This is a genomic window from Aminobacter sp. AP02 (genome assembly GCF_003148805.1).
GTDB lineage: Bacteria > Pseudomonadota > Alphaproteobacteria > Rhizobiales > Rhizobiaceae > Aminobacter.
In genome coordinates, this window is the sequence record NZ_QGGX01000007.1 from 1 (window position 1) to 56,746 (window position 56,746).

The 56,746-nt window shown below is 63.2% G+C and carries 50 protein-coding genes (1 of these 50 cut by a window edge); 22 read left to right on the top strand and 28 right to left on the bottom strand.

Annotation, left to right across the window (positions count from 1 at the left end; genetic code table 11):
- The first annotated feature begins 85 nt into the window (after positions 1-85).
- A complete protein-coding gene (locus tag C8K44_RS10365) occupies positions 86-1,219 on the top strand; it encodes a hypothetical protein (protein ID WP_109575719.1) in 1,134 nt (377 codons plus the stop codon).
- A gap of 69 nt (positions 1,220-1,288) precedes the next feature.
- Here C8K44_RS10365 and mutS read toward each other — a convergent pair whose 3' ends face one another.
- Complete coding sequence (mutS, locus tag C8K44_RS10370) at positions 1,289-3,976, bottom strand: DNA mismatch repair protein MutS (RefSeq protein WP_245417456.1); 2,688 nt, start codon at positions 3,974-3,976, stop codon at positions 1,289-1,291.
- A 138-nt stretch (positions 3,977-4,114) separates the two neighbouring features.
- Here mutS and C8K44_RS10375 point away from each other — a divergent pair, with 138 nt between their 5' ends.
- Positions 4,115-6,403 carry an NADP-dependent malic enzyme gene (locus tag C8K44_RS10375; RefSeq protein ID WP_109575720.1) on the top strand — a complete coding sequence of 763 codons (2,289 nt, stop codon included), beginning with the start codon at positions 4,115-4,117 and terminating at the stop codon, positions 6,401-6,403.
- Positions 6,404-6,659: 256 nt separating this feature from the next.
- Here the strand turns inward: C8K44_RS10375 and C8K44_RS10380 are convergent, their stop codons facing one another.
- The 3 genes from C8K44_RS10380 to C8K44_RS10390 form a co-directional block, all read right to left on the bottom strand.
- Complete coding sequence (locus C8K44_RS10380; RefSeq protein WP_109575721.1) at positions 6,660-8,987, bottom strand: DGQHR domain-containing protein; 2,328 nt, start codon at positions 8,985-8,987, stop codon at positions 6,660-6,662.
- Positions 8,984-9,826, bottom strand: coding sequence for a Dam family site-specific DNA-(adenine-N6)-methyltransferase (locus tag C8K44_RS10385; protein WP_109575722.1), 843 nt, complete (start codon positions 9,824-9,826; stop codon positions 8,984-8,986). Before C8K44_RS10385 ends, C8K44_RS10380 begins: the two co-directional genes overlap by 4 nt.
- An 866-nt stretch (positions 9,827-10,692) precedes the next feature.
- Positions 10,693-11,685 carry an adenosine kinase gene (locus C8K44_RS10390; RefSeq protein WP_109575723.1) on the bottom strand — a complete coding sequence of 331 codons (993 nt, stop codon included), beginning with the start codon at positions 11,683-11,685 and terminating at the stop codon, positions 10,693-10,695.
- A 155-nt stretch (positions 11,686-11,840) separates the two neighbouring features.
- Between C8K44_RS10390 and C8K44_RS10395 the strand changes: the two genes are divergently transcribed.
- Positions 11,841-12,563: a sulfate transporter family protein gene (locus C8K44_RS10395; protein WP_109575724.1), complete on the top strand. Its 723-nt coding sequence runs from the start codon at positions 11,841-11,843 to the stop codon at positions 12,561-12,563.
- On the opposite strand, the gene C8K44_RS10400 is transcribed toward C8K44_RS10395, so the two are convergent.
- The 3 genes from C8K44_RS10400 to dut form a co-directional block, all read right to left on the bottom strand.
- Positions 12,560-13,369 (bottom strand): isocitrate lyase/phosphoenolpyruvate mutase family protein, encoded by an 810-nt coding sequence (locus tag C8K44_RS10400; RefSeq protein WP_109575975.1) that lies wholly within the window; start codon positions 13,367-13,369, stop codon positions 12,560-12,562. The two genes, C8K44_RS10395 and C8K44_RS10400, sit on opposite strands and share 4 nt — an antisense overlap.
- A gap of 71 nt (positions 13,370-13,440) precedes the next feature.
- Positions 13,441-14,097: an HAD family phosphatase gene (locus C8K44_RS10405; RefSeq protein WP_109575725.1), complete on the bottom strand. Its 657-nt coding sequence runs from the start codon at positions 14,095-14,097 to the stop codon at positions 13,441-13,443.
- A complete protein-coding gene (gene dut / locus C8K44_RS10410; protein ID WP_109575726.1) occupies positions 14,094-14,573 on the bottom strand; it encodes a dUTP diphosphatase in 480 nt (159 codons plus the stop codon). Before dut ends, C8K44_RS10405 begins: the two co-directional genes overlap by 4 nt.
- A gap of 223 nt (positions 14,574-14,796) precedes the next feature.
- Between dut and C8K44_RS10415 the strand changes: the two genes are divergently transcribed.
- From C8K44_RS10415 to C8K44_RS10435, 5 genes are all read left to right on the top strand, one after another.
- On the top strand, positions 14,797-15,591 hold the full coding sequence (locus C8K44_RS10415; protein WP_109575727.1) for a class II glutamine amidotransferase: 795 nt from the start codon (positions 14,797-14,799) through the stop codon (positions 15,589-15,591).
- A gap of 84 nt (positions 15,592-15,675) precedes the next feature.
- Entirely contained in the window at positions 15,676-16,455 is a 780-nt protein-coding gene (locus C8K44_RS10420) for a helix-turn-helix transcriptional regulator (protein WP_109575728.1), read from the top strand.
- An 86-nt stretch (positions 16,456-16,541) separates the two neighbouring features.
- The gene (locus C8K44_RS10425; protein ID WP_109575729.1) at positions 16,542-16,937 is read left to right on the top strand and encodes a VOC family protein; all 396 of its coding nucleotides are present in this window, start codon (positions 16,542-16,544) and stop codon (positions 16,935-16,937) included.
- Positions 16,938-16,987: 50 nt separating this feature from the next.
- Complete coding sequence (locus C8K44_RS10430; protein WP_109575730.1) at positions 16,988-17,398, top strand: VOC family protein; 411 nt, start codon at positions 16,988-16,990, stop codon at positions 17,396-17,398.
- A complete protein-coding gene (locus tag C8K44_RS10435; RefSeq protein ID WP_109575731.1) occupies positions 17,388-17,744 on the top strand; it encodes a DUF1801 domain-containing protein in 357 nt (118 codons plus the stop codon). Before C8K44_RS10430 ends, C8K44_RS10435 begins: the two co-directional genes overlap by 11 nt.
- A 19-nt stretch (positions 17,745-17,763) precedes the next feature.
- Here the strand turns inward: C8K44_RS10435 and C8K44_RS27505 are convergent, their stop codons facing one another.
- Positions 17,764-18,153, bottom strand: a complete 390-nt coding sequence (locus C8K44_RS27505) for an SRPBCC domain-containing protein (protein ID WP_158282728.1) — start codon at positions 18,151-18,153, stop codon at positions 17,764-17,766.
- A 240-nt stretch (positions 18,154-18,393) separates the two neighbouring features.
- On the opposite strand from C8K44_RS27505, the gene C8K44_RS10445 reads away from it, so the two are divergent.
- The 3 genes from C8K44_RS10445 to phnN all read left to right on the top strand — a co-directional run bounded on the left by C8K44_RS10445 (position 18,394) and on the right by phnN (position 22,068).
- Positions 18,394-19,443, top strand: a complete 1,050-nt coding sequence (locus C8K44_RS10445; protein WP_109575733.1) for a DNA alkylation repair protein — start codon at positions 18,394-18,396, stop codon at positions 19,441-19,443.
- A 199-nt stretch (positions 19,444-19,642) separates the two neighbouring features.
- Positions 19,643-21,235, top strand: a complete 1,593-nt coding sequence (locus C8K44_RS10450) for a peptide chain release factor 3 (RefSeq protein ID WP_109575734.1) — start codon at positions 19,643-19,645, stop codon at positions 21,233-21,235.
- Positions 21,236-21,438: 203 nt separating this feature from the next.
- Entirely contained in the window at positions 21,439-22,068 is a 630-nt protein-coding gene (gene phnN / locus C8K44_RS10455) for a phosphonate metabolism protein/1,5-bisphosphokinase (PRPP-forming) PhnN (RefSeq protein WP_109575735.1), read from the top strand.
- A gap of 16 nt (positions 22,069-22,084) precedes the next feature.
- Here phnN and C8K44_RS10460 read toward each other — a convergent pair whose 3' ends face one another.
- The 6 genes from C8K44_RS10460 to C8K44_RS10485 all read right to left on the bottom strand — a co-directional run bounded on the left by C8K44_RS10460 (position 22,085) and on the right by C8K44_RS10485 (position 28,077).
- Complete coding sequence (locus C8K44_RS10460; RefSeq protein WP_109575976.1) at positions 22,085-23,182, bottom strand: DUF1513 domain-containing protein; 1,098 nt, start codon at positions 23,180-23,182, stop codon at positions 22,085-22,087.
- Between the two features lie 57 nt (positions 23,183-23,239).
- The gene (locus tag C8K44_RS10465) at positions 23,240-24,319 is read right to left on the bottom strand and encodes an imelysin family protein (RefSeq protein WP_109575736.1); all 1,080 of its coding nucleotides are present in this window, start codon (positions 24,317-24,319) and stop codon (positions 23,240-23,242) included.
- Positions 24,319-25,920: a di-heme oxidoredictase family protein gene (locus C8K44_RS10470; RefSeq protein ID WP_199227071.1), complete on the bottom strand. Its 1,602-nt coding sequence runs from the start codon at positions 25,918-25,920 to the stop codon at positions 24,319-24,321. The genes C8K44_RS10465 and C8K44_RS10470 overlap by 1 nt, the downstream gene beginning before the upstream one ends.
- Before the next feature lie 11 nt (positions 25,921-25,931).
- Complete coding sequence (gene bfr / locus C8K44_RS10475) at positions 25,932-26,417, bottom strand: bacterioferritin (RefSeq protein ID WP_109575737.1); 486 nt, start codon at positions 26,415-26,417, stop codon at positions 25,932-25,934.
- Positions 26,383-26,694 carry a (2Fe-2S)-binding protein gene (locus C8K44_RS10480; RefSeq protein WP_109575738.1) on the bottom strand — a complete coding sequence of 104 codons (312 nt, stop codon included), beginning with the start codon at positions 26,692-26,694 and terminating at the stop codon, positions 26,383-26,385. Before C8K44_RS10480 ends, bfr begins: the two co-directional genes overlap by 35 nt.
- A 78-nt stretch (positions 26,695-26,772) precedes the next feature.
- The gene (locus tag C8K44_RS10485; protein ID WP_109575739.1) at positions 26,773-28,077 is read right to left on the bottom strand and encodes an imelysin family protein; all 1,305 of its coding nucleotides are present in this window, start codon (positions 28,075-28,077) and stop codon (positions 26,773-26,775) included.
- Positions 28,078-28,689: 612 nt separating this feature from the next.
- Here C8K44_RS10485 and C8K44_RS10490 point away from each other — a divergent pair.
- Positions 28,690-29,922 carry an FAD-dependent oxidoreductase gene (locus tag C8K44_RS10490; protein ID WP_109575740.1) on the top strand — a complete coding sequence of 411 codons (1,233 nt, stop codon included), beginning with the start codon at positions 28,690-28,692 and terminating at the stop codon, positions 29,920-29,922.
- Positions 29,923-30,128: 206 nt separating this feature from the next.
- On the opposite strand, the gene C8K44_RS10495 is transcribed toward C8K44_RS10490, so the two are convergent.
- Positions 30,129-31,412 carry a 4-aminobutyrate--2-oxoglutarate transaminase gene (locus C8K44_RS10495; RefSeq protein WP_109575741.1) on the bottom strand — a complete coding sequence of 428 codons (1,284 nt, stop codon included), beginning with the start codon at positions 31,410-31,412 and terminating at the stop codon, positions 30,129-30,131.
- A gap of 185 nt (positions 31,413-31,597) precedes the next feature.
- On the opposite strand from C8K44_RS10495, the gene C8K44_RS10500 reads away from it, so the two are divergent.
- Both C8K44_RS10500 and C8K44_RS10505 read left to right on the top strand, forming a co-directional pair.
- Positions 31,598-31,972, top strand: coding sequence for a YciI family protein (locus tag C8K44_RS10500; protein WP_109575742.1), 375 nt, complete (start codon positions 31,598-31,600; stop codon positions 31,970-31,972).
- Positions 31,969-33,261: an RNA polymerase sigma factor gene (locus tag C8K44_RS10505; RefSeq protein ID WP_109575743.1), complete on the top strand. Its 1,293-nt coding sequence runs from the start codon at positions 31,969-31,971 to the stop codon at positions 33,259-33,261. Before C8K44_RS10500 ends, C8K44_RS10505 begins: the two co-directional genes overlap by 4 nt.
- Before the next feature lie 10 nt (positions 33,262-33,271).
- Here C8K44_RS10505 and C8K44_RS10510 read toward each other — a convergent pair whose 3' ends face one another.
- From C8K44_RS10510 to C8K44_RS10540, 7 genes are all read right to left on the bottom strand, one after another.
- Positions 33,272-34,144, bottom strand: a complete 873-nt coding sequence (locus tag C8K44_RS10510) for a DUF2189 domain-containing protein (protein WP_109575744.1) — start codon at positions 34,142-34,144, stop codon at positions 33,272-33,274.
- Between the two features lie 266 nt (positions 34,145-34,410).
- The gene (locus C8K44_RS10515) at positions 34,411-35,655 is read right to left on the bottom strand and encodes a Gfo/Idh/MocA family oxidoreductase (RefSeq protein ID WP_109575745.1); all 1,245 of its coding nucleotides are present in this window, start codon (positions 35,653-35,655) and stop codon (positions 34,411-34,413) included.
- A gap of 44 nt (positions 35,656-35,699) precedes the next feature.
- Complete coding sequence (locus C8K44_RS10520) at positions 35,700-36,713, bottom strand: LacI family DNA-binding transcriptional regulator (RefSeq protein ID WP_109575746.1); 1,014 nt, start codon at positions 36,711-36,713, stop codon at positions 35,700-35,702.
- On the bottom strand, positions 36,710-37,702 hold the full coding sequence (locus C8K44_RS10525) for an ABC transporter permease (protein ID WP_109575747.1): 993 nt from the start codon (positions 37,700-37,702) through the stop codon (positions 36,710-36,712). The genes C8K44_RS10520 and C8K44_RS10525 overlap by 4 nt, the downstream gene beginning before the upstream one ends.
- Complete coding sequence (locus tag C8K44_RS10530; RefSeq protein WP_109575748.1) at positions 37,699-38,682, bottom strand: ABC transporter permease; 984 nt, start codon at positions 38,680-38,682, stop codon at positions 37,699-37,701. Before C8K44_RS10530 ends, C8K44_RS10525 begins: the two co-directional genes overlap by 4 nt.
- Positions 38,682-40,187 carry a sugar ABC transporter ATP-binding protein gene (locus tag C8K44_RS10535; protein WP_109575749.1) on the bottom strand — a complete coding sequence of 502 codons (1,506 nt, stop codon included), beginning with the start codon at positions 40,185-40,187 and terminating at the stop codon, positions 38,682-38,684. Before C8K44_RS10535 ends, C8K44_RS10530 begins: the two co-directional genes overlap by 1 nt.
- 75 nt (positions 40,188-40,262) lie before the next feature.
- Complete coding sequence (locus C8K44_RS10540) at positions 40,263-41,288, bottom strand: ABC transporter substrate-binding protein (protein ID WP_109575750.1); 1,026 nt, start codon at positions 41,286-41,288, stop codon at positions 40,263-40,265.
- Between the two features lie 220 nt (positions 41,289-41,508).
- Between C8K44_RS10540 and C8K44_RS10545 the strand changes: the two genes are divergently transcribed.
- Positions 41,509-42,348: a DMT family transporter gene (locus C8K44_RS10545; protein WP_245417445.1), complete on the top strand. Its 840-nt coding sequence runs from the start codon at positions 41,509-41,511 to the stop codon at positions 42,346-42,348.
- A 160-nt stretch (positions 42,349-42,508) separates the two neighbouring features.
- A complete protein-coding gene (rpe, locus tag C8K44_RS10550; protein WP_109575751.1) occupies positions 42,509-43,183 on the top strand; it encodes a ribulose-phosphate 3-epimerase in 675 nt (224 codons plus the stop codon).
- Positions 43,184-43,337: 154 nt separating this feature from the next.
- Here the strand turns inward: rpe and nagA are convergent, their stop codons facing one another.
- The 4 genes from nagA to C8K44_RS10570 are packed head-to-tail and all read right to left on the bottom strand — an operon-like array spanning position 43,338 to position 47,182.
- Positions 43,338-44,495 carry an N-acetylglucosamine-6-phosphate deacetylase gene (gene nagA / locus C8K44_RS10555; protein WP_109575752.1) on the bottom strand — a complete coding sequence of 386 codons (1,158 nt, stop codon included), beginning with the start codon at positions 44,493-44,495 and terminating at the stop codon, positions 43,338-43,340.
- Complete coding sequence (locus tag C8K44_RS10560) at positions 44,492-45,505, bottom strand: SIS domain-containing protein (RefSeq protein WP_109575753.1); 1,014 nt, start codon at positions 45,503-45,505, stop codon at positions 44,492-44,494. The genes nagA and C8K44_RS10560 overlap by 4 nt, the downstream gene beginning before the upstream one ends.
- 14 nt (positions 45,506-45,519) lie before the next feature.
- Positions 45,520-46,308, bottom strand: coding sequence for a GntR family transcriptional regulator (locus C8K44_RS10565; RefSeq protein WP_109575754.1), 789 nt, complete (start codon positions 46,306-46,308; stop codon positions 45,520-45,522).
- Positions 46,301-47,182 carry an N-acetylglucosamine kinase gene (locus C8K44_RS10570; protein WP_109575755.1) on the bottom strand — a complete coding sequence of 294 codons (882 nt, stop codon included), beginning with the start codon at positions 47,180-47,182 and terminating at the stop codon, positions 46,301-46,303. The genes C8K44_RS10565 and C8K44_RS10570 overlap by 8 nt, the downstream gene beginning before the upstream one ends.
- 197 nt (positions 47,183-47,379) lie before the next feature.
- Here C8K44_RS10570 and C8K44_RS10575 point away from each other — a divergent pair, with 197 nt between their 5' ends.
- From C8K44_RS10575 to C8K44_RS10600, 6 genes are all read left to right on the top strand, one after another.
- The gene (locus tag C8K44_RS10575; RefSeq protein WP_109575756.1) at positions 47,380-48,294 is read left to right on the top strand and encodes an N-acetylmuramic acid 6-phosphate etherase; all 915 of its coding nucleotides are present in this window, start codon (positions 47,380-47,382) and stop codon (positions 48,292-48,294) included.
- Between the two features lie 33 nt (positions 48,295-48,327).
- A complete protein-coding gene (locus C8K44_RS10580) occupies positions 48,328-49,584 on the top strand; it encodes an ABC transporter substrate-binding protein (protein WP_109575757.1) in 1,257 nt (418 codons plus the stop codon).
- A 216-nt stretch (positions 49,585-49,800) separates the two neighbouring features.
- Positions 49,801-50,742 carry a sugar ABC transporter permease gene (locus C8K44_RS10585; RefSeq protein ID WP_109575758.1) on the top strand — a complete coding sequence of 314 codons (942 nt, stop codon included), beginning with the start codon at positions 49,801-49,803 and terminating at the stop codon, positions 50,740-50,742.
- A gap of 7 nt (positions 50,743-50,749) precedes the next feature.
- Positions 50,750-51,589: a carbohydrate ABC transporter permease gene (locus C8K44_RS10590; protein WP_109575759.1), complete on the top strand. Its 840-nt coding sequence runs from the start codon at positions 50,750-50,752 to the stop codon at positions 51,587-51,589.
- On the top strand, positions 51,586-52,650 hold the full coding sequence (locus C8K44_RS10595; RefSeq protein ID WP_109575760.1) for a Gfo/Idh/MocA family oxidoreductase: 1,065 nt from the start codon (positions 51,586-51,588) through the stop codon (positions 52,648-52,650). The genes C8K44_RS10590 and C8K44_RS10595 overlap by 4 nt, the downstream gene beginning before the upstream one ends.
- Before the next feature lie 16 nt (positions 52,651-52,666).
- Complete coding sequence (locus C8K44_RS10600) at positions 52,667-53,665, top strand: ATP-binding cassette domain-containing protein (protein WP_109575761.1); 999 nt, start codon at positions 52,667-52,669, stop codon at positions 53,663-53,665.
- A 68-nt stretch (positions 53,666-53,733) separates the two neighbouring features.
- Here the strand turns inward: C8K44_RS10600 and C8K44_RS10605 are convergent, their stop codons facing one another.
- Positions 53,734-55,470 carry a hydantoinase B/oxoprolinase family protein gene (locus tag C8K44_RS10605; protein WP_109575762.1) on the bottom strand — a complete coding sequence of 579 codons (1,737 nt, stop codon included), beginning with the start codon at positions 55,468-55,470 and terminating at the stop codon, positions 53,734-53,736.
- Positions 55,471-55,521: 51 nt separating this feature from the next.
- A protein-coding gene (locus tag C8K44_RS10610; protein ID WP_109575763.1) for a hydantoinase/oxoprolinase family protein crosses the window boundary here: on the bottom strand, positions 55,522-56,746 show its 3' portion. 851 nt of this gene lie beyond the right edge of the window; only the last 1,225 of its 2,076 coding nucleotides appear in the window; its start codon lies beyond the right edge, outside the window; its stop codon occupies positions 55,522-55,524.

A 56,746-nucleotide genomic window follows, 5' to 3' on the forward strand; every position in this document is an offset into this window, starting at 1 on the left:
CCGAGGCCGAGGAGCAGCATTACGCTATGCTGGACGAGCCAGCCATGGCCGCGTAACTTAAACCAAACAGCCTCCGGCAAACCCGGTGCGGTTCAATACTCTTGAAGTCGAGCGTACCGGACTGCAGCAGCTTGAGTTCGAGTTCAGAGAAATCGCAGCGAGGAGGCGGTCTTATCGTACAGCTATTGAGGGGGCAGATGATCGGCGCGCCGAAATTGAAGAGCTGCTTGCACGGTTTGCGCTGCTCTCCCTGAGCTACGAGTCCGACCTTAGACGATTGGAGGGCCTTAGGGAGGCCGGGTCGTTACTTGCAGCATTGGTACCAGGACGCTGCCCGCTTTGCGGAGCGCTACCCGACCACCAGAATCCCGATGGCGATGATTGCGACGGCAATGTCGAAGTCGTTGTTACTGCTACGGACGCTGAGACCTCGAAAATCCGCCTCCTCGCAAAAGAGCTTCAGGAGACGGTCGACCAGCTCAACGAGGAATCAGCAGAGCTGGAAGCTTCGAAGCCCGGCTTGCAAGAGCAGTTTACTGCGACAGAGGTCGAGTTGTCGCGGATCACGCCGACACTGCAGGGGCAGCGGGCGACCTATCTTGAGTTCACAGAAAAGCGCACGTCAGTAACCGCTGCCATTTCTCTTTTCCAGACAATCTCTGACCTTGAACAACGCAAGGCAGAGTTCGAGAAAGAACCCTCCGAACCGAAAGCGTCCTCGGCGCAGCCCGCGTCTGGACTTTCGGAATCCGTGCTTGATCAGTTCTCGGAACATATGCGCTTGTTGCTGCAGGCCTGGAAATTCCCCGAAACGGAGCGAGTTCATTTTGACCGGACTGCCAAGGACTTTGTGATTTCTGGGAAGCCTCGCGGGAGCCGAGGAAAAGGCATGCGTGCGATCACTCACTCAGCATTCAATATCTCTCTTCTGGAGTTCACACGGGACAAGGACTTGCCTCACCCAGGCTTTGTGGTGCTTGATACGCCACTGCTGGCTTATCGCGAGCCCGAGCACGACGAAGACGATCTGTCTGAGACTGATCTCCGAGATCACTTCTACGAGTACCTATCCAGACATGACGACCGCCAGGTCATCATCCTCGAGAACGACACGCCTTCCGAGGCGGTACTCGCCCGATCGCAGACGATATTCTTCACGAAGAACGACCAACTTGGTCGTTACGGGCTCTTTCCCCGGCCACCCGCGAAGGCGGGCTGAGTATTGGACGTGGGGGGCGCAGGCTGATCAGGGTGTATTGCGTGTCGTGACCCGCAAACGGCCTCGCCCCTACTTCCCCGCCAGCCCCTTCAGCCTGTACAGCGCGTCCAGCGCCTCGCGCGGCGTCATTTCGTCGGGGCTGAGCCCGTCCAGCGCCTTGCTCAGCGCGTCGTTGGCGACGGGTTTTGGCGTCTCGCGCTTCATCGCCACCGAAAACAGCGGCAGGTCGTCGACGAGCTTGTTGGCCTTGCCGGAGGTTTCGCCTTCCTCGAGCTGGTGCAGCACCTCCTTGGCGCGCGAAACCACAGCGTCGGGCAGGCCGGCGAGGCGGGCCACCTGCACGCCGTAGGAGCGGTCGGCGGCACCCTTGCCGACCTCGTGCAGGAACACCACGTCGCCCTCCCACTCCTTCACCCGCATCGTCACGTTGTGCAGGCGGCCGAGCTTGCCGGAAAGCGCGGTCAGCTCGTGATAATGGGTGGCGAAGATGGCGCGGCAGCGGTTCTTCTCGTGCAGGTATTCGACCGCCGCCCAGGCGATCGACAGGCCGTCGAAGGTGGCGGTGCCGCGGCCGATCTCGTCGAGGATGACAAGCGTGCGCTCGCCCGCCTGGTTGAGGATGGCCGCCGTCTCCACCATCTCGACCATGAAGGTCGAGCGCCCGCGCGCCAGATCGTCCGAGGCGCCGACGCGGGAAAACAGCCGGTCGACGACGCCGATGTGCGCACGCTCTGCAGGGACAAAAGAACCCATCTGGGCGAGGATGGCGATCAGCGCGTTCTGGCGCAGGAAGGTCGACTTGCCGCCCATGTTCGGGCCGGTCAGCAGCCAGATGGCGCCGTTCTTGTCGTTGCCGTCGGGCGAAAGCGTGCAGTCGTTGGCAACGAACGGTGCCGCCGCCTCGCGCCGCAGCGACTGCTCGACAACAGGGTGGCGCCCGCCCTTGATGTCGAAGGCGAGGCTTCCGTCGACCTCGGGCCGGCACCACGCCTCGTTTAGGGCAAGCAGCGCGAGGGCGGACGACACGTCGAGCACCGACAGTGCGTCAGCGCCGGCGCGGATCGCCTGGGCGTGGCTGACGGCCTCGCCGACCAGCTGGTCGAAGGCGGCCAGTTCGATGGTCAGTGCCTGGTCGGCGGCGTTGGCGATCTTGGTCTCGAGCCCGGCGAGCTCTGTCGTGGTGAAGCGCATCGCGCTCGCCATGGTCTGGCGGTGGATGAAGCGCGCCTTGGCCTCGTCGGTGCCGTTCAGTGCCGCCTGGTTGTTGGCCGTCACCTCGATGTAGTAGCCGAGCACGTTGTTGTGGCGGATCTTGAGCGAGCGGATGCCCGTCTCCTCGATCAGGTCGCGCTCCATGCCGGCGATCACCCGCCGCGACTGGTCGCGCAGCGCCCGCATCTCGTCGAGCTCGGCATGGTAGTTCGCACGGACGAAACCGCCGTCGCGCTTGAGCAGCGGCAGCTCTTCGCCGAGCGCCGCATCGAGATGGTCGGCGAAATCGGCCGGCAGCGCCGTGATCGCCGCGATCGCCGCCGCCAGTTCCTTCGGCAGCGTTGCCCCGGCAAACAGCCCGGCAATCGTCCGCGCCGCCGAAAAGCCCGAGCGCAGCGCGCCGAGATCGCGCGGGCCGCCACGGTTGAGCGCAAGCCTGGACAGCGCGCGCGGCATGTCGGCGACGCCCTTGAGGCTGAGCCGCACCGCTTCGCTGAGCCTTGTCTCGCCCATGAAGAACGACACCGCGTCGAGCCTTGCGCCGATGGCGTCGGGATCGGTCAGCGGCGACATCAGCCGGTCGGCGAGCAAGCGCGCGCCGCCGCCCGTCACCGTGCGGTCGATGGCCCGAAACAGCGAGCCGTCGCGGCCGCCCGACAGCGTGCGCAGCAGTTCGAGATTGGCCCGCGTCGCCGGGTCGATGAACAAGGTCGTGCCGGCCCGCTCGCGCTCGGGGCGCGACAGCGGCGGGCGCTCGGCCTTCTGGGTCTTTTCGACATAGGCGATCGCCCCCGAGATCGCCGACAGCTCGGCGCGCGAAAACGCGCCAAAGCTGTCGGGTGTCGCCACGTCATAAAAGCGCGCGATGCGCTGCGGCGCCGACGTCGAGTCGAACAGCGACGGCGGTTGCGGGTTGACGATGCGGCCCACCAGGTCGAACGTCGGCCCCAGCTCCTCGTCATGGAACGCAGGTTCGGCGACGATCAGCTCGCGCGGGTCGATGCGGAAGATGTCGGCGGCGAGCCTGTCGGGCGTCGTCTCGGCGACGCGGAAGATGCCGGTCGAGATCTCGATCCAGGCGAGCGCGAGGCTCGCTTCGCCCGCCCCCTTCACCCGCCCCAGCGCCATCAGGAAGCTGGATTCCTGCGGCGCCAGAAGCTTGTCCTCGGTGATCGTGCCTGGGGTCACCAGGCGCACCACGTCGCGCTTGACCACCGACTTCGAGCCGCGTTTCTTGGCTTCCGCAGGGTCCTCGATCTGCTCGCACACCGCGACGCGGAAACCTTGCCCGATCAGCTTCTGCAGATAGTCGTCGGCCGCATGGATCGGCACCCCGCACATCGGGATGTCCTGCCCCTGGTGCTTGCCGCGCTTGGTGAGCACGATGCCGAGCGCGCGCGACGCCTTCTCGGCGTCGTCGAAGAACAGCTCGTAGAAGTCGCCCATGCGGTAGAACAGCAGCGAATCCGGGTTCGCCGCCTTGATCTCGATATACTGCTCCATCATCGGCGTCGGCGGCGCATGCACCGGCATTTCCGCTGACATCGTCGGTCGATCGTTCACGCCTGAGCTTTCAAAAAAGGAAATCCACCGCTCTGCTTGGCGGTTTACAGCGCCGATGTGTAGCCTTAATCCAAAACGCTCCACAAAAAGAATATTTCAAGGGTAGGATCGCTTCGCACCATGGCCTCGAACAAGAAAACCGACAATTCCGGCCCCTCCGTTTCTGCTGAGGAGGCGCTCGAATTCCACGCCATGGGCCGCCCGGGCAAGCTGGAGATCGTGCCGACCAAGCCGATGGCGACCCAGCGCGACCTGTCGCTTGCCTATTCGCCCGGCGTCGCGGTTCCCGTCAAAGCCATCGCCGAGGATCCCTCCCGCGCCTACGACTACACCGCCAGGGGCAACATGGTCGCCGTCATTTCCAACGGCACCGCGATCCTGGGCTTGGGCAATCTCGGCGCGCTCGCCTCCAAGCCCGTCATGGAAGGCAAGGCGGTGCTGTTCAAGCGCTTCGCCGATGTCGATTCCATCGACCTCGAGGTCGACACCGAAGACGCCGAGGAATTCATCAACTGCGTGCGCTTCCTCGGGCCCTCCTTCGGCGGCATCAACCTCGAAGACATCAAGGCGCCCGAGTGCTTCATCATCGAGCAGCGCCTGCGCGAGCTGATGGACATCCCCGTCTTCCACGACGACCAGCACGGCACCGCCATCATCGCGGCCGCCGGCCTCATCAACGCGCTTGCCATCACCGGCCGCGACATGAAGACGGCCAAGCTCGTCTGCAATGGTGCCGGCTCCGCCGGCATCGCCTGCATCGAGCTCATCAAGTCGATGGGCTTCACCCCTGACAACGTCATCTTGTGCGACACCAAGGGCGTGGTCTACCAGGGCCGCACCGAAGGCATGAACCAGTGGAAGTCGGCGCATGCGGTCAAGACCGAGGCGCGCACGCTTGCCGACGCCATGGACGGCGCCGACATCGTCTTCGGCCTCTCCGCCAAGGGCGCGCTGACGCCCGCCATGATCCAGTCCATGGCCAAGAACCCGATCATCTTCGCCATGGCCAATCCCGATCCGGAGATCACGCCCGAGGAAGTCGCCGAGATCCGCACCGATGCCATCATGGCGACCGGCCGTTCGGACTATCCGAACCAGGTCAACAACGTGCTCGGCTTCCCCTACATTTTTCGCGGGGCGCTCGATGTCCGCGCCACCACCATCAACGACGCCATGAAGGTCGCAGCCGCCCAGGCGCTCGCCGATCTCGCCCGCCAGGACGTGCCTGACGACGTCGCCGCCGCCTATCAGGGCAACCGGCCGAAATTCGGCCCCAACTACATCATCCCGGTGCCGTTCGACCCGCGCCTGATCTCGGCGATCCCGATCGCTGTCGCCAAGGCGGCCATGGAATCGGGGGTCGCTGGCCGGCCGATCCTCGATCTCGACAAATACGCCAACGAGCTCTCCGCCCGCCGCGACCCGATCGCCTCGACCTTGCAGCGCATCTACGACCGCGTCCGGCGCCAGCCCAAGCGCATCGTCTTTGCCGAGGGCGAGGAGGAGCAGGTCATGCGCGCCGCCGTCTCCTACGTGAACCAGAAGCTCGGCACCGCCATTCTTTTGGGCCGCGACGACATCATCAAGGAAAACGCCCGCCACGCCGGCATCGACCTCAACAAGCCGGGCCTCGAGATCATCAATGCGCGCCTGTCGCGCCGCAATGCCATCTATGCCGACTTCCTCTACGAGCGCATGCAGCGCAAGGGCTATCTGCTGCGCGACTGCCAGCGCCTGATCAACAACGACCGCAACCACTTCGCCGCCTGCATGGTCGCCCTTGGCGACGCCGACGGCGTGGTCACAGGCGTCACCCGCAACTATTCGACCGTGCTCGAAGACGTTCGCCGCGTCATCGACGAAAAGCCCGGCCACCGCGTCATCGGCGTGTCGATCGTGCTGGCGCGCGGCCGCACCGTCATCGTCGCCGACACCGCCGTCCACGACATGCCCAACGCCGAGCAGATCGCCGACATCGCCGAGGAAGCCGCCCATTTTGCCCGCAAGATGGGCTACGAACCCCGCGTCGCCTTGCTTGCCTACTCGACCTTCGGCAACCCGCCCGGCGAGCGTTCCGAGCGTGTCCAGGAAGCGGTCAAGATCCTCGACAAGCGCCGCGTCGATTTCGAATATGACGGCGAAATGGCCGCCGACGTCGCCCTCAACCACCGCCTGATGCAGCAGCAATACCCCTTCTGCCGCCTCTCGGGTGCCGCCAACGTGCTCGTCATGCCGGCGTTCCACTCGGCCGCGATCTCGACCAAGATGCTGCAGGAACTCGGCGGCTCCACCGTCATCGGCCCGCTTCTCGTCGGCCTCAACAAGCCGGTCCAGATCGTCTCGCTCAACGCGAAGGACTCCGACATCGTCAACATGGCGGCGATCGCGGCGTATAACGCGGGGACTTGAGGAGCGGATACGTAGCAACCGCCGATCTCCCCCCTCGTGGGGGAGATGTCCGGCAGGACAGAGGGGGGCGCGAAGGATCGCGAGGTTTCCGATAGTTCTCCCCGAGAGACGATTGGGCGCGGCGTCGAGGCTGCTGATCTCCCCACCTGAGGGGGAGATGCCCGGCAGGGCAGAGGGGGGTGAGAAGGATCGCGACGTCTACGCTGCTCCTCGCCACGCTCTCGCGGGGCTAGGTCGCAAGGTCCGAGAGCTCGATCTACGCGTCATTCTCAACGTTGGATTCCCCAATGGAGCTGCGTGAAGAGATATCCGTGTGATCTCCTAGAATAAGCCAATCATGTATCGCAGCCACATAATCCGCCTCGTCTTTGCTGACACTATATTCGTGGTCGGCATTGTTGCGAATCGAATTAAGTTTTGCGAGCCAGCTAGTTTTGTCTTCTTTCTTTTTAGCTTCTTGTCCAGGTATGGTGTAATTCTTCTGGAACAAGGTGCTCCACTGCGCGCCGTGCATTACAATGTCGCGTATGTGGATCAAATTTAAGCAATCCCAGGGGGTCTTCTCGTCTTCATCATTTTCGATGAGACGGTTCTTCTTTGCAGCTTCGGTTGAGAGGTGGGTAAATAACTTCTCTGGCAATCCCTTTTTCAACCACATCGTGCCATGCTCTTGCATTAGTAGTTGTTTTATATCGTCGCGAAGCTTGAGCTCGATGTCGGCCACTCTAGAGTACGTTTCGATGTTGTAGAGTTTGGACTGGTCACGCCAATATTCCTTAAGTCCAATCGGACTAAAATCCTCTCGAGCCTCGTGGATCGCCTTCTGAAAGATCCTTCGAAGGCGTGTTGGGGCGCCACTACCGTACTTTTTTCTCAACTCGGCTCTGTCTGGCTCAGTCAGTTTTCTGAAGTACGGCTTTAGGCCATCGAGGTATGTTGCAGCCTTTTCGATGATACTATCCGAGCCTTCGGCCAACGGCTTGATCTGGCTGGTTCGCTCCAAGTGCTCCAAAACATCGCCGAAAACCATGATGAGTGAGGTGACGCCATCGTTAATGGTCAAAAGCCCACCGTCTTTGGGGAGCCTCGTCCATTCGGACTCATACTCGGTAGCTATGTAAGTGAAGAAAGCAGAGAGTAGGCGCCGAAGTTTTTCAACCGTACTTGTACTGTCGCCCGTATTGAACATACCTTGCTCGCGCACGGCATCCTTGGTGAACTTGCCAACAAATTTGGTCTGATTCAAACCGCGAAGAATGGCTTCCAGGGTTAGCACACGGATCTCGGTCCTCTGATCCTCTCCAACGAGAACGCGATTGAAGAGAGGAGAGGTGACGTTTTCTCCGAGTTCTTGGGCAAGCTGCTTCTTTATGCCTTCGGCCCTCTCAGCCAGATTCTTGGAATCCCACTTTAGATCTGCATCAAGGGTGTGTTTAAGGTTCTTGGAGACCGCCTTCTGGTTCTCGTTGATCTCCATGAACAGTCGGAGTTGTTCTTCCCGCGGCAATTCCATAAATGCGACGACTGGCACGCTGTTATTGTCGGCATATTCGCTGTCGCTATAGCCGTACAGCCGGTGCTGCCCATCGATCACGTAGAGTGACCTATATTGAGGCGGCAGATGCAGAATTCCGGCTCTTGAAGATGCGTTTGGGATCGGCGATGCAAATGGCTCGAAACGCGCCTTCTTGCTCTCGTTGTCTACACTCACTATTAATGAATTTGGAAAGTAGCCGCCATTGTTGATAAATTTTTTGATACTTTGAAGGCGTTTTTTCTTGATCAATCGTTGATAGCTTGGGAGTGTCTTGATCGATTTTGATCGATGAAGGACGTACCCCATTTTCAGCAGCCGCTCAGGTTCTATGCAGAACGAGTAGTACTCTATCCCGCCCATTGATGCTTGGACGGCATAGATGCGACTTTCCATTTCAGGAATGTCCTGACCCTGAAAAAGGTCTGCTTGAAATTGATAGCGAGCAGCACTGCCCAAATGTGCCACCAGCTCAGTGTAATACTCCAAGATGCCGAACGTTGCAAGTCGATCCACATCCGCTTGCCGCAAGATGTAGTTTCTTGTCGCGAGAACGTATGCGATTTTCAGCTTGGGCTTATTGAAGCGAGCTCGCAACTCCCGATGAAGGCCTGCTTTCTTCGCGCCTAAAGATTCGATTTCTGTCTTGAAGTCGCCGGGCTTCGTGCCTGCGACCTCGGCACATTTGCACTCGATGATGACCGCGCATTCGTCATCTACAGCGAGGACATCGACCTGTTGGGCCGCGCCGTCCTTCTCATCATATTGAATTCTGCAGCTGCGGTCGCGAGACAGGTGATTGAAGCTGAGGCGAGAAAGCAACACCCACAACTCATCTTCATATCTTTGGTCTGTCGGTTTGTCCTTTGCTAGCTTGACGTCGCGTTGCAGGCTGTCGTCAAGGATTCTCCACCCCACATCCGGAGAAGCAAACTCCGCTTTCCGGACTTTTCGCTCCCAATATGTCTTCGATCTTTCCCGCCGGATTTTCGTCTGATCATCCTTGTCGGCGAACACAAGCGAGAAGTTTTCGTCGTTCAGAATTGTCATGAGGCGTGGGCCTCTAGATTGGTAAATATGAACTCTGAAACAGAGCCGCGCTGGGCCTTTTTCCCACCAATCAGACTCGCTCGGCTTACCTCAATGTGCCGGTCGCCGACATCAAAGATCTCCTTTATTTTGTGATGTGCCGCATTCGTCAAAATGTAAGTCGCCCCCAAATCGCGTATATTTTGGATATACTCGGCGAGTCGAAACTGGTCGTCCAGCGAAAATAATGATTTGTTGTATTTAATAAACCCGTTGTTGTTGTGCGAGACGGTATACGGCGGGTCAATGAAGACAAGGTCCCCAGCTTTCACGTCATCGATGGTGTCAGCAAAGTCCCGGCTTCTGAGGGTCGCAAGGGCCAATCCGCTGGATGCTGACCGAAGTGCATCTTCGTCCAGAAAATTCTTGGTGCGGTTTCCGTAAGGTACGTTGTAAACGCCTTTAAGGTTAACGCGATAAATTCCATTGAATGAGGTTTGATTCAAATAGATGAATTGAGCTGCGCGCTCGAAGCGATCCGATGGATGCGATGCACGAATCCGATAATAATCATCGGCGCTATTCTCGTAGACCAGCATTCGCTCGATAACGCTCTCGCAGTCATCCTTGATGCTCTGGTAGGTCTCAATCAGTGCGTCGTTTTTGTCGGACAGGTAGGACACGGTGTGGGTAGCCGATGCAAAAAAGAAGGACCCGCCACCGAGAAATGGCTCGTGATATCGAGCAAACGTCATATTGCCGAATATTTCTTCGATCCGACGTACGAGCCAAGATTTTCCACCCGCCCAGCGCAAAAAGGCGCGGGGGGAATTGCCATTGATTTGAATTTGCGAATCCATCAGTCCCTCTTCCCGCCACGCTATGAAACCGCGTAGTAAGGGTCAAAGGGTTGTAACAAATTGTTTGTTGATGAAGTGCTAGGGGAAGCGCCCAACCGTCAGCAATTCTTGCTCAGCACTCAAGTGCTGGTCTGTTTGAACAGGAAGCCGGATATCTCAACCGCGCCGCGCCCAGCTAGGCATTCAGATATGATGCGCAATGTCCGGTTCAATCAGACTGAAACCTTCGCGTTTTACTGAAAACCAGCTCCGTTTCGCTGTCACCGTCTGTCAGCAATCAGCGTGGATAGACCACCCCCGTTTTTCCACGCCCTCAAAACCTCCCGTACAATCCCCTGAGTTCCTCCCGCGGGAACGCCGGTCGCGACGGTGACATGCGGGGAGGAGCCGGCGCCTCCGGCAGTGGGCTGACGTAGCCTGTTGCCCGGGGAGGTTCCGTCCGAGGGTTCCCCTCCGGGTAATACGGCCCGGGTGCGCTGGACGATGCGCTAGTGGGGCAAGGGCGAAAGCCCATGCCGCCGGAAGCGGAACGGACGGAAACAGAAATCGCCGGCGGAGCGCGGGTTCGCGCCATTTATCAGTTTTCGGCAGGCACGGCCCCGCGCCCCGCTTCCCGAATTTTTCATCAACAATGGCCAGACCGGAAACGGGGCGTGGCGAGGGACGAGCGCGACGTCTCCCTCCCCCTTGAGGGGAGGGTCGATCCGCGCAGCGGATCGGGGTGGGGTCGCCTGAGGCAGCGCGCGACGCCCCTTGGATGGGGACACTCGCGAAGCAAGGAGGGTAGGTTCATGTCGAGTGCGACCGCAAGGACCCCACCCGCGCCTTCGGCGCGACCTCCCCTCGAGGGGGAGGTAAGTCGCAGCTCAGAGCAACCCCGCCTGTTCGGCTTCGCGCTTCAAATTCTGCCGTGGGCGCGGGCCGATCTGCTGGATCACCAGGCCGGCGGCGAGCGAGCCGAGGTCGCCGCAATCCTTGAGCGAACGCCCTTGCGTGTAGCCATAGAGGAAACCTGCGGCATAAAGGTCGCCGGCACCGGTGGTGTCGACAAGCTCGCGGATTTCGGTCGCCTTGATCACCACCGTCTCGTCGCCGCGCACGATCACAGACCCCTTCTCCGAGCGGGTGACGGCGGCGATCTTGCAGTCCTTACGGATCTGGGCGAGCGCTTCGTCGAAGGACGACGTCTCGTAGAGCGACTTGATCTCGTGGGAGTTGGCAAAGACGATGTCGATGGTGCCCGAGCGCATCAGGTCGAGGAATTCTGCGCGATAGCGGTCGACGCAGAAAGAATCCGACAGCGTCATCGACACTTCGCGGCCGGCGGCATGCGCATGCGAGGCCGTAAGCCGAATGGCTTCCTTGGCCAGCGGCGGGTCCCACAGATAACCCTCGAAATAGGTGACCTTGGCCCCGCTCGCCTTGTCGGCCTCGACGTCGTTTGGCCCGAGCTCGACGCAGGCGCCGAGATAGGTGTTCATCGACCGCTCCCCGTCAGGCGTGACGAAGATCATCGAACGCGCCGTGGGTGGGGTGCCGTCGAGCGGTTTCGTGTCGAAGGCGACGCCCTGGGCATGGATGTCGTGGGTGAAGATGTTGCCGAGATGGTCGCGGGAAACCTTGCCGAAATAGGCGGCGCTGCCGCCGAAGCTGGCGATGCCGGCGGCCGTGTTGCCGGCCGAACCGCCCGAAGCCTCTATCGCCGGGCCCATGCGGGAATAGAGCAGTTCGGCGCGCTCGGCGTCGATCAGGTTCATCGCGCCCTTGATGATGCCGTTATCGGTCAAAAAGGCTTCGTCGCATTGCGCGATGATGTCGACGATGGCGTTGCCGATGCACAGCACGTCATATTGGCTCATCAGGGTCTCCGCGGCGGCGTGCCGTTCAGGTGGACAAAACCGCTCCGCAATAACGGCTCGCGAGGCATTTGCATACCCCGCGAATTTGTCGCGGGCTGCTTGAGGCCCGGGCGCGCGCTGCCTATCTCTTGCAGCGAACAGGGGACGACCAGACAATGATATTCGACGCCGCCCGCACCGCCGCAAGCCAGCTTTTCACCCCGGCGTTCCGGCAGGTGTTCCTGAAGACGCTGGGCCTCACGATCCTTGCGCTGGTCGCCTTGTGGTTCGGCATCCGCGAGCTCTTCGACTGGTTGGCCATGCCGTGGATCGACGCCATGCTGCCCGGTCTGCCTGACTGGACCGGCTGGCTCGGCCTGGTCGCGGCGATCATTGCCGGCATCGGCCTGGCGCTGGGCTTGGCCTTGCTCATCGCGCCGGTGACGGCGATCGTCGCTGGCCTGTTCCTCGACGATGTCGCCGAGGTCGTCGAAAAGACCGACTATCCCAAGGATGCGCCCGGGCGCCCGGTGCCGGCGCTGCGCTCGCTGGTGCTGGCGATCAAGTTCTTCGGCATCGTCATTTTGGGCAATCTGCTGGCGCTGTTCTTGATGTTCATCCCCCTCGTCAACATCGGCGCCTTCTTCCTGGTCAACGGCTACCTGCTCGGCCGCGAGTTCTTCGAATTCGCCGCGATGCGCTTCCGCTCCGAACAGGACGCCAAGGATCTGCGCCGCCGCAACGCCGGCACGGTGTTCATGGCCGGCCTCGTCATCGCTGCCTTCCTCGCCGTGCCGATCCTCAACCTTCTGACCCCGCTCTTCGCAGCGGCGATGATGGTGCATCTGCACAAGGCGGTGTCTGCCTCGGAGATGCGGCCGGCGGGCGTCAGGGCCTAGCGCTCGTCTTCGGCAAACAGCGTCTGCAGCTTGCCATAGGCCATGCCGTCGCGGGAAAACTCGAATGTGCCGTGGCCCAGCATCTCGCGCGACGCGCGCTCCATCATGCCGAAGGCATAGGTGGTGAGCTTCGAGCCGAGCGAGATGCGCTTGGCGCCGGCTTCGGCAAGTACGGCGACCGAAAAGCCCGGCACGGCCAGCACGTTGACCGGCTTGCCGACCGAACTGCACAGCGTCCGGATCATGCCGATATCGGTTATCCCGGGGGCATAGAGCACGTCGGCGCCGGCCTTCTCGAACGCCTGCAGCCGCTTGATGGTGTCATCGAGATCGGGCCGGTCCCACAGGAAATTCTCCGAGCGCGCAGTGAGCACGAAATCGTGCTTCAGCGCCCGTGCCGCTTCGGCCGCGGCCGCCACGCGCTCGACCGCATGGGTAAACGCATAGATCGGCTTGTCGGCCTCGCCGGTGTGGTCCTCGATCGAGCAGCCGGCGAGCCCGGCGGCTTCGGCGGCGAAGATCGTCTCGCCAGCGCTTTCTGGGCTGTCGCCCTTGCCCTTCTCGAGATCGGCCGACACCGGCAATTCGGTCGCCTGGGCCATGTCGCGGCAATGATGGATCATCGTCTCGAAGCCGACGCCGCCGTCGGGCAGGCCGCGCGAAAAGGCAAAGCCGGCGCTCGTCGTCGCCAATGCCTCGAAGCCGAACGAGGCCAGGAGTTTGGCCGTGCCGACATCCCACGGATTGGGAATGATGAAGGCGCCGGGCGCCTCGTGAAGTCTTCGGAAAACCCCGCCCTTGTCCATCGTCTGGCCCTCGAGACTGAACCGCATCAAGGGATATTAGCCCGGAGTTCCGGGCCTCACAAATCCCCTTTTCAGCGGATGGGGACCAATCCTGCCAGGGTGCGCATGTCGTCGAACAAGTTGGCGCCGGCGGCGGCAAGGCCGTCGCGGTCGGCGTGCGGATCGCCGTGATAGGCAAACACCCGCATGCCTGCTGCAGCCCCCGCCTGGGCGCCGGCGACGCTGTCTTCGATGACGATGCAGTCGGCCGGATCGACGCCCATCTTGCCCGCCGCATGCAGGAAAAGATCAGGGAAGGGCTTGCCGCGCTCGACCATGGTGGCGGAAAACAGAACGTCGCGGAAATGCGCCAGGAGCCCGGTCTGGCCGAGCGTCATGTGCATCTTGTCGACGCGTGCCGAAGAGGCCACGCAATAGCCGATGCCTGCTGCCTTGACCGCCCTGATGAAGGTTTCGATGTGCGGGATCGCCTGCACGCCGCTGCCAAACAGGCTGGGCAACTCGCGGTACCAGCGTTCGACGAAATCCGGCCCGAGGCTTATGCCCGCCGCTTCGACTTCCTTCTGCACCGACACCAGGCTGCGCCCCACGAACTGCCGGCGGCATTGTTCGTAGCTCACCTCATAGCCGGCTTCGCTCAGCCACGACGACAGCCGCCGGTTGGCCAGCGGTTCGGTGTCGACGAGCACGCCGTCGCAATCGAAGATGACGAGCTTGGGCGATCTCATGCGGTGCCGGTCGAGCCGAAACCGCCATTGCCGCGTGTCGTTTCACCGGCAAGGCTGCGTTCCTCGATCGAAGCGCGGGTCACTGACGCGATCACCATCTGGGCGATGCGCATGCCGCGCTCGACATAGAAGTCCTCGTCGCCGTGGTTGATCAGCAGCACCTTGACCTCGCCGCGATAGTCGCTGTCGATGGTGCCGGGCGTATTGAGGCAGGTGATGCCGTGCTTGAAGGCGAGGCCGGAGCGCGGACGCAACTGGCCTTCGAACCCTTCGGGAATTTCGAACACCAGGCCTGTCGGCACCAATGCGCGCTTGCCGGGCAGGATCAGCAAGGGACGGTCGTCCGGCACGGCGGCGCGCAGGTCCATGCCGACGGCACCTGATGTCTCGTAGGACGGCAAGGGCAGCTCGGCTGCGTGCGGCAAGCGGACGATCCCGATGACGGGGGCGGAAGTATTTTCAAGGGCGGATTTCATGGCGGCGATCCTATGGGACGGTGATCGAGCAACGTCAATCCCGATATCTGCGCTCGGGCTTTTCGATGACACAACTGTGTGCTTTTCGCCATGCTCGGCGACACTCAACGGCAACGTGGATCAGGTAGATAATCGCACGCGTTTACGCTTTGTTAGCCATGCTGGTTGAGTCTGGGCGGGTATCTCCGCCCGCCACGTGCTGAGACATTGGGGTCGATGAGCCATGTGCCGATGGGCCGCTTATCTCGGTGAAGAGGTCTTCCTGGAAGACATCGTGACAGCGCCTTGTCATTCTCTGATCGCCCAGAGCCATTGCGCCCAGGAGGCCAAGTCACCGACGAATGGCGACGGTTTCGGCCTCGCCTGGTATGGCGAGCGGCCGGAGCCCGGCCTCTATCGCGACATCCTGCCGGCGTGGTCCGATCCAAACCTCAAGAGCCTGTGCCGGCAGATCAAGTCCGGCCTGTTTCTCGCCCATGTCAGGGCGTCGACGGGCGGCGGCACCAGCCGTTCCAACTGTCACCCGTTCATCTCGGGCCGCTGGAGCTTCATGCACAATGGCCAGATCTCGGGCTTCGAAAAGATCCGCCGGCGGCTGGAGGCTAGTATCAACGACGACCTCTATGAGCAGCGCCAGGGCACAACTGACTCCGAGCTGTTTTTCCTGCTGATGCTGGAGGAGGGGCTCGACGCCGATCCGCCAGGTGCGGTCGCGCGCGCCACCGGTCGCGTGGTTGCCGCGGCGCGCGGCGCGGGCATCGATCCGCAGCTCAAGCTGACGGCTGCGTTCAGCGACGGCCAGAACCTGTTTGCCGTGCGCTACGCCACCGACGCGCATGCGCCAACGCTTTACACCCGCGATGGCGGGGCGGGCCGATGCATCGTCTCGGAGCCGTTCGATCGCGAAGGCCAGAGCTGGCAGGCGGTGCCGCCGTCGAGCTTTGTCACCTTGACGCGGGACGGCATGTCGATCCGCCCGTTCCAGCCGGCATTGACGCAACTGGCGATGGCCGGCTGAAATCTGCTATCTGCCAGTGATGATCTGGCCGCTGAGGTGGCCATGCCCTCGCGTCTTGCGCAACGGAGAGCTGGCTTTCGAGAAATGACCTTGTCGGCTCGCTACACCGAACTGAGCCTGGCCGCCGGCCTCGGCGAAGAGGTCGAAGCGGTGTGGACTTCCGTCAGCGATCGCGCCGCAAGCTACCGTGTCCTGCCGGACGGACGTTGCGACATCATCCTCAGGTTCGATGCCGGACAGCGTCCGATCACCGGGGTGACCGTTGTCGTCACCGGCCCGACGACGCGCTTCTACGACGTGCCGATCGAACCCGGCATAGGGTTTGTCGGGCTACGGCTGCGGCCAGGCTGGTTCGAAACGGTTCTCGGGTTTGAACCGGCGGAGCTGACGAATTCGAACCTGATCGGCGCTCAAGCAATCGCCGCATGTCCCGCTCTGAAGTGCCTTTGTGCGCCGGCGCGGGATCAGAACGAACTTGTCACCAGCCTGACGGCCTTTGTTCGCAAGCGTGCGGCCGACGGCCGCTTGGTGCTGGCACCGCTGAGCCGCAGCGTGATCGGTGCCTTTCACGCCGCCGGTGGACGCCTGCGCATAAGTGACGTGGCACAGATGCATGCCGTTTCCGCGCGGACGCTGCAGCGACTTGTCGTCAAGGCAACCGGCCTGACGCCAAAAGCCCTTGCGGGGATACTTCAGTTCCACCGGGCCTTGCGGCTGCTGCGCGATCACCGTCTTAGCCCTGCAGATGCGGCAGTGGAGGCGGGCTTTTCGGATCAGGCGCATATGAGCCGTGTCATCAGGCGCATGGGCGGCTTTTCGCCGGCGCGCCTGCCAGACGTGACGCTCGTCAGCCTGGACGATTGATGTCCGATTTGTTCAAGATCGGATCAAAAAAAGGCGTATTGTAGGGCGACCAACCGGGGTCAACGGCCCCAACTGGGGGAAATTCGATGGCCGCGCGTCTTGGCTATACAATCCTTTACGTCGCCGATGTCGAGGCAACCGTCGCGTTTTACGAGGCTGCGTTTGGCCTGCCTCGCAAGTTCATCCACGAGAGCAATCTCTATGCCGAAATGGACACCGGCCAGACAACCTTGTCTTTCGCCGGCGAGCCGATGGCTGAGATGAACGGGCTCGCTATTCGCGCCAATCGCAAGACTGATGTCGCGGCAGGGTTCGAACTGGCTCTGATCTTCCACGATCCCGAGGAAGCCTATCTCAACGCGATTGCCGCGGGCGCCACGCCGGTCAAGCCGCCGGAACACAAGCCGTGGGGCCAGATCGTCGGTTATGTCCGCGATGTCAATGGCTGCCTCGTCGAGATCGCTTCGGCCATGCCGGACTGATAGCCGAGCCGCCTGCACAACCAATCGACACCTGACCAAGCGAGCCAGACATGCGCCCGACGACGGCCTCTCCCTGCATCACGACAAAGCGCGTCACCGAGACGCGTGACTTCTACATCAGGCATTTCGGCGCACACCCAGCGTTTGATTGCGGATGGTTCGTCAGCCTTGAATTTGGCGACGGGCTTTCGCTGCAGTTCATGGAACCGCCGGGGGAGCAGCCCTTATGCGAAACGGCTGGGCTGACCTACAATTTCTGCGTCGACGACGTCGACGAAGACTATCGGCTGATGACGGCGGCCGGGCTCGTGCCGATCATGCCGATCGAGGATCATCCGTGGGGCGATCGTGGTTTTGCGATCCAGGATCCAAACGGCGTCACGCTCTACATCTACTCGAACCGGGAGCCGTCCGCCGAGTTCAGGCAGTTCTACGCAACACGGGTCGGCCATGACGGCTGATCGCGTTCAAGCCTTCCTGGACGACATGCGAGGTCACCGGCCGGAGCATTTCGCCATCGTCTCGCGGGTGCGTGAAGTCGTGCTGCAATCCGGGGCCTCCATCTCCGAGGAGGTCAAATATGGCGGGATCCTGTTTTCGTCGCGGGTCGGGTTTTGTGGTGTCTTCCCATATGCCGCGCATGTGACGCTTGAGTTCAGCGAAGGCGCGACCTTGCCGGACCCGCACGGAATGCTCCAGGGGCAAGGCAAGCTGCGCCGCCACATCAAGCTCCTGTCCGTGTCGGACATAGGGGACCTGTATGTCGCCGACTATGTCGCGCTCGCGCGCCAGACGGCCGACGCCTGAAAGGCGCCTTGGCTGCGGCTCAATGATGCGTGAGCGCGCGGTTCATCGGCTCCCAGTACATCTTCGGCCAGCCTTCATCGAGCGTTGCGTGCGCCGAGCGGGGGTAGCCGGCCTGGTCGAATGTCAGTCTTGTGCCGGTGCCGTCGGCCTGGAGTTCGAAGCGCACGATCGAATAGGTGCCCTCGGGCCAGACGCGTGAGCGCCATGCCTGGACGATGCGGCGGTTGGGCACCAGTTCGACATTGCGGGCCTCGATATCGCCGCCGAACATCGAAACCTCACCGCCCTCATGCGTCGAGATGTGCGCCGCCCGCCCGCCCGTCATCGCCTGGAAGCGGGTGGAGTCGAGTAGCAGTTCATAGATGTTTTTTGGCGAACCCTTGATGTGCACTTCCTGGTGGATGGTCATGGCGACCTCCTGGAATGACGCGACATGTCTCGCGCGCCTTGAGAATATTTTCCGCCTGTCCGGCAACGACGTCAACGGCGGCGTGCGGCCTCGAAAGCGCCACCCGTCACGAGTCTCCTGACAGCGCCTTGGCAGGAGAGGGATTGTAGTTTCGAGGTGCGATTCGTATCTGCGCAGCAAGCCCTGCGTCTGGTTGGACGCCCGAGGGCGGCGCGGGGGCGCCATGCAGGACGAAAATAGATGACTGAAGACCAGACGCTAGCCGCCCCGGCACTCAAGGAAATCTTCGATCGCGAGCGCCTTCGCCATATCGCCGCGGAGACGGCTTCCATCTCGGCTGCCTTCGATGCGGAACGGTTCATGGCGCTTGCGACAGAGAACCTCGACGATCTCGGCATCATGCAGCGTATGCGCCAGACGGCGACCAGCTTGCATGGCGCGCTGCCGGGCAGCTTCGAACGCGCAATTGAAGTGCTCCATGATCTCGCGCCGCGCATCCAGCACGGCTTCGCGTCGATCGTGCTGTCCGAATATGTCGCGCTTTACGGCAAGGGCCACTTCGACCTGTCGATGCAGGCACTGCACTACTTCACCCGCTTCGGCTCGGCCGAATTCGCCATCCGCCACTTCCTGGCGCAGGACTTCGACGGGACGCTGAAGGTGATGCGCGGCTGGGCGCTCGACGACAACGAGCATGTGCGCCGCCTGGCCAGCGAAGGCTCGCGCCCGCGTCTGCCATGGTCGTTCCAGCTCAAGCAACTGATCAAGGATCCTTCGCCTACGGCACCTATCCTCGACGCGCTCAAGTGCGATTCGAGCCTCTACGTGCGCAAATCGGTGGCCAACCACCTCAACGATATCTCCAAGGACCATCCCGACAAGGTGATCGACCGTGTCTCAGGCTGGAACATGGACGATGCGCGCGCGCTTGGCGCTATCGGCACGACCGGCACGCCGATGGTCCGCGTCGAGGCGTTTGCCGTGTCGCCGGCAGCGATCATGCTCGGTGGCCGCATCACGCTCAAGGCGAGCATCGCTTCGACTGCCGAGGCAGCGCAGCAATTGGTGGTCGATTATGCCGTACACTACGTCAAGAAAAGCGGCGGCAGCTCGAAGAAGGTGTTCAAGCTGAAGGAGATCAACCTTGCGCCGGGCGGCCAGAAGGATCTTTCGATCAGCCAGGCGGTGCGTGACTTTACCACGCGCAAGCATTATCCCGGCCACCATCGCATGGAACTGATCGTCAACGGCGAGACGGTGGCCGAAGGCGGTTTCGAGTTGAGGGGATGAGTTTGGCGCGACGCTCGCGCCTCCCTCCCCCTTGTGGGGAGGGGTAAGGGGTGGGGAATCTAACAATCGCCCTACGAGCCACCGCCACCCTCTATCCCTCCCCACAAGGGGGAGGGAGGCCTGAACGCCCTGCTTCGTTCCAATTCCTCGACAGGCGCGGCGTCCGCTGTTAGAAGCCCGCCATCACAAGGAATCCCCGATGGCTGAAGACATCGAAAAGGCGGTGGCGCGCCGCCGTACGTTCGCGATCATCGCGCACCCTGACGCCGGCAAGACGACTCTGACCGAAAAGCTGCTGTTGTTCGGCGGCGCGATCCAGCTCGCCGGCGAGGTCAAGGCCAAGAAGGACAAGATCCAGACCCGCTCGGATTGGATGAAGATCGAGCGCGAGCGCGGTATCTCGGTTGTCACTTCGGTGATGACCTTCGAGTATGGCGACAACGTCTTCAACCTGCTCGACACGCCGGGCCACGAGGACTTCGCCGACGACACCTACCGCACGCTGTCGGCTGTCGACAGCGCGGTCATGGTCATCGACGCCGCCAAGGGTATCGAGCCGCGCACGCTGAAGCTGTTCGAGGTCTGCCGCCTGCGCGACATTCCGATCATCACCTTCGTCAACAAGATGGACCGCGAGGCGCGTAACACCTTCGAGATTCTCGACGAGATCGAAGAGAAGCTGGCGCTCGACACCGCGCCCATCACCTGGCCGATCGGCCAGGGCAAGACTTTTGCCGGCACTTACCATCTCGCCCAGAACGCGGTACGCCGCGGCGACGACGAGAAGGAGCGCACCGAGGTTCACGGCCCCGACTCCAACCGCGCCGCCGGGCTTCTGCCCGACAATGACCGTCCTGCCTTCATCGAAGAGCTGGAGCTTGCGCGCGAGGCGTGCCGGCCCTTCGACGAGCAGGCGTTCCGCGAGGGCCATCTGACGCCGGTCTATTTCGGCTCGGCGCTGCGCAATTTCGGCGTGCGCGACCTGATCGAGGCCCTGGGCGAGTTCGGCCCGGCACCGCGCGCCCAGGAGGCCGACACCCGCAAGGTCGAGGCGACGGAAGAGAAAATGACCTCCTTCGTCTTCAAGATCCAGGCGAACATGGACCCCAACCACCGCGACCGCATCGCCTTCGTCCGCGTCTGCTCAGGCGAGCTCAAGCGCGGCATGAAGGCCAAGCTCGTGCGCACCGGCAAGCAGATGTCGCTCTCGGCGCCGCAGTTCTTCTTCGCCCGCTCGCGCATCACCGCCGACGAGGCCTATGCCGGCGACGTGGTCGGCATTCCCAACCACGGCACGCTGCGCATCGGCGACACGCTGACCGAGGGCGAGGATATCCTGTTTCGCGGCGTGCCCAACTTCGCACCGGAAATCCTGCGCCGCGTCCGCCTCGGCGACGCGATGAAGGCCAAGAAGCTCAAGGAAGCGCTGCACCAGATGGCCGAGGAGGGCGTGGTCCAGCTGTTCCAGCCCGAAGACGGCTCGCCCGCCATCGTCGGCGTCGTCGGCGCGCTGCAGATCGACGTGCTCAAGGAGCGTCTGTCGGTGGAATACACGCTGCCGGTCGACTTCGAGATGGCGCGGTTCTCCGTCTGCCGCTGGATCGACGCCGATGACAAGGCAGACCTGCATCGCTTCATCGAAAGCCATCGCGGCGACATCGCGCGCGATCTCGACAATGATCCGGTGTTCCTCGCCCAGCACGAATTCTCGCTCAACTATGAGGCCGAGCGCTGGAAGATGATCCGCTTCGCCGCGATCAAGGACTATCAGGTCCGCGACAAGGTCGCCTGATCCGGGATGACGGAGCGGTTTTGCCGCTCCGCCTCTCCGTTTCGTCATTCCGTCATGTAAATCGCCTAAGGACATTCCGGTGCGCTGTCGGTCCCTGGTCCAAGCCAAGGTGGGTGACAGCGCGGCAGTTGAGATGTTCAATGCGCCGTTGCCTGTCCAGGGCCCCGGCGGGCCGATGCGCTGGCACGGAGGAATGACGACGCATGATGGTTTCAGCATTGATCGAGCGTGAACTGACCCAGCTTGGTTCGCCTGTCCGCAACGGCGTTTTCGTTGCCGTGGTCGGTCCAAGCGGTGCCGGCAAGGACACGCTGATCGCCTATGTCCGCGAGCGCCTTGGCGACGACGAGCATGTCGAGTTCGCCCGTCGCGTCATCACGCGTCACAGCGACGGCGCGACCGAAGATCACGACACGCTGGCGGATGCCGCCTTCGTCGAGGCCGACGCCTCCGGCGCCTTTGCATTGTCCTGGGAAGCGCATGGCCTGCGCTACGGCATTCCGGCCTCGGTCGACGATGCCATAGCTGTCGGCCACGTCGTCGTCGCCAACACCTCGCGCGGCGTCATTCCCGCCTTGCGCGAGCGCTACGCCAATGTCGCGGTTGTCGAAATCACCGCTGCCCCCGAAATCCTGGCGGAGCGGCTTGCAGCACGCGGGCGCGAGTCGCGCGGCGAGGTGCTGGCGCGGCTGGCGCGCACCGCCCCGCACGATCTGTCGGGTCCCGGCCATGTCGCCATCGACAACAGCGGCGCGGCCGAGGTTGCCGGCGAGCGGTTCCTCGCCGTGCTGCGCAAGGCGGTCGCTTTTTCCGATGTGTCAGGGTTGATATGATTGCGTAAGCAGTAGCTTACGCAAAGCGCAGCATGTGATTGTCCCACACGTGCTGCGGGTCGTTGGTTTGCTCCCCGCTGGGCGCGACGACGAGGCCGGCACCGGTGGAGGCGAGGAAGCCGTCGCGATCGGGTGCCAGGCCGCAGACCTCGACCAGCTCGTTCCTGGCGACGACCTTGCCGGTCTTCGCCTCGATCATCGCCCAGGCGTTGCCTTGCGGTGACGATACCGCAACCAGGCCGGCGTCGCGGTTGGCCGCCACCGAGCCGATATAGTTGCGGAAGCCGCCGAGGATGTCTTCGGGCATCTCGAGCATGGCGAGGTCTTCGCCGCGTCTGGCACGCCCGACGAGCAGCGGCTTTTCCGTCGCCGGCCCTTCGTGCTGGCCGCCGAACCACACGGTTCCCGCCGCGTCGATGTCCATGTGCCGGATAGAAAGCTGGTGCAGCTTTTCCGGCAACTCGTGCTTTTCCTTGAGGTCGCCGGAAATGCGGTCGACCAGCACGAAGGACGGCTTCATTGTCGGGATGTTGAGCTTTGCGCGGCCGAAATCCGGGTGGGTCTCGATGCCGCCATTGCAGATCGCAAGCGTGCGCCCGTTGCCGAGCAGGATCAGCTCGTGCGGGCCAACACCATGGGTCGGGAATTCACCGAGCCTGCGAAAGCCGTCGCGCGCGTCATAGATGCCGACCATGCCGGCGGCGTTGTCGAAATCGTTCTCGGTCGTATAGAGCAGCGCCCCGTCCGGCGAAAAGACGCCATGGCCGTAATAGTGCCGGCCTGCGATGCTCGGGATGGTGAGTGGTTCATCCTTGCCGGTATGGTCGAAGACCAGCATGAAGGTGCCGGGCTGGCGTGCGAACACCACCGACTTGCGCGAGACCGGATCGAAGGTCACGTCATGGCCGCGCTCCGGCAACGCCACGCTGTGCAGGATCTTGCCGGCCTCCGACAGCACGGCGACGCCGTACTCGCCCGTGCGCGCTTGATAAGCCGTGGCGAACATGGCGTCGGTTTCGAGCGCCAGCGCGCGCTTGGCCGGGGCGAGCGCCATCAGGAATGTCGCCCCTGCGGCCTTGAGGAAATCGCGGCGGTCAAACAGCGGCGAGCGCATCCCTTGGCTGGGCAAGACCTCGTCCGAAAACCGGCGGCCAGTTCTCGCGATCATGCTCTAGTCCCCGTCGAGCGAGGAGAAGCCCGCCGTCAGCCCGAGGCCGCCGGCAAGACGCGTGCCGAAAAGTTCCGACAGGCTGGAGGTCACGACTCCGAAATAGGCGAGCTTGGCGCGTTTTTCCGGATCGGCGAGCACGGCGTCGATCGGCCTGGTGATTTTGGTGACGGCGTTTTGAGCGTTGGCGAATTCGAAATCGATCGACTGCGCGATCCACTCGGAATCCGCCGGCAGCAGCGTGCCGAACTCCGAGGCGTCGAACAGCGCCTTCATGCCCGATATGTTGCCGCCAAACGCGGCGGCGGTGCCTTGCGAGCGCCAGTACAGCGCCTGCTTGGGCTTGTCGGTAGCCACGTCCTTGCCGAGGAAGCCGTTGACGCGCACGTCGCGCACCAGCTCGAGCCCGTTGACATAGACTTCGAGCAATTCGGTGACTGCTTCGCTGGCGTTGCGATAAAGTGGATTGGCGGCACCGGGCTTTTGCCACTGGGCAGCAAAGCCCTTGTCGTCGCGCCAGGCAGTGTCGACCTCGGCGGCGATCGTGGCGATATTGCCTGATATGGCCTTGCCGTAGGCGCAGCGATAGGCGGCGGAGGTACCGGCAAGATCGTCGGCGCCGGTGCCGAACAGGACGAATTCCAGCGCGCCGAGCCCCTGCATGGCGACACTCTTTTGCGCCAGCTTCGCAGCGTCGGTGGCCGTTTCGTCTTTGTCGGCGAGGGCGGCCTGCACCTGCTTCAGTCCGGTGCCCTTGCGGTCTGGCCAAAACAGGATGCGTTCGAGGCGGTGCTGTTCGGTGATCGGCCCAAAACGGATGATCTCGATCTCCGACCATGTCGCCGTGGTTTTGGAAAAGGCTTCGCGCGTGGCCTTCAGATTGGCGGCCGATGGGGCTGCGCAAAGCGTGTCGAGGTTCTTTCCAAGCGCTGCCGCGTCCTGAACGAGCCGGGCATAGGTGGGGCGGATGAAGCCGTCGATCGAGTTGGCGATCACCTTGTCCGAGGCCTCGTTGGCGTAGGCCGCGGTCGCGGGCAGGATGAGGCAGGCGACAAAAGCGGATGCGAGCGTATGTCTAGCCATCACAGCGACTCCAGGAATTTGACAAGGGCTGCACGGTCGTCGGTGGCGAGCCCGGCAAAGCGGTCGCGCGCGCCTTGCGCCTCGCCGCCATGCCACAGGATCGCTTCGGTCAGGTTTCGCGCCCGCCCGTCATGGAGGAAGAAGGTGTGGTCGTTGACGGTCTTGGTCAAGCCGATGCCCCACAGCGGCGGCGTGCGCCACTCGCTGCCGCTGGCGTCGCCGACCTGCTGGCCGTCTGCCAGGCCTTCGCCCATGTCGTGCAGCAGGAAGTCGGAATATGGCCAGATCAGCTGGAATGCCTGTGCCTTGTTCGGCGTGCCGCGCCGGGTCACGAATTTCGGAATGTGGCACGACGCGCAGCCGGCTTCATAAAACATCTGCTTGCCGCGCAGCACTTCAGGGTTGTCGATGTCGCGGCGGGCAGGCACGGCCAGGTTCTGGGAATAGAAGGTCACCAGATCCATGATCGGGCCAGGCGCCTCGACCGGGCCAAGCCGCTCCTGGACGCCATTGGGCATGGCAAGGCAAGCGGTCTGGGTCTCGGTGCAGTCGCCCCAGTGATGCGGAACGTCAGGCGTCGAGATGCCGATGTCGCCGGCGAAGGCGTCAGCCGACTGCTGGCGGATCGAGGGGGTCTGCGCCTTCCAGCCAAAGCGGCCCAGCGTAAGCGCCCCGGTCTTGCCGTCGCGCACGACCGAAGGCTTGCCGGAGATACCGTCGCCATCCTTGTCGTCGGGATCGGCATTGGCGAGAATGTCAGCCGGATGGATTTGTTCGATCAGACCGAGGCCGATCATTTGCGGTGTCACGCGCGGCGACAGCGTCGTTTCCGGATGCATCTGGCCGTAGGCGAGATCGCTGACTGAATAGGTTGGCTTGCGCAGTGAAAGCTTGGTGCCGTCGCCGAGTTCGACCGGCACCTCCTCATAGGAGATGACCATGTGGCCCTCGCCGGCGAGGCCGGGCACGGCCAGGTCCTGGAATTGGGCGCCATAGATGGGGTCAGGGAAGTTCAGCACCTTTCGGTCGGCAAGGGCGGCCTTTTCTTCTTCTGTTGCGGCCGGGCGGGCCAGCCTGAGGAACATCGAGGTTGCGTCCGGATTGCCCTCCGGCGGATGGCCACGGCCGTCCTTGAGGTGACAGCTCTGGCAGGCGCGCGCATTGAACAGCGGCCCCAAGCCGTCCGAGGCCTGTGTCGAAGACGGCGACGACACCCACAGCTTGCGGAACATGCCGTTACCGAGCTTGAAGGTGCCTTCTTCCTCGAAAGTGATGTTGGCCGACGAATGCGAGAAGGCATCCTGGTTGACGCGCTTCTCGGATGTTCCAGCGCCACCTTGCATCAGCTCGAACTGTTCCGGCTTCGAGAAGTCGGTGGTCGGCTTGACGATCTTTTCGACGCGCGCCTTGTCCGAGGGCTTGAGGTCGTGGCGTTCGCGCGCGAGCCCGTCCGGTTCGCCCGCAGCGGCCGGCAAGGCCGTGGCCAGCAAAAGGCTCGAAACAATCAAGCGAAGTGCCGAAGCACTTCGCTTGTCGTAAGTCTTGGTGCCGATAGGCGCACCCGGCAGCATGCGGCGCGTCAGTGAAAAAATGCGCCGCATTCCGGCATGTCCTATTCGGCCTTGTCAGCGGTCTCGGCGTTGAGCTGACCGTATTTCTCTTCGCCGATCTCCGCGAGCAGCTGCAGCTGCGTCTCGAGGAAGTCGATGTGACCTTCCTCGTCGGCAAGCAGTTCCTCGAAGAGTTTCATGGATACGTAGTCCCCATGCTGGGAGCAGATGTCCCGGGATTTCTTGTAGGAAGTGCGCGCGTCATACTCGCCGGCGAGATCGCTTTCGAGAACTTCCTTGACGTTCTGGCCAATGCGCAATGGTGCCAGCGACTGCAAATTGGGATGGCCTTCCAGGAAGATGATGCGTGCGACCAGCCTGTCGGCGTGGTGCATCTCCTCGATCGATTCCTCGCGTTCCTTCTTGGCCAGCTTGCCGTAACCCCAGTCCTCGAGCAGGCGATAGTGAACCCAATACTGGTTGACCGCGCCGAGTTCGAGGAAAAGTGCTTCGTTAAGCCGCTCGATGACCTGTTTTTCGCCCTTCATTGGCCTTGCTCCCAAATTGAACGCGCAATTCTCTGACGCGGTCCAGGTGTGAAACGATATCCATCTCGCCCGATTCAGAGCGAGCGTGGTAGGCTTCGGTGACCCGAATTATCGTTTCGACCACATTTGGGAAGCAGCCGCAACAACGTCCTCGTTTTTGCAGCGTATGATAGACCTTCGCGGGCACGATCAGTGTCCACGGGTCCCGGTCCAAAAGTTCGACGATTGTGTCTTCGATCTCCTTTTGGGTAATGAGGTTGCAATGGCAGATAAGCATGGTTTCGAATGACCGTGGCTGACGGCGCGCTCCCTTTGGCGCGCCGTTTGGCTAGAGAAATTTAGGCGTCGTGGGTCTTCACTGGAAGACCTTGTCGGGGGAATCGAGGCTGTCCGAACCTTCGAACGCGATCGCGTCGAGCTTCAGGGCAGCAACGGCACGCTCGATCGACTTGGTCTGGTCGACCAGCGCGTCGATGGCCGCCTGCACGGTGGCGTTGCCCTCGGCATTGCCTTCACCGATCTGCTGGTCGTAGGCCTCGCCGCCAACCGCGCGGGCCTGGATCGCTTCCATCTTGGCAACCGTCGTGTCCAGCTTGCCCGAAAGCTCGGTGTCGAGCGCGGCGTCGGCCTCCTTGACCATGTCGGACACCGACGGACCCTTAACGACCGAGCCGTCGATGCGCGTGTAGCTGCCGTGGTAAGCGTTGCGGATGCCGACCGCATCATAAAGGTGCGAGATATGGGTGTTGTCGGAGAAGCAGTCGTGCTCTTCCTCCGGATCGTGCAGCAGCAGGCCGAGCTTCATGCGCTCGCCGGCCAGTTCGCCGTAAGACAGCGAACCCATGCCGGTGAAGATGGTCGAGATGCCAGTCTTGGTCTCGCCGTCGAGCAGCGCCTTGCGGGCAGCGCCGTCGGCCTTCCAGTTGCCGACCATCTCTTCGAGATCGGCAACCAGCAGGTCGGAAGCGGCATTGAGATACTGGCCGCGACGATCGCAATTGCCGCCCGTGCAGGTGGCGGTGTCGTAGTCGGTATAGGGCCGATTGCCGGCGCCCGGGCCGGTGCCGTTGAGGTCCTGACCCCAGAGCAGGAACTCGATGGCGTGATAGCCGGTCGCCACATTGGCCTCGATATCGCCGGCTTCCTGCAAGGTGCCGGAGAGGAACTCGGGCGTGATCTTCGACGCATCGACCTTCTGGCCGTTGATCTCGATCGACGGGTTGGCGATCACATTTGCGGTGTAAAGCTTGTTTTCGTCGGACTCGGTGCCGTAGCTCTTGTCGACATAGTCGATCAGGCCTTCGTCGAGCGGCCAGGCATTCACGCGGCCTTCCCAATCGTCGACGATGGAATTGCCGAAGCGGTAGACTTCGGTCTGCTGGTAGGGGATGCGCGCGGCCTTCCAGGCTTCGCGCGCCGCATTGAGCGTTTCCGCCGACGGCTTGGCGATCAGCGCCTCGACAGCGGCGTCGAGCGCCTTGGCCGTTGTCAGCGAGTCCTCGTATTTGGCGAGCGCAATGTCGGAATAGGTGGTGAGAACCGCCTTGGCGTCGGTTGCCGCCTTGGCCGGCAGCACGAAGATCGCGGCGGTCAGCGCGGTCGTTGCCGCAATGGCGGCGAGCCTGGCGTAATGACGGTTGCGCGAGATGGATGCAGGCATGGTCTCTCCTCAGTGAACCAGTTGGCGCCGGCAGGCGCCGAAAAATCGTGTGCCGTCAGCACTTTGCTGGACCGGCAGCATGGATTCGAATGAAAGCTCTGGGGTGGCCCGGCTCCGGACATGCGCGCGGTTCGAGGCCCAATTGGGGCGCAACGCAACCATGCTGCAGGCACGCGCGCACTGGCGCGGTTCGACGAAGGCAGGCACCCGATAACTCCAATCGAAAGGGTTAAAGGCCCAGACATCAAAGACAGGCGCTGTAAAGCACTGCCTCATAAAAGCGTTATGGCGGGAAAAGTCAACGCGGCCCGGGCGAAAAACGTAGTCGGATCAATAGTTTAGAATAATTCTAAACTGCGATTGTCCAGTTTGCCCAGACGTGAAAACCGCCAACCCCTTGATTTGTCGAGCTGCGCGTGCACGGCCGAGGTCTCTTGATGCGCAACCCCTGCGACAACGCGTAGCGGCTCTCAGCCGGGCTGCCGCCAGCCAAAAACCGCCGGCCGCTTGACAGGCCGATGGAGGGCTGTCACCCAAAATTCGTCTTTGGCCCCTTGCGGCCACGAGGGCCAACGGCCATTTCCCCGGTAACTCCCCAACAGCGAGGCGGGCATGAAGAACGGTGTCGTTATTGTCGGTGCAGGCCATGCCGGCGTCCAGGCCGCCGCCAGCCTGCGCGAAGAGGGCTATGACGGTCCCGTGCTGCTGATCGGCGACGAAAAGGAACTGCCCTATCACAAGCCGCCGCTGTCCAAGACCTTCATCAAGGATGCCGCTGCCCAGCCACAGCCCTTGCGCGGCGAAACATTCTACACCGGCCACACCATCGAATTCAGGCCCGGAACGCTGGTCGAGCGTATCGATGCCGCTTCGCGCCGGCTCGAACTCGCCGGCGGCGGCAATCTTGCCTATGACCACCTGATCCTGGCCACCGGCTCGCGCCCGCGTATCCTGCCTCTGCCGGGCGCCGATCTTGCCGGTGTCCTGTCGCTGCGCTCGGTCGCCGACGCGCGGCTGATCCGTGACCAAAGTGTTGCGTGCGAAGAAATCGTTGTCATCGGCGGCGGCTTCATCGGCCTTGAGATCGCCGCAACCCTGTCCGCGGGCGGCCGTCGTGTCACCGTCGTCGAGGCGCTCGACCGTTTGCTGGGCCGTGCCGTCGCTCCGCTGATCGCCGAGCATGTGCGCCAGCGCCTCGCTGCCTCGGGCATCCGCATCCTGCTCAAGACCACGGTCGAGCGCATCGAAGGCGAAGACGGCCATGTCGCCGGCGTGCTGACGTCGGCGGGCGAACGACTGCCGGCGAAGATGGTCATCGTCGGCATCGGCGTCGTTCCCAATGTCGAGCTCGCCGAGACTGCGGGGCTGACCATTGCCAATGGCATCCGGGTCGACCAGGCGATGCGCAGTTCGGCGCCTGAAATCCTCGCCATCGGCGACAATGCCAGCTACCGCCACTGGCAGACAGGCGGCGACGTTAGGCTGGAGTCGGTCGAAAATGCCACCGACCAGGCCAAACTGGCCGCCCGTACGATCGTCGGCCATGATGGCAGCTACGCAGCCGTGCCGTGGTTCTGGTCCGACATTGGCGACATGAAGCTGCAGATGGTCGGCCTGGCCGCCGGCAGCGACCGCCAGATATTGTCGGGCGAGACCGCGGACAATCGATTCTCGGTGTTCCACTTCATCGGCGACCGGCTTGTCGCCATCGAATCCGTCAACCGTCCGGCCGACCACATGCTTGGCCGCAAGATGCTGGGCCTCGGCTTCTCGCCGACGGCCGAGCAGGTCGCGGGCGGGGCCGAGGCGCTGAAGGCGGCGCTCGCCGCCTTGCCTCCAGCTTAAGACTTCGCGCTCGTCGCGCCGCCCATCATCCGGACCTGGGCTTGTCTAAGGGCTTCCCCAAAACCCTCATGGTGAGCCTGTCGAACCACGGGTTTTGGGGCAAACAGGACACAGCGCCAAGCGCCCTCGTGGTTCGACAGGCTCACCATGAGGACTACTGAAGCGCCGCGCCGTTGCATTCCCTCGTTCGCCGCCCTGCCGCCGGCTTAAACGGCGACGGTCCGGCTATCGCGGATCGAGGCTTCGAGTATGTCGAGCGCCTCGGTCATGACGTCGTCCTGGATGGTGATCGGCGCCAGGAAACGGATGACGTTGCCGTAAACGCCGCAGGTGAGCAGGATCAGGCCCTTTTCCAGAGCCTTGAGCCGCACGGCGTTGGCAAATTCCGCCGAGGGCGTGCCCTTCTTGGCATCGTTGAACTCGACCGCGTTCATGAATCCGGGGCCACGGATGTCCGATATTTCGGGCACCTCGTCGCGCAACGATTCAAGCCGCTGCTTGAGCCGGGCGCCGAGCTGGTTGGCGCGATCGCACAGTTTTTCATCCTCGATCACGTCGAGCACGGCGTGGGCCGCCGCGACGCCGATCGGACTGCCGCCATAGGTGCCACCCAACCCGCCGGGTCCGGGCGCATCCATGATCTCGGCGCGGCCGGTCACTGCCGCAAGCGGGAAGCCGCCGGCAAGGCTCTTGGCCATGGTCATCAGGTCGGGCGCGACGTCGTGGTGGTCCATAGCGAACATCTTGCCGGTACGGGCGAAGCCGGTCTGCACCTCGTCGGCGATCAAAAGCATGCCGTGCTGGTCGCAGATCCTGCGCAGCGCGGTCATGAAGTCGCGCGGCACCTCGTAGAAGCCGCCTTCGCCCTGCACGGGTTCGATGATGATGGCAGCCACTCGCGCGGGATCGACATCGGCCTTGAACAGCCGGTCGAGCGCAGCCAGCGCATCTGACGTGCTGACACCATGCAAAGGCACCGGGAAGGGCGCATGGAATACGTCGCCGGGCATTGCGCCGAAGCCGGCCTTGTAGGGCTGAACCTTGCCGGTCAGCGCCATGCCCATGAAGGTGCGGCCGTGGAAGCCGCCGGCAAACGCGATCACCGCCTGGCGGCCGGTGGCGTTGCGGGCGATCTTGACCGCGTTTTCGACCGCTTCGGCACCGGTGGTGACGAAGACCGTGCGCTTGTCGCCCTTCATCGGCGCGATCGCGTTCAGCCGCTCGCCGAGCCTGACATAGCTCTCGTAGGGCACGACCTGATGACAAGTGTGGGTGAAGCGGTCGAGCTGGGCTTTCACCGCTTCGATGACGCGCGGATGGCGATGGCCGGTGTTGACCACGGCGATGCCAGAGGAGAAATCGATGTAGCGCCTGCCCTCGACATCCCAAATCTCGGAGTTCTCGGCGCGGTCGGCATAGACCTGCGTCGTCATGCCGACGCCGCGCGCGATCGTGTTCATCTTGCGCCGTGAGATTTCTGCGTTTTTCATCGCTGGTCCTCCAACCTTTGAGGCGTCTTGCACGCACTGGGCCGACGCCATATCTGCACCTCTCCTGGATTTGTACAAGCCGTCACGATGGCCGAAGACATTGGGCCTCCTGACTGCAAAAAAATGCCGAGGCCATGTCGGAATGGCCCATAGTCGCGCGTCCTAGTCACGAAGGAACTGAATCGATGCTCTACGCCATCCTTTGCTACAACAACGAAGACGTCGTCTGCGCCTGGTCCCAGGAGCAGGACGACGAAGTCATGGCGCGGCTCGCCGTGGTCACCGGCAAGCTCCGCGATCAGGGCAGGCTCGGCCCTGTGGCGCGGCTGATGCCGACGACGGCGGCCACCACCTTGCGCAAGGCCAAGGACGAGCCGCTGATCATCGACGGCCCCTTCGCCGAAACCAAGGAACAGTTCCTCGGCTTTTATGTCGTCGACTGCGAGACGCTCGACGATGCCGTCGATGTCGCCAAGGAGCTTGCCGACGCCAATCCCGGCGGCGGTTCATATGAATTGCGCCCGATAGGCGCGTTTTTCCCCGGAAAAGAGACAGCATGACCGACCCGGCCTGGATCAGCACGGCTCTTTCCTCCGCCCGGCCCCAGGCCGTGGCGGCCCTGCTGCGCTACTTCCGCGATCTCGATACCGCTGAGGAAGCGTTCCAGGAGGCCTGTCTGCGCGCGCTGCGCAACTGGCCGGAAAAGGGACCGCCGCGTGATCCGGCCGCCTGGCTGATTTTTGTCGGCCGCAATTCCGGCATTGATGCCGCCCGCCGCCGTTCGAAGCAGGCGCCGCTGCCGGCCGAGGAACTGGTTTCTGACCTGGAGGATGTCGAGGCCGGCATCGCCGAGCGTCTCGATGGTCAGCACTACCGCGACGATATCCTGCGCCTGCTGTTCATCTGCTGCCATCCCGACCTGCCTGCTACGCAACAGGTGGCGCTGGCCTTGCGCATCGTCTCGGGCCTGTCGGTCAAGCAGATCGCGCGCGCCTTCCTCGTCGGCGAAAGCGCCATGGAGCAGCGCATCACCCGCGCCAAGGCGCGCATCGCCAATGCCGACGTGCCGTTCGAGGCACCCGGTCCGGTCGAGCGCTCCGAGCGGGTCGCAGCCGTGCTGGCAATGGTCTACCTCGTCTTCAACGAGGGCTATTCGGCGGGTGCGACCGAGATCGCCAACCGCGCGCCCTTATGCGAAGAGGCAATCAGGCTGGCGCGGCTTTTGCTGCGGCTGTTCCAGACCGAGCCCGAAGTGATGGGGCTGACAGCGTTGCTGCTGCTCCAGCACGCGCGGGCGGCCGCTCGTTTCAACGCCGAGGGCGAACTGGTGCTCATGGAAGACCAGGATCGCAGCCTGTGGAACAGGTCGTTGATCGACGAGGGCCTTGCGCTGATCGACAAGGCGATGCGCCATCGCCGTTCCGGGCCGTACCAGATCCAGGCGGCGATCGCGGCGCTGCATGCCCGCGCCGCCCGCCCCGAGGATACGGACTGGGCCGAGATCGACCTGCTCTATTCGGTGCTGGAATCGATGACGCCGTCGCCGGTGGTCACGCTCAACCGCGCCGTAGCCTTTGCCAAGCTGCGCGGGCCCGAAGCAGCGCTCAAGCTGATCGAGCCGCTGGCGCCCAAGCTTGCGGGCTATTTCCACTTCTTCGGCGTCAAGGGAGGTCTGCTGATGCAGCTTGGCCGCGCCGAGGAGGCGCGCGAAGCGTTCGACCGGGCGATCGCGCTCGCCAACACGGCGGCCGAGGCGGCCCATATCCGCATGCATCTCGACCGGCTTTCGGCGCCTTCACCGAAATCGGTGAAGGCGAATACCAAGGCGCCAAGCAGTCAGCTGCAGTAGAGGCCGGCGACTACCCGCGAAGCCAATAGGGGAAGTGTTCATCCTCGCCTTTGTCGGGGGATGGTGGCAGAGGCGTCTGCTTGCCGGCCGGGACTTCGACTACCTTGCGGTAGAGGTGCCACGTCGCGTGGCCGAGCACCGGGATGACGATGGCAAGGCCTGCCAGCAGCGGCAGAGATCCGATCAGCAGCGAGACCGCGACGATCAGACCCCAAAGCAGCATCGGCACCGGATTGGTCATCACCGCCCGTACCGAGGTCTCGATAGCCGCATAGGCACCGACATCGCAGTCGAGCAGCAGCGGAAGGGCTACGACAGTGGTGCACAGAACCACCAGGGCAAACAGGAATCCGATCAGATTGCCGAGGATGATCAGCGTCCAGCCGCGCTGGGTGGTGAAGAGATCGCTGAAGAACGATGCCGTCGATTGCGGTGCGTCCGGCCCATAAAGCGAAGTGTAGAGCACCTGCGCGACCAGCAGCCACGCGACGAAAAGCGCGAGCAGCATGATGCCGATGACAACCATCGCAGGTATGGCCGGCGAATGCCTGACGTCAAAGGCATGCCTCCAGGACGTGTCGAGGTTTTGCTCGCGCCTTCGGCTGATCTCGTAGAGGCCGATTCCGAAGAATGGGCCGAGCAAGGCAAAACCCGACATCAGCGGGAAAATGAGCTGGAAGGCGTTGCCGCCCGAAGTCCATGTGATCAGGAACACCCCGACGATCGGGTAGATCAGGCACAGGAAAACGTAGTGCGAAGGCTTTTCCCAAAAATCGTCGAAGCCACGTCGCAGCGCATCAAACACATCCGCGACCGTTATCCGGCGGATGGCGGGATGCTCGACTGTATTGGTGGCGCCTGCGTACACATGGAAACTTGCCATGACCACTCCTCCATTGGGGTGGGTCGCAGCCTGCGCTTGGCATGAGTGGTCACGCCAAAACCGCGACCTTCACCTTGCCAAATCATAGCGTGTCTCGAGCGATTTGACGACCCTGGATGAACGTGCGGGGTGGCTGAAGTTCGCCGAGCACGATCGCCTTGCCCCTCACCAGGGAAACGTGACTCCCGGCTGGGATCGCAACGCGGCGATCCCAGTGCAGCCGGCCCGGCCACAAACCATTTGCCGAGGCCGAACCGCTGGTCGGCTCAGGCGCCCGTGCGCGCCACCACGGGGACATAGTTTTCGAGCTCGGGAGCCGGGAAGCTGACCGAGCCGCCGATCTCGGCGGAGCGGTAGAGCCCCATCAGGATCTCGACCACGGCGAGGCCGTCATGGAAGGTTTCGAGCGGGGTTTCGCCCTTGCGGAAGCACTCGACCATGTGGCGGTTCTCGTCGGTGTAGCCATAGACGCCGGCCTCGTCTTCCAGCACCGGCATCAGGCCCTGTTCGGCGTTCTGCTTTTCGACCAGATCCTCGCCTTCTTCGCCCTTGACCTCGCGCGACATGAATATCTTGAGCCCGGTGTTGAGGGAGTTGAACTCCATCGCATATTCAGGCCCGAGCAGTTCGAGCTGGATGCGCAGGCCTGCCCCGACATAGGCCCACGAGGTCGTCGCCTCGATGACCAGTTCGTTGCCTTCCTCGTCCTCGAGCAGGATGGTGCCGCGGGCAAAATCTTCCGACGGGCGGTTGCGGTAGTCGACCTCGGTGCCGAAACGCTTCTTGAGTTGGTCGGCATAGTTGGGCCGCGTCCATTTGAGATTGGCGACGGTGCCGCTGACCTGCTTGACGGTGAGCGACTTGCGGGCGGTACCCGGCTTGGTCAGCAGGTGGCGGGCGACCTCGACGCTGTGGCACATCATGTCGGACAAGACGCCGCCGCCCTGCTTGTCGCCCTGCCAGAACCACGGCTCGTGCGGGCCCGAGTGCTCTTCGGCCGCGCGAGCCAGATAGGGCCGGCCGGTGGCCGAAGCGGCACGACGCCAGATGATGTCCTTGCCGCGAATGACCGGCGTGCAGAACACCTGGTTCTCGAGGTAGCCATGGTTGAGGCCGGCGTCCTCGGCCAGGCGCAGCATCTCGCGCGCTTCGGCGATGGTGCGGGCAAGCGGCTTTTCGCAGGCAACCGCGATGACCTTGCTGCGCCCGGCCTTCACCTCGGCATGCAGCGTGCGCATCACGTCGAGGCGGGTGTAGTTGGGTGATAGGATCCAGATCGCGTCGACATTGTCGGCGTTGACTAGCGACTCCAGGCTGTCGTGGCTGGTGCACTCGCCAAGACCGAATTCGGCAACACGATTGGCGAAACGCGCGCGGTTTTCCGCCTTGCGGCTGAACACACCGGTAACGTCGACATTGCGTACGCCCAGCATGCCCTTGAGGTGGAATTCCGCGATGAAGCCGCTTCCTACGAAGCCGACGCGCAGCCGCTGTTTGGGCAATCCGGTCATGGTCGATCCTCTTGTCTCGGTATGAAGTTCTTGGGATTGTGATTTCATTTGGGGGCTGGCGCGGTGGTGCCGCGTATCTTCAGCGTCGTCGGCATCGTCGCTGGCTGGCGTGCCGCAAGTCCGCCCGACAGAATGTCGAGCAGCATGGTCATGGCTGTCCGGCCGATCTCGGTGCGCGGCTGGCTGACGGTGGTCAGCGGCGGGTAGAAGGCCTCGCTGAGGAACAGGTCGTCGAAGCCGACCACCGACACGTCGGCCGGAACGTCGAGCCCAAGCTTGCGCAACTCATGGATGACGCCAAAGGCCATCTCGTCATTGGCAACGAAGATCGCTGTCGGTGGTTGCGGCAGCTCGAACAGCGCATGGCACAGGCGCTGGCCGGTGTGCAGCAGGTAGTCGCCGACAGGTTCGTAGCCATCGGGGATCGGCAGGCCGGCAGCGGCCATCGCCTTGCGATAACCGTCGCGGCGATGGATGCTCATGATCTCGGGCACCGGGCCGGATACATGGGCGATGCGCTTGTGGCCAAGGCCGATGAGATGTTCGACGGCGTTTTGCGCGGCGCCTTGATTGTCGATCAGGACATGTGGAAAGCCGGCGTTCTCGATGGCCTCGAGCGCGACCACGATGGGGGCGTCCGCGACGCTGGCCAGGAAGCCTTCGCGTTCCGGCAGCTTGCCGGTCATCAGGATCATGCCGTCGGCATGGCCGTCGCGCAGCATGTCGAAATACTCGACCTCACGGTCGGAATCGTTTTCGGTATTGCCCATCAGCACGGAGTAGCCGGCGGCACGGGCGGTGGCCTCGACGCCCTTCAGGATCTCCAGATAGAACGGGTTGCCGACGTCACGCACGACCATCAGCACGGCCATCGCCTTTTTCGTGCGCAGGTTGCGTGCGCTGACATTGGGCCGGTAGTTCATCTCGCGGGCCAGATCGCGGATGCGGCTCAACGTCGGTTCGGCCACCAGCCCGCTGTCGGAGAGCGCGCGCGAAACGGTGGCCGCCGAAACGCCCAGCCGGACGGCGATGTCCTTGATCTTGGGACGATCGTTCATCCGCGCATCGCCCTTCCGCGGCCATAAAACAGCATCAGCAGCAAAAGCGTGGCTCCGAACACCATTTGCCGCCCGGACTCGTCGATATGCACCGTGGTCAGGATGCCCTGCAGGATGACGAGCAGCACAGCGCCCGCCATGGTGCCGGTATAGCCGCCCTTGCCGCCAGACAAGGGCGTGCCGCCGAAGACAACGGCAATGATCGAGGCGAGCATGTATTGCTCGCCGACATTGGCGAAGGACGAGCCGGAGTAGCCGATGAGGCAGATTCCGGTAATCGAGGCGAAGACGCCAGACAGCATGAACAGCGAAACGCGCATGCGCCTGACCGGTACGCCTGCCATATGGGCGGCCTGCTCGTTCGACCCGATGGCGTAGATGCGGTGGCCGTAGACGGTGCGGGTGAGCATGAAGGCCATGAGCAGCCCGATCGCCACCCAAAGCCAGATGATGCCAGGCAGGCCGAGCAGCAAGGGCTGGGTGACGAAACGTGACAGGCCGGGTGCTGCGAGTCCGGACGGGATGCCGTTTCGCACGACCACCAGCAGCCCTTGCAGCACGCCGAGCATGCCGAGCGTCATCACCAGTGGCGGGATGCGCAGGAGCGTGACACCCAGGCCGTTGAACAGGCCGATCAGGGCACCCGCCGCCATGCAGACGATTACCGCCGGCAGTATCGCGCTGTCGGCACCGTTCATGACGTTGCCGGCGATGATGGCGCTCAGCGAGATCACGCCGCCGACTGACAGGTCGATGCCCTCGCGGCCGCCAAGGATGACGAGGTTCTGTCCGGCAGCGACGATGCCGAGCAGGGCGGCGACGATCAAAAGCCTGAGGATCTGCTGGCCCGAGGCGAAGCCCGGCGACAGCGCCTCGCCGAGCAGCAGCAGGGCTGCGATCAGGATCAGCGCCACCACCAGCGGCCGCTTGAGGAAGGTAAGCACGGGCGAGGGCGTGGGTGCCGAGGGCGTTTGCGTCGTGGCGGTCATGCGCGTGCCCTCCGGCCAACGAGAACGCCCGCCATCAGCGCCACCAGTATGGCGAGACCCTGGACCAGGTTCTGCCATTCTGACGGGGTGCCGACAAAGAAGACGAGCGAGTTGATGAGGCCGATGATCAAGGCGCCGATGATCGAGCCGACGACCGTGCCGAAGCCGCCCGACAGCGCGCTACCCCCAAGCACCACCGCCGCAACCGAAAACAGGGTCATCTTGCCGCCGACAAGCGGGTCGCCGCTTGCCGTGTCGCCGGTAATGCAGAAGGCGGCGAGTGCCGCAAACACCCCGCACAGCGCATAGCCCTTGATGCGGATCGCCGTCACCGGCAGGCCGCTCTGGAACGCGGCCTGGGCGTCGTCGCCAACCGCCAGGAGTTGCGTCGACAGCCGGGTGCGGGCGAGGAGGTAGAGCACGAGGGCCAGCACAACGGCAGCGTAGAAGACAAAGGGGATTTCGAAGAAACGGCCGCCATAGGTGCGCCAGAAGGCGGCGGGTGCCGGCGTGCCGGCGACAGGCATGACATAGAGCGCGAGGCCGGTGAAGAAGATGCTCGTGGCGAATGTGGCGACGATCGCCTGCAGCCTGAGCGCAGCGACCACCATGCCGTTGACGATCCCGCAGGCAAGGCCGGTGAGCAGGCCGACGCAAAGGGCCGCAACCACGGAAAAACCGCTGCCGCCCATCTTTTCCATCATCACGACGATGACGACATTGACCAGCGATACGATGGCGCCGACCGACAGGTCGATGTCCCCGGCATAGACGACATAGGTCTGGGCGACCGCGAGCAGCATCAGCGCGAGATAGGTTTTCACGAGCCCGGTGAGGCCGATGAAGCTTACGCTGCGCGGCTGGTAGAAGCCGTTGAGCGCGAGCAGAACCAGCGCGATCAGCAGCGCCGGCAGAAACGGATAGCGCTCGACGAGGCGCTTCAGCCCGCCTGGCTTTGGGGAAATGGTCGCGGCGGTCATCACGCGGCCTCGTAAGCTGCCTGGTAGAGATTGTAGCGCGTACGGTCCGCGCCGGTGAGTTCGCGCCGCACCTGGCCGCCATTGAAGACGAGGATGCGGTCGGCGTTGTTGAGCAGTTCGGCGTCCTCGGAGGAATAGAGCACGATGCCCATGCCCTCGGCCGCGAGTTTGCGGATCAGCGAAAACAGGTCCGCCTTGGCTGAAAGGTCGATGCCCTTGGTAGGGTCGTCGAGCAAAAGCACGTCGGGCCGGTCGATCAGCCAGCGTGCGATGACGATCTTTTGCTGGTTGCCGCCCGACAGCGAATTGATCGGGTGGGAAAGCCCGCCGAATTTGGTGTGCAGCGCCTCGAGCGCCGGCTTGACCCGCTCGGCGAGCGCCGACGGACTGGCGAGCTTGAGCTTCTGCCTGAGATAGTGGATCGGGGTGACGTTCTCGAGGATAGGGCGGCCTGAAATGACGCCGTCGCGGCCACGGTCGCCCGAGACATATGCGCAGCCGCGCCGGATCGCGTCGCGCGGGTTCCTTGCCTGGAAAGGAGTGCCATTGAGCATGATTTCGCCCGAGGCGACCGGATTGACGCCGAAGATGGCGCGCAGCACCGCCGACTGGCCTTGCCCGTGCAGTCCGCCGAAGCCGAGGATCTCGCCCTTGGCGACTTCGAAGCTGACATTGGCGAAATTCTTGCCGGAAAGGCCGTTGAGCGCCAGCGCGATCGGCCGCCCGGATGCTGCCACGGCCGGTGGCGCGCTGCTGGCTGCTGCGAGTTCGTCCTGTCCACCGACCATCATGCGGATCACGGCGGCCGGGTTGGTGTCGGAGATCTTTTCGGTGCCAACTGTCTCGCCGTCGCGGATGACGGTGACGCGGTCGCCTATGGCGAAGATCTCGTCCATGCGGTGCGAGATGAAGATAATGCTGCGGCCTTGTTTTTTCAGATCGCGCAGGATTTCGAAGAAGCGGTCGACCTGGGCGCGGTCGAGCGCCGATGTCGGTTCGTCGAAGATGAGGACGGGCGCTTCGGTTGCCAGCGCCTTCATGATCTCGACCAGCTGGCGCTGGTCGGCGCGCAGGTTCTCGACGGTTGTGTCGGCGGAAAAGCCATCGCCGGAAACGGTGTCGAACAACGCGATGTAGCGGGCTGCGCGGGTCTCCAGCGCGGCGCGATCGACGAACCCCGCTGCGGTGGCTGGCAGATCGGGCAGGCAGATGTTTTCCGCCACCGTGCGGTGCCCGGCCAGGCTGAGCTCCTGGTAGAAGATGCCGATGCCGTGGTCGCGCGCCGAGCGCGGCCCGGTGATGGTGACGGGCTTGCCGTCGATCAAAATCTCGCCGCCATCCGGCCGCACGCTGCCTGCCAGGACCTTGCACAGCGTGCTCTTGCCCGAACCGTTCGAGCCGATGAGCACATGCACTTCACCGGCGTCGATCGAAAGGTCGCCGCGGCGTAAGGCAAGGGTAGCGCCGTAAGCCTTGCTTACGCCGCGGAGCTCAATTTTGGACATGGTGGTGGCTTCCGAAGTTACGTCGGTCCGGGGGCGGCGCCATGATTGGCACGCGCCCCCGGCTTGGGAGGAAGCTTACTTAAAGAGCTTCTCGGCGTCTTCGATGGAAAGCTGGCTGGTGTAGGAATAGTAGCCTGGCTTGCCTTCGACCGCCTTCGCAGCGTCGGCCAGATTTTTGCTGTCGATGAACGGGATCGGCAGGTACATGGCGTTCTTGTACTGGCCAGCCGTTGCCGGCTCTTTCAGTTCCTTGCCTTGCAGCATGAGCACGGCGACGTTGAGCGCGCTGGCCATGACGCCGGGCGGGTTCACCGAGGCGCCCGAGTTCAGCTTGTCCTTGGTCCACAGGTCGATGAAGTCCTTGCGGATTTCGCCGGTGGCGGCGATCGACGACTGCTTCTTGGCATCGATGATCGACTTCCACGCGCCTGCGGCCATGCCGTCCTGCACCCAGACGCCGTTGATGTCGGGGTTGGTGGCAAGCAGGTTCTGCATCGCCTGCTGGCCCTGGGCCTGATCCCAGTTGGCATTGACTTCGTTGACGATCTTGATGTCGGGATACTGGCCGAACACTTCCTTGTAGCCGGCGACGCGCATCTCGTTGGCCGGGTGGCCGGCGACGCCGTTGATGGCAACGACATTGCCCTTGCCACCGAGCGTTTCGGCGAGCCACTTGGCACCTGCCGCACCCCATGCCTTCTGGTCGATGCCGACATAGGTGGCGTCAGGCGACGACACTTCCGCGTCGGTCGAGATCACCAGGATGCCGGCTTCCTTGGCCTGGGCGAAGACCGGATCGAACGCCGTCGGGCTGTTCGGGTTGATGATGATGGCGTTGACGCCCTCGCTGATGAAGTTGCGGACATGCGCGATCTGGCCGGGCACGTCGACATTGGCGCTCTGCACCACGACCTCGACATTGACGCCCTTGTCCTTCCAAGCCGCCGCCGCTGCCTGCGCTTCCTCGATCATCTGCGTGCGCCACTCCGAGCCGACCCAGCCATTGGAGAGGCCGATCTTGAAGTCGGCTGCCTGGGTCGAGAACGCCGACACGGCCAGCGCCGCGACGGTGGTTAGGGCAAATGCTGCAAATTTCTTCATGAACTCCTCCCGGTGCAAAAACTGCTGCGCCCGATGATAGTCAGAAAATGTAATCGATTTCAATCGGCATTTTGCAGGGGTTTTCGACTGGATCGGTGTCTCTTTCCGCCAGGGCGAATCCACGACCGCATGGCACGTGATATGTTGAGGCGATCGTTCCGGGACGGTTCCAGCCTGGGAACAAGCCAAGTTGCGTCTGCTGCCTGCGGAGGTTCCACGCTTGACCATCTTGCTGACCGTCCTGGCGATGCTCGCCTTTGCCGCCAATTCGCTGCTGGCGCGTGCGGCATTGGATGGGGCGGCAATCGATGCTGCCTCCTACACCGCCATCCGCCTGGTCTCGGGTGCGCTAGCACTCATGCTGCTGATCTACTGGCAGCGCGGGCGCGACGCGTTTCACGCCGTTCCCGGCAACTGGCCATCGGCGGTCGCATTGTTTTCCTACGCACTGGCTTTCTCGCTTGCCTATCTTCGGCTTGGGGCAGCGACAGGCGCGCTGATACTTTTCGCCTCGGTCCAAGGGACCATGATCTCGTGGGGCATCGTCAAGCGCAACCGGCCAACAGGTCTCGAGTTGACCGGGCTGGTGCTGGCATTCGCAGCTTTCGTCTACCTCCTTGCACCTGGTCTCAACGCGCCTGATCCCTACGGCAGCATGCTGATGGTGGCTTCGGGCATCGCCTGGGGCGTCTATTCCTTGCGCGGCCGGGGATCGGCGACCCCGCTTGGCGACACTGCGGGCAATTTCGTCCGTTCGGCGCTGATCTGCCTGCCGCTGTCACTCTTGCCGATGTTTGCGCATCACATCACGCCCCATGGCGTTGGCCTGGCGGCGGCTTCGGGAGTCCTCGCCTCAGGCCTGGGCTATGCCATTTGGTATCGCGCCTTGCCGGGGCTTTCGACGACGCAAGCGGCTGTCGTGCAACTGACTGTTCCGGTCATCGCGGCAAGCGGTGCGACCTCCATGCTGGGGGAGTCGTTGTCCACGCGACTGGTGTTGTCCAGCCTGTGCATTCTTTGCGGGGTAGGTCTTGCGATCCTGTCCCGCAGGCCGAAATGATTTTGCAGCGGGTCCCAACAGCAACGACAAATGGGACCTGGAGCCTTGCCTGACGGGCTTTTCCCTCGGCAATGGCCATCACGGGGGCGCTTGCGTCTCGACATTGGCGCCGCTGGATATTAGGCAAGCCGCAACATCGCGCTTTCGAAAAGGCCTGAACGTGAGCAACAAAACCCTTATCGCCCCGTCGGTGCTGTCGTCGGATTTCTCCAAACTAGGCGACGAGGTCGAGGCTATTGTCGCCGCCGGCGCCGACTGGATCCATCTCGACGTCATGGACGGGCATTTCGTGCCCAACATCACCTTCGGCCCGCCCGTCATCAAGGCGATCCGCGACCGCACCGACAAGGTGTTCGACTGCCACCTGATGATCGCCCCGGCCGACCCTTACCTTGCCGCCTTCGCCGATGCCGGCTGCGACATCATCACTGTCCATGCCGAGGCCGGCCCGCATCTCGACCGCTCGCTGCAGACAATCCGCAATCTCGGCAAGAAGGCCGGCGTGTCGCTCAACCCGTCGACGCCTGAATCGGTGATCGAATATGTGCTCGACCGGCTCGACCTGGTGCTGTTGATGACCGTCAATCCGGGTTTTGGCGGCCAGGCCTTCATCCCCGCCGTCATCGACAAGGTCAAGCGCGTCAAGGCGATGATCGGCAACCGTCCGATCGACATAGAGATCGATGGCGGCGTGACGCCCGAGACCGCGCCGCTGGTTACCGCCGCCGGTGCCAATGTGCTGGTCGCCGGCAATGCCGTGTTCAAGGGCGGGCCTGCGGCCTATGCCGCAAACATCGAGGCGATCCGCGCTGCTGCGGACAAGGCTGCGATCTGAGCTAAAGAACTCGCCCCTCACCCTTACCCTCTCCCCGTGAAGAACGGGGAGAGGGGGGCGTCGGCGTTGCTGCCAGCCTCCTGCTCCCCCTTCATTACGGGGGGAGAAGGTCCGGCAGGGGATGAGGGGCAGCTCGGAGCTTGACGGAAGCGACCTAGGCCGCAAACACCCTGTTGCCGTCGATCCAAACGCCCGACACGTTGAGTGTATCGGTCAGCTGGACGACATTGGCGGCAAAGCCCTTGCGCAGGCGGCCAAGGCGATGGTCCTGCTTCACTGCTTCGGCCGGATAGAGCGAGGCCATGCGGATCGCCTCGCCGAGTTCCAACCCGATTTTTTCATGGATGAAGCGCACGGCCGAGATCATGTCGAGATCGGCGCCGGCCAGCGTGCCGTCTTCCAGTGTCAGGCGGCCATTTTCGCGTTTGATCGTGCGGCCGTTGAGCTGGAACGATTTCAGGTCGGTACCGATCGTCGCCATGGCATCGGTGACGAGGAAGATACGCGCCGGGCCGTTCTTGGCCCTGAGCGCGATCGTCATCGTTGCCGGGTCGACATGGACACCGTCGGCGATGAGCCCTGCCGAAAGCGTGGCGATGTTGACAGCGGCACCGGCAAGGCCGGGCTCGCGATTGCCGATCTGGCTCATCGCGTTGAACAGATGCGTAGCCATCGTCGCGCCCACCTCGGCATACTGCTTTGCCGTGCGGTAGCTAGTGTCGGTGTGGCCGAGGCTGACGACGACGCCGGCGTCCGCAAGGGCCCTGACCTGATCGGCCGTTACCGACTCGGTCGCGACCGTCGTCAGCAGCACCGGCATGGCCTCGCGCGTGGCGATCAGTGCCGCCTCGTCGTCGGCATCCATCGGCCGGATCAGGTTGGGATCGTGGGCGCCTTTGCGGGCGAGCGACAGATGCGGGCCCTCGAGATGGAGGCCAAGGAAGCCGGGCATCTTTCGCCTCGCGGCTTCCGCTCCCGCCGCGAGGGTCGAACGCGTAATCTCCCTGCTGTCGGTGATCAGCGTCGGCAGCACCGCGGTGGTGCCGAACGGCATCTGCGCCTTGCAGATGATGTCGAGCGTGTCGACGTCGGGCTTGTCGTTGAGCATGAGCCCGCCGCCGCCATTAACCTGGAGGTCGATGAAGCCGGGGGCAACAATGCCACCGCCATCCGCAACCGCAATGCCAGTCGGCACGGCATCGCGCCTGACGATGCCCTCGACCAGCCCATCGGCGACGATGAGCGCGGCATCTTCATGCCACGCCTCTCCGTCGAAGATGCGTGCCGCACCAATGGCAAAACGATTGGTCATATCGTTTCGGTCACTTTCCTGAGGTTCGGCGGGCTGTCGGGGTCGAGGCCGCGATGGCGGGCGAAAGCCTCGACGAAGCCATAGAACGAGGCGATCAGCATCAGGGGATCGGTCAGCGGGTGGCCGGTGGCGACATGCGGCAGCATATGCGCCTTCTTGGCCAGGGCCGAGGTGATGTGGATGGCGGCGCCCCGTTCGGCAAGCCCGTCGGCGGCTTCGGCGATCGATGGCTCGGAGGCGTCGCGGGCGGCGAGCGCCAGCACCGGGAAGCCGGGACGCACAAGTGCCAGCGGGCCGTGCATCACTTCAGCCGCGCTGTAGGATTCCGCGTGCATGGCGCAGGTTTCCTTGAACTTCAGCGCCGCTTCGTTGGCGATGGCGAAAGAAGGACCACGGCCGAGGATGAACAGCGAGTTGGTGTCGTCGCTGAGCGCGCCGGCGATACTCATCCAGTCGCATTCGACCGCCTTGGCAAAATAGTCGGGCAGTGCCTTGAGGGCTGCGAGCAGCTTGTCGTCGCCGGTCCAGTGGCCAAGCACGGCAAGCCCGGCGACCGCCGAATTGACGAAGGTCTTGGTCGCGGCGACGCTCTTTTCGGTCCCTGCGAGGATGTCGATGGCGTGGTCGGATGCGACTGCCAGCGGCGAGCCGGCGGTGTTGGTCAGCGCAATCGTCAGCGCGCCGCCGGCGCGCGCGCCTTCGGCCATGGCGACGATGTCGGGGCTCTTGCCCGACTGCGAAATGGCGATGCAGGCGGAGTCGGCGAGCTTGAGCTTGGCGCCGTAGATCGACGAGATCGAAGGCCCGATGGACGCGACGGGAAGTCCGGCGGTCAGCTCGATGGCGTATTTGAGGAAGGAGGCCGCGTGGTCGGACGAGCCGCGTGCCACGGTGGTGATGAAGCGCGGTGCAGCGCTCTTCAGGTGCTGGCCGGTTTCGGCAAGTTCCTTGGCGGAACCTTCGAGCAGGCGCGCTGTGGCCTCGGGGATTTCGGCGATTTCGCGCCGCATGTGCGTTGTCGCGTTCAAGCGATGTCTCCTTCTTGCCCATCCGGGCCGGGTAGCCTTAGTTCGGCGACGAAATCATAGGCGTCGCCACGATAGATCGACTTGGTGAACTCGATCACCTTGCCGCTGGCAAGGTATGAGATGCGCTCGATCTGCAGGCAGGCGGAACCCGCCGGCACCAGCAGCAGCTTGGCCTCGGCCTCGCCGAGATTGACCGCCGAGATGCGCTGTACGGCACGCACGGGCCGGTGGCCAGTCTTGCCCAGTGCCATATAGAGCGAAGATGTGACTTCACGAGGGTCGGCGAGCACCGAAGCGGAAATTGCCGCGCGCTCGATCGCCAGCGGCGTTTCGTCGGCGATGCGCAAGCGGCTCAGCCGCGACACCAGTTCGCTGGCCGACAGACCAAGCACCATCATCTCGTCGGGCGAGGGCGGGTAGACGCCGCGGTCGAGCCATTGCGAACGCGCCGCCATGCCGCGCCGGGCCATGTCTTCGGTGAACGAGGTCAGGCGCGACAGCGACTGCTCGACGCGCTCCATGCGCGGGGCAACGAAGGTGCCCGAGCCGTGGCGCTGCACCAGTACGCCCGACTTGACCAGGTCCTGCACCGCCTTGCGCACGGTGACGCGTGAAATGTCGGCCTGGGCGGCGATGTCGCGTTCCGAAGGCAGGGCGTCGCCGGGGCCGATCAGGCCGCGCTTGACCGCTTCCTCGATGTTTTTCTTGAGCTGGAGATAGAGCGGCGCCCCGCTTTGGGTGACGTCGCGCAGGGCGGCGAAAATGCGCTCGGCGGCATCATCCATGATCGCCTCCCGCGGTGCCGAAGCGCCTGGCGGCCATGGCCACCGCACCGCCGAGAGCGTCTTGCAATGGCGGATGCATGATCTGGCGGTAGCGTTGCGAAAGCAGCGGCGCGTAGAGGCCGGCGAGCCCGCCGAGCAGGCACAACCGCTCGCTGGGCGCGAGGTCGAAGACGGCGAGCGTTTCCTCGACGTCGGCAACGGCGCGGTCGGCGATGCGCTTGGCCACGACGTCGCCCTTCGCCGCGTGTTCGAAGACCATCGGCGCGAACGTGCCGTAGTCGGCGGGTTTGGCCGCGGTGGTGAACTCGACCATCTCGCCGGGCTTGCGGCCGAAGCGGTCGAGCACCAGCTCGGCGAGCGGCGAGCCCGCGCGGATGCCGTCGTGAACGAGCAACGTTTCCTGCAACAGGTCGCGGCCTATGCGGGCGCCGCTGCCGAGGTCACCGATCTGGAAGCCCCAGCCGCCAACTGGCCGAAGCTGGCCGCTTCTGCGTCCGAGATAGACCGTACCGGTGCCGAGTGCGGCGATGGCGCCGTCATTGTCGCCGAGCGCGCCCTCGAGCGAAATCAGCGAGTCGTTTTCCACGGTGCTGTTTCGGAACGGCAGGATAGCTTCGAGCTGCTGCTTGTAGTCACCGACATTGGCGCCGGCGAGGCCGAGCACGGCATCGGTCGTAATGAACAGGGCGGGGTCCAGGTCGGCGTCGGCGAAAGCCAGGCGGGCCGCTTCGACGATGTTTTCGCGCGAGCCTGCAAGATCGGTGCGGATATTCGCAGGTCCGCCGCGCCCGCGGCCCAAGATGTCGCCGGCCTGGGTAGCTACCGCCGCCCGGCAGCCGGTGCCGCCACCATCTATCCCGAGCACAAGATCCACGGCGTTTTCTCCTCGTGAACGATAATACCAATAAAATACCAATAGCCAAGCTCTAAATTCCCGCCGCTGGATCGGAATTGCCATTCAATTGAATTGTATAGATTTTTCGGCATGCCTTGCGCTGCAGCAAAGGAATTTGTTAACGCCGCTGGACAAGTGGTATTTTTTTGGTATTGTCGGCGAAAGGGAGAGACAGAATGGCGCCAAGGCGTACGGAAGCGGTGCACAAGGATGCCGGGGGCATTGATGCCCAGGCCCCCGATTCCGTTCTCCGCCTGCTTGCGGATGCCCAGGTCGAAGCTGCCCGCGCTGTCCATGCCGCCATCCCCGAAATCGCTCAAGCTGCTGCCAAAGTCGCTGCCTGCCTCGCTGCCGGCGGCCGTCTAGTCTATGCCGCTGCCGGCAGTTCCGGGCTGATGGCGCTGGCCGACGCGCTTGAGCTTCCCGGTACCTTCGGCATCCCGCGTGAGCGCGTGTTCATCCTTTTGGCCGGTGGCACCGAGGCGCTGGTCAATCTGGCTGGCGGCCCCGAAGACGATGCTGGCCAGGCCGCACGCGATGTCGCCGCAACCGGCCTTGAGGCCGGCGATTGCTTGATCGCCGTTTCCGCCAGCGGTTCGACGCCCTATGCGATGGGCGCGCTCGAAGAGGCCGCGCGGCGCGGTGCAGCGACGATTGCCTTCGCCAACAATGCGGGCGCGCCGATGTTTGGGCTCGCCGAGATCTCGGTGTTGCTGGCGACGCCGCCGGAAGTGGTTGCCGGCTCGACCCGCATGGGGGCCGGCACGGCGCAGAAGATCGCGCTCAACATGATGTCAACGCTCGCCGCCGTTCATCTCGGCCATGTCCATGACGGCTACATGGTCAATCTTCACGCCGACAACATCAAGCTGCACGAGCGCGCCGCAGGCATCGTTTCGGCCATTGCCGGTTGCGACACCGCCACAGCGATAAGCCTGCTCGAAAAGAGCGGCGGCTCGGTGAAAGTGGCGGTCCTTTTGGCCTCCGGGGCGACGAGCCCCGCTGAGGCAAACCAACTTCTTGAAGGTGCGGGCCAACGGCTCAGGCCCGCACTTTCGAAGCTCGAGGGGAGCAGAGGCTCTCATCAGTAGAGGCCCGAGAGAAAGTAAACAGGGAGAATGGAAATGAAACACAGGTTGCTTACTGGACTTCTGATGGCGTCCAGCATTCTCGGCACTGCCGGGATCGCGCTCGCCCAGGACAAGACCCTGACCATCGAGAGCTGGCGTAACGACGACCTTGCCATCTGGCAGGAAAAGCTGATCCCGGCCTTCGAGAAAGCCAATCCTGGCATCAAGGTGGTGTTCTCGCCGACGGCTCCGACCGAATACAACGCCGCGCTCAACGCCAAGCTCGACGCCGGCTCGGCTGGTGACCTGATCACCTGCCGTCCGTTCACGTCGATCGACATCTACAACAAGGGGCAAATCGCCGACCTGACCAGCCTTGCCGGCATGGAGAACTTCTCCGATGTCGCCAAGTCCGCCTGGCAGACCGACGATGGCAAGGCCACCTTCTGCGTGCCGATGGCCTCAGTCATCCATGGCTTCATCTACAACAAGGAAGCTTTCGAAAAGCTCGGCATCGCCGTGCCTGCGACCGAAGCAGAGTTCTTCGCCGCGCTCGACAAGATCAAGGCCGACGGCAACTACATCCCGATGGCGATGGGCACCAAGGATCTCTGGGAAGCCGCGACCATGGGCTACCAGAACATCGGCCCGAACTATTGGAAGGGCGAGGAAGGCCGTCTGGCCCTCATCAAGGGCGAACAGAAGCTGACCGATCCGCAGTGGGTCGCGCCGTTTGCGACGCTCGCCAAGTGGAAGCCTTATCTCGGCGACGGCTTCGAAGCCCAGACCTACCCGGATAGCCAGAACCTCTTCACGCTCGGCCGTGCCGCCATCTATCCGGCCGGCTCGTGGGAGATCTCGACCTTCAACACCCAGGCTCAGTTCAAGATGGGTGCCTTCCCGCCGCCGGTCCAGAAGGCTGGCGACACCTGCTATATCTCCGACCACACCGACATCGGCCTGGGCCTCAACGCCAAGAGCCCGAATGCCGATGCCGCCAAGACCTTCCTGACCTGGGTGGCTTCGCCAGAATTCGCGACCATCTACGCCAACGCGCTGCCGGGCTTCTTCAGCCTGAACTCGTCGCCGGTGAAGATGGACGACCCGCTGGCTCAGGAATTCGTGTCCTGGCGCGAGAAGTGCAAGCCGACGATCCGCTCGACCTACCAGATCCTGTCGCGCGGCACGCCGAACCTCGAAAACGAGACCTGGGTCAAGTCTGCCAACGTTATCAACGGCACCGAGACCCCGGAAGCCGCTGCTGCCGAGTTGCAGAAGGGCCTCGACAGCTGGTTCAAGCCGGCTAAGTAAGACGCGGCGGGCTTGATGCTCGCTCAGGAGGGCGCCGTCCCGGCGGCGCTCTCCGTCCCCTCGGCGAATTCGAACCTCGCGGAATCGGAAAGAGGGATTGAATGCTGGCGCACAAAGATGCGCTACTGCTTCCCAGGCCATTGGCGGGAAGCCCGCAGAGGTGCATCCTCGCTATGATGAACAACGGCCCTTTCGGCCGGATCCAGGGATTTTGACATGTCGCAGCAAAGCCTAGAGCATAGCCAAGACAGAAGACCGACGCGCTGGCACATCGCCGTCTTCCTTGCTCCCGCGCTGCTGGTCTATACCGCGGTGATGATCCTGCCGCTGTTCGGAACGCTGCAGCTGTCGCTGTTCCGCAACGTCGACAACGCCCAGGTGTTCGCAGGCTTCGACAATTTCCGCACGCTTTTCGGCGATCCGCGCTGGTCGGACTCGTTCTGGAACGCGCTTGGCAACAACACCTGGTTCTTCATCATCCACATGCTGGTGCAGAACCCGATCGGCATCCTGCTCGCGGCTCTTTTGTCCAGCCCAAAGCTGCGGTTTTCCGCTTTCTACCGCACGGCGATCTTCATCCCCACGATCCTGTCCTTCGTCATCGTCGGCTTCGCCTGGAAACTGATCCTGAGCCCGCTATGGGGCGTGGCGCCCAACCTGCTCGACCTCGTGGGTCTCAAGAGCCTGTTCGTGCCGTGGCTCGGCAAGGAGGAATACGCGCTGACCGCGCTCAGCCTGATCTCGGTATGGCAGTTCGTCGGTATCCCGATGATGCTGATCTACGCCGCCATGCTTTCGATCCCCGACGAGGTGATCGAAGCCGCCGAATGCGACGGCGTCACCGGCTTCTCGCAATTCTGGAAGATCAAGCTGCCTTTGATCCTGCCCGCCATCGGCATCATATCGATCCTCACCTTCGTCGGCAATTTCAACGCCTTCGACCTGATCTATTCGGCGCAAGGCGCGCTCGCCGGGCCCAACTACGCCACCGATATCCTGGGTACGTTCCTCTACCGCACCTTCTTCGGCTTCCAGCTGCAGATCGGCGATCCCAACATGGGGGCCACCATCGCCTCGATGATGTTCTTCATCATCCTTGCCGGCGTGTGCCTCTATCTGTTCCTTATCCAGCGGCGGCTGCGCCGCTACCAGTTCTGAGGGCGTCATGAGCAAGGCTGCCACATCCCTGCCACGCACCATCGGCGCCCATGCGGTGCTGCTGACCTATACGCTCATCGCGCTGTTTCCGGTGGTCGTGATCGTCGTCAACTCGTTCAAGTCGCGCAACGCCATCTTCCGTTCGCCGCTGTCGCTGCCGACCGCCGAGACCTTCGATCTCATCGGCTACAAGACGGTGATGGCGCAGGGCGACTTCATCCAGTACTTCCAGAACAGCCTGACGGTTACCGTCGCCTCACTGTTCTTCGTCTTGCTGTTCGGAGCCATGGCGGCGTTCGCGCTGTCGGAATACCGCTTCAAGGGCAATACGATGATGGGCCTTTACCTGGCCCTCGGCATCATGATCCCGATCCGCCTCGGCACCGTCGCCATCCTGCAGCTGATGGTGGCGTCGGGGCTGGTCAACACGCTGACGGCACTCGTGCTGGTCTACACCGCGCAGGGCCTGCCGCTCGCCGTCTTCATCTTGTCCGAATTCATGAAACAGGTGTCGGACGACCTGAAGAACGCCGGGCGCATAGATGGGTTGTCCGAATACCGCATCTTTTTCCGCCTCGTCCTGCCACTCGTCCGCCCGGCCATGGCCACGGTCGCCGTCTTCACCATGATCCCGATCTGGAACGATCTGTGGTTCCCGCTGATCCTGGCGCCGTCCGAAGCCACCAAGACCGTCACGCTTGGCGCCCAGGTCTTCATCGGCCAGTTCGTCACCAACTGGAACGCAGTGCTGGCAGCGCTTTCGCTGGCCATCCTGCCGGTGCTGATCCTCTACTTCTTCTTCTCGCGGCAACTGATCCGCGGCATCACTTCCGGAGCAGTCAAGTGACCACTCAAAAGCCCCTTCGCGTCGTCGTCGCCGGCCTCGGCAATATGGGCCGCAGCCACGCGCTCGCCTATCACAACAACCCCGGCTTCGAGATCGCCGCGCTCGTCAACCGTTCGGACGTTGCGCTGCCGGCCGGGATGGAAGGCTACTCCATCCAGCGCTCGTTCGAGGATGCGATCCGCGAGCTCAAGCCGGACGTTGCTTCGATCAACACCTATTCCGACAGCCATGCCGATTATGCCGTCATGGCGCTTGAGGCTGGCTGCCATGTCTTTTTGGAAAAGCCGCTGGCAACCACCGTCGCCGACGCGGAGCGTGTCGTGGCTTGCGCCAAGGCCAATGGCCGCAAGCTTGTCGTCGGCTACATCCTGCGGCATCACCCGTCGTGGATGCGCATGATCGCCGAGGCGCGTGCGCTGGGCGGTCCCTACGTCTTCCGCATGAACCTCAACCAGCAGTCCTCCGGCCACAAGTGGGAGACCCACAAGCAGCTGATGAAGACGACCTCGCCGATCGTCGACTGCGGCGTGCACTATCTCGATGTCATGTGCCAGATCACCGACGCCGATCCTGTCGAAGTGCGCGGCATGGGCCTGCGCATGACCGACGAGATCGACCCGGCGATGTACAATTACGGCCACCTCCAGGTGCTGTTCGCCGATGGTTCGGTCGGCTGGTACGAGGCGGGCTGGGGTCCGATGATGTCGGAGACGGCTTTCTTCGTGAAGGACGTCATTTCGCCCAAGGGCAGCGTCTCGATCGTCGTCAACGAGGCCGCGACCAAGTCGGACGACGTCGATTCCCACACCAAGACCAACATGATCCGCGTGCATCGCGCGGACCTCGGCGCCGACGGCCATTTCCTGCGCGCCGACGAGGACCTGTCTATGAAGGACGAGCCCGGCCACCAGGGGCTTTGCGATCGCGAGCAGGCTTTCGTGCTCAAGGCCATCCGCGAGGATATCGACCTTACCCGTCACATGGATGACGCCGTCAAATCACTGCGCGTGTGCCTGGCAGCGGACGAGAGCGTCCGCACCGGCCTGCCCGTCAAGCTCTAAAGAGAGGGAATAGCCTGTGGGATCTCTCAAGATCGAAAACGTCAAGAAGTCCTTCGGTCCGGTCGACGTGCTCAAGGGCATCGACCTCGACGTCAAGGACGGCGAGTTCGTCGTTTTCGTGGGCCCGTCGGGCTGCGGAAAGTCGACGTTGCTGCGCATCATCGCTGGCCTAGAGGACGCGACGTCGGGCGACGTGCTGATCGACGGGCAAAGGGTCACCAACGCGCCGCCATCCAAGCGCGGCATCGCCATGGTGTTCCAGACCTATGCGCTTTATCCGCACCTCACCGTGCGCGACAATATGAGCCTCGGCCTCAAGCAGGCGGGGACGCCGACCGCCGAGATCGACCAGCGCATCGCCGCGTCCTCGGCCATGCTGTCGCTCGAACCCTACCTCAAGCGCCGCCCGGCCGAACTGTCCGGCGGCCAGCGCCAGCGCGTCGCCATCGGCCGCGCCCTGGTGCGCGAACCAAAACTGTTCCTGTTCGACGAGCCGCTGTCGAACCTCGATGCCGCGCTGCGCGTCAACACGCGTCTTGAGATCGCCCAGTTGCACCACCGTCTCAAGGCGACGATGGTCTACGTCACCCACGACCAGGTCGAGGCGATGACCCTTGCCGACCGCATCGTCGTGCTCAACGCAGGCCGCATCGAGCAGGTCGGTGCGCCGATGGAGCTCTACAACAAGCCGGCTAATCTTTTCGTTGCTGGCTTCATCGGCTCGCCCAAGATGAACTTCATCGACGGTGCCCGCCTTGGCGAAACCGCCAAGACCGTCGGCGTCCGCCCCGAGCATATCCTGGTCAGCGACAAGGCGGGCGCATGGAAGGGCACTGTCATCCACGCCGAGCACCTCGGCGCCGACACCAATGTCTTTTTGGAAACCGAAAAGGCCGGTCTCATCACCATTCGTCTGTTCGGCGAATACCAGACCGGCCCAGGTGCCACGCTCTATGCCACGCCCGACGCGGCACGGACCTACCGGTTCGACGCCGACGGCAAGGCGATGGGATAGGGCTTCACAGTTTCGGCGCCCCTTGCCCCGTCCGCATGGGAAATGGCGAGGGGCGCAGTCCGTAAAGTCTACGCGTCCCGCCGTAGCCGCGCGGTCGCTTCGACGTCCACGCCGGCATCGTCAACGGCCACGCCAAACATCTCCGCCGCCTGCGCGCGCGTATAATAGCCCAGCGCGACGTCGCGCAGCACCAACTCCGGTTCGCGCGAAAGTGCATCGCCGTAGCCGCCGCCGCCCGGCGTGCCGACCAGGACCCGGTCGCCGGCCTTGAGCGGGATATCCTGCTCCTTCGACAAATGCGGCGGTACGTGGGGCTGGCCGTCGCGAAACACCGTGACGACGTTCACTGCGCCGTCCTTGCCGCCCAGCGCGCCCTGCGGGCCGAAGCGGCCATGGTCCATCACGAAGGACGCGCGCGCCTCGCCGCGCAGCAGTTCGATCTCGTAGGCAAGGCCGAAACCGCCGCGGTGCCTGCCTGCTCCGCCAGAGCCTTCGCGCAGCGCATACTGGCGGTAGAGCACGGGATAGGCCTGTTCCATGATCTCGACCGGCGGTGACTTCGAAATGCCGATGGTCGAGCAGCCGTTCGACAGCCCGTCATGGCCGGCATTGCCGCCATAGCCGCCGCCCGAGATCTGGTACATGACATAGTCGCGTCCACGCGACGGGTCGTTGCCGCCGAGCGCGAAATTGCCGCTCGATCCAGCCGGCGCCGCCGTCACGTTTTCTGGGGCCGCCTGCACCATCGCGGCGAAGACAGCCTCGGCGATGCGTTGCGAGACTTCCGCAGCACACCCCGACACCGGCCTTGGATAATGCGCGTCGAGGAATGTGCCCTCGGGGCGCTTGATCAGCAGCGGCTCGAAGGCCCCGGCACTGATCGGCACGTCGGGAAAGATGTGGCGCATGGCGAGATAGACCGACGACAAGGTTGTCGCCAGCACGCTGTTCATCGGCCCGACGCAAGGTTTCGACGAGCTGGCGAAGTCGAAGGTGAGGGTTTCGCCTGTCTTTTCGATCGAGAGCGCAATCGTCAACGGCGCGTCGACCACGCCGTCCGAATCGACGAATGCCTTCGATTGATAGGTGCCGTCGGGCAAGGCAGAGATATGCGCCCGCATCTGCTCCGCCGCCCGCCGACGCAGTTCTGCGATCGCGGTGATAACGGTTTCGTCTCCGTAACGATCCAGGATCTGGAAAAGCCTGTCTTGCCCGACATGGAGTGCCGCCGCCTGCGCACGGATGTCGCCGATGCGTTGGTCGGCCACTCGGATGTTGGAGCAGATGATGGCGTAGATCTCGGGATCCATCACGCCCTTCTTGAACAGCTTGACCGGCGGCAGGCGCAGGCCTTCCTGCTCCACCGCCGTAGCCGACGCGGAGAAGCCTCCCGGCACCGAACCGCCGATGTCGGGCCAATGGCCGGTGTTCGACAGCCAGCAAAAGATCTTGCCCTTACGCCAAACCGGCATGGCGAAACGCACATCCATCAGATGCGTGCCCCCGAGATAGGGGTCGTTGACGATGTAGATGTCGCCTTCCTCAGGCGGCAGGCAGCGTCCATCCGATATCATCTCGATGATCGTTTTCGTCGAATGTTGCATCACGCCGACAAACACCGGCAGCCCCTGCGAGCCTTGCGCGATCAGCGCGCCGTCGATGGCGGAGTAGATGCCATCGGAGCGGTCATTGGCCTCGGCGATGACAGGCGAGAACGCCGCGCGCGAAAATGCCAGGTCCATCTCGTCGCAGGTCTGCTGCAGCGCCGCCTGGATGACAGAAAGGGTGATGGCGTCAAGGCTCATGGCGTGGCCTCGCGGGGTGTTGGCGGGAGCCTCGCTTGGGGTACTGCCGTTTCATCCGGTACCCCCAACCTCGACGATAATATTCCCATCCCGGTCCGAATGCGCCCGGTCGCCCGGCTCCAGCACAGCCGTCGCGTCCATCTGTTCGAGAATCGCCGGGCCTTCGATCTCGGCATTGAGTGGCAGCTTGTCCCTGAGATAGACCGGCGTGTCGCGCCAGTTGCCGTCGAACCAAACCGGCCGCGTCTGGCGCAGCGCTTCCGCCAGCGTCGGCGCCCTGCCTGCGGGGTCGATCAGCCGGCTGAGGTCGATGTCGGGGCGCACGCCTGTCACCGAGGTGTTGAGATTGACGAGGTTGGCGCGGATTTCAGGCAGATCGACCTTGAAGCGGGCGAAATAGGCCTTTTCGAACAGCCCCTGCAGCGTTGCGCGGTCAACCTCGGGCGAAGGCAGCGGCACGTTGATGATGTGTGTTTGCCCGACAAACTGCATGTCGGCGGAGTGGCTGACACGGATGCTCTTGGGCCTGATTGCCTCCTTGGCGATCAGTGCCTCGCCATCCGCCCGATGACGTGCCAGCACATCGCGGACGCGGTCTTCATCGAGCATCGCCACTGGCTGGTTGACCGTGTTGACGAAGTCATGGCGCAGATCGGCGACGACGCAGCCGAGCGCGTTGGTGATTCCTGGCCTCGCGGGCACCAGAACGCGCGGCAGCCCGAGTTCGCGGGCCAGCGCCGAGGCGTGCAGCGGTCCGGCGCCACCGAAGGCAAACAAGGTGAAATCGCGCGGATCATGGCCACGCGACACCGACACCATGCGGATGGCCCCTGCCATCCTGATGTTGCCGAGCCGGAGCACAGCACCAGCGGCGGCCGTGCCGTCGAGCCCGATTGCCTTGCCGATACTGTTTTCGAAGATCTTTCGTACTGCCTCGACCGTCACCGGATTGTCGACGGCGAGCAGCTTCTTTGGGTCGAGCCGCCCGAGCACCAGATTGGCGTCGGTGATCGTCGGCTCACTGCCGCCACGGCCGTAGCAGATCGGTCCGGGATTGGCCCCGGCACTGTCGGGTCCGACCTGGATCAGCCCGGAGGCATCGACGCGCGCGATCGAGCCGCCGCCGGCACCGACGGTGTGCACCGCGACCATCGGCACATGGATAGGCATCGCATATTCGATCTCGATCTCGTTCGACACCGCCGGCTCGGCATTGAGGATCAGCGCGACATCGGTCGAGGTGCCGCCCATGTCATAGGTGACGAGGTTCTCGAAA

What these genes read in the sequence shown, in the direction of transcription:
- mutS (WP_245417456.1), bottom strand. Translation starts at nt 3,976, where the DNA reads ATGTCAGCGGAAATGCCGGTGCATGCGCCGCCGACGCCGATGATGGAG.
- C8K44_RS10375 (WP_109575720.1), top strand. Translation starts at nt 4,115, where the DNA reads ATGGCCTCGAACAAGAAAACCGACAATTCCGGCCCCTCCGTTTCTGCT.
- C8K44_RS10380 (WP_109575721.1), bottom strand. Translation starts at nt 8,987, where the DNA reads ATGACAATTCTGAACGACGAAAACTTCTCGCTTGTGTTCGCCGACAAG.
- C8K44_RS10385 (WP_109575722.1), bottom strand. Translation starts at nt 9,826, where the DNA reads ATGGATTCGCAAATTCAAATCAATGGCAATTCCCCCCGCGCCTTTTTG.
- C8K44_RS10390 (WP_109575723.1), bottom strand. Translation starts at nt 11,685, where the DNA reads ATGAGCCAATATGACGTGCTGTGCATCGGCAACGCCATCGTCGACATC.
- C8K44_RS10395 (WP_109575724.1), top strand. Translation starts at nt 11,841, where the DNA reads ATGATATTCGACGCCGCCCGCACCGCCGCAAGCCAGCTTTTCACCCCG.
- C8K44_RS10400 (WP_109575975.1), bottom strand. Translation starts at nt 13,369, where the DNA reads ATGGACAAGGGCGGGGTTTTCCGAAGACTTCACGAGGCGCCCGGCGCC.
- C8K44_RS10405 (WP_109575725.1), bottom strand. Translation starts at nt 14,097, where the DNA reads ATGAGATCGCCCAAGCTCGTCATCTTCGATTGCGACGGCGTGCTCGTC.
- dut (WP_109575726.1), bottom strand. Translation starts at nt 14,573, where the DNA reads ATGAAATCCGCCCTTGAAAATACTTCCGCCCCCGTCATCGGGATCGTC.
- C8K44_RS10415 (WP_109575727.1), top strand. Translation starts at nt 14,797, where the DNA reads ATGTGCCGATGGGCCGCTTATCTCGGTGAAGAGGTCTTCCTGGAAGAC.
- C8K44_RS10420 (WP_109575728.1), top strand. Translation starts at nt 15,676, where the DNA reads ATGACCTTGTCGGCTCGCTACACCGAACTGAGCCTGGCCGCCGGCCTC.
- C8K44_RS10425 (WP_109575729.1), top strand. Translation starts at nt 16,542, where the DNA reads ATGGCCGCGCGTCTTGGCTATACAATCCTTTACGTCGCCGATGTCGAG.
- C8K44_RS10430 (WP_109575730.1), top strand. Translation starts at nt 16,988, where the DNA reads ATGCGCCCGACGACGGCCTCTCCCTGCATCACGACAAAGCGCGTCACC.
- C8K44_RS10435 (WP_109575731.1), top strand. Translation starts at nt 17,388, where the DNA reads ATGACGGCTGATCGCGTTCAAGCCTTCCTGGACGACATGCGAGGTCAC.
- C8K44_RS27505 (WP_158282728.1), bottom strand. Translation starts at nt 18,153, where the DNA reads ATGACCATCCACCAGGAAGTGCACATCAAGGGTTCGCCAAAAAACATC.
- C8K44_RS10445 (WP_109575733.1), top strand. Translation starts at nt 18,394, where the DNA reads ATGACTGAAGACCAGACGCTAGCCGCCCCGGCACTCAAGGAAATCTTC.
- C8K44_RS10450 (WP_109575734.1), top strand. Translation starts at nt 19,643, where the DNA reads ATGGCTGAAGACATCGAAAAGGCGGTGGCGCGCCGCCGTACGTTCGCG.
- phnN (WP_109575735.1), top strand. Translation starts at nt 21,439, where the DNA reads ATGATGGTTTCAGCATTGATCGAGCGTGAACTGACCCAGCTTGGTTCG.
- C8K44_RS10460 (WP_109575976.1), bottom strand. Translation starts at nt 23,182, where the DNA reads ATGCGCTCGCCGCTGTTTGACCGCCGCGATTTCCTCAAGGCCGCAGGG.
- C8K44_RS10465 (WP_109575736.1), bottom strand. Translation starts at nt 24,319, where the DNA reads ATGGCTAGACATACGCTCGCATCCGCTTTTGTCGCCTGCCTCATCCTG.
- C8K44_RS10470 (WP_199227071.1), bottom strand. Translation starts at nt 25,920, where the DNA reads ATGCGGCGCATTTTTTCACTGACGCGCCGCATGCTGCCGGGTGCGCCT.
- bfr (WP_109575737.1), bottom strand. Translation starts at nt 26,417, where the DNA reads ATGAAGGGCGAAAAACAGGTCATCGAGCGGCTTAACGAAGCACTTTTC.
- C8K44_RS10480 (WP_109575738.1), bottom strand. Translation starts at nt 26,694, where the DNA reads ATGCTTATCTGCCATTGCAACCTCATTACCCAAAAGGAGATCGAAGAC.
- C8K44_RS10485 (WP_109575739.1), bottom strand. Translation starts at nt 28,077, where the DNA reads ATGCCTGCATCCATCTCGCGCAACCGTCATTACGCCAGGCTCGCCGCC.
- C8K44_RS10490 (WP_109575740.1), top strand. Translation starts at nt 28,690, where the DNA reads ATGAAGAACGGTGTCGTTATTGTCGGTGCAGGCCATGCCGGCGTCCAG.
- C8K44_RS10495 (WP_109575741.1), bottom strand. Translation starts at nt 31,412, where the DNA reads ATGAAAAACGCAGAAATCTCACGGCGCAAGATGAACACGATCGCGCGC.
- C8K44_RS10500 (WP_109575742.1), top strand. Translation starts at nt 31,598, where the DNA reads ATGCTCTACGCCATCCTTTGCTACAACAACGAAGACGTCGTCTGCGCC.
- C8K44_RS10505 (WP_109575743.1), top strand. Translation starts at nt 31,969, where the DNA reads ATGACCGACCCGGCCTGGATCAGCACGGCTCTTTCCTCCGCCCGGCCC.
- C8K44_RS10510 (WP_109575744.1), bottom strand. Translation starts at nt 34,144, where the DNA reads ATGGCAAGTTTCCATGTGTACGCAGGCGCCACCAATACAGTCGAGCAT.
- C8K44_RS10515 (WP_109575745.1), bottom strand. Translation starts at nt 35,655, where the DNA reads ATGACCGGATTGCCCAAACAGCGGCTGCGCGTCGGCTTCGTAGGAAGC.
- C8K44_RS10520 (WP_109575746.1), bottom strand. Translation starts at nt 36,713, where the DNA reads ATGAACGATCGTCCCAAGATCAAGGACATCGCCGTCCGGCTGGGCGTT.
- C8K44_RS10525 (WP_109575747.1), bottom strand. Translation starts at nt 37,702, where the DNA reads ATGACCGCCACGACGCAAACGCCCTCGGCACCCACGCCCTCGCCCGTG.
- C8K44_RS10530 (WP_109575748.1), bottom strand. Translation starts at nt 38,682, where the DNA reads ATGACCGCCGCGACCATTTCCCCAAAGCCAGGCGGGCTGAAGCGCCTC.
- C8K44_RS10535 (WP_109575749.1), bottom strand. Translation starts at nt 40,187, where the DNA reads ATGTCCAAAATTGAGCTCCGCGGCGTAAGCAAGGCTTACGGCGCTACC.
- C8K44_RS10540 (WP_109575750.1), bottom strand. Translation starts at nt 41,288, where the DNA reads ATGAAGAAATTTGCAGCATTTGCCCTAACCACCGTCGCGGCGCTGGCC.
- nagA (WP_109575752.1), bottom strand. Translation starts at nt 44,495, where the DNA reads ATGACCAATCGTTTTGCCATTGGTGCGGCACGCATCTTCGACGGAGAG.
- C8K44_RS10560 (WP_109575753.1), bottom strand. Translation starts at nt 45,505, where the DNA reads ATGCGGCGCGAAATCGCCGAAATCCCCGAGGCCACAGCGCGCCTGCTC.
- C8K44_RS10565 (WP_109575754.1), bottom strand. Translation starts at nt 46,308, where the DNA reads ATGGATGATGCCGCCGAGCGCATTTTCGCCGCCCTGCGCGACGTCACC.
- C8K44_RS10575 (WP_109575756.1), top strand. Translation starts at nt 47,380, where the DNA reads ATGGCGCCAAGGCGTACGGAAGCGGTGCACAAGGATGCCGGGGGCATT.
- C8K44_RS10580 (WP_109575757.1), top strand. Translation starts at nt 48,328, where the DNA reads ATGAAACACAGGTTGCTTACTGGACTTCTGATGGCGTCCAGCATTCTC.
- C8K44_RS10585 (WP_109575758.1), top strand. Translation starts at nt 49,801, where the DNA reads ATGTCGCAGCAAAGCCTAGAGCATAGCCAAGACAGAAGACCGACGCGC.
- C8K44_RS10590 (WP_109575759.1), top strand. Translation starts at nt 50,750, where the DNA reads ATGAGCAAGGCTGCCACATCCCTGCCACGCACCATCGGCGCCCATGCG.
- C8K44_RS10605 (WP_109575762.1), bottom strand. Translation starts at nt 55,470, where the DNA reads ATGAGCCTTGACGCCATCACCCTTTCTGTCATCCAGGCGGCGCTGCAG.